Origin of the sequence: Streptomyces sp. NPDC048420, from assembly GCF_040651535.1 — a bacterium.
Taxonomy (GTDB): Bacteria; Actinomycetota; Actinomycetes; order Streptomycetales; family Streptomycetaceae; genus Streptomyces.
The window spans coordinates 113,861-171,531 of sequence record NZ_JBEZKG010000015.1 but is presented as its reverse complement, the minus strand read 5'-3'; the positions used below and the strand labels follow the sequence as shown (position 1 = coordinate 171,531).

Sequence of the window (57,671 nt, the reverse complement as noted above, 5' to 3'; positions counted from 1 at the left end):
GCGTCGAGCTTCTCCACGGCGGCGGCGAAGGCCGGCTCCTCGGTGAGCAACCGGCGTCCCATTCCGGCCCACTGGCTGCCGTACCCGGAGAAGACCCAGACCGGACCGGGGCCCACGAGATCCCGCTCGCCCACAGCGACCTTCCCGTGCGGGCGCCCCTGCGCCAACGCGGCCAGTCCGTCCACGAGTTGCTCGCGGTCCCGGGCGATCACCGCCGCCCGTACACTCCCGCGCCCCGTCCGTCCGGCCAGTGTGCGCGCCACGTCGGCGGAGTGCGCGGCAGCCGTCCGGAGCCGGTCGGCGAGACGGGCCGCGGTGTCCCGCAGGCGCTCCTCGTCCACGTCGGACAGGAGGTGGAGCCGGGCACGGGGTTCCTCGGGCGGAGGCGGGGGCAGGACGCCGGGCCGCCATTCCTCCAGTACCGCATGGGCGTTGGTGCCGCCGAACCCGAACCCGGACACCCCGGCGGTGGCCGTACCGCCGTAACGCGGCCACGGTTCGCCCTCGGACACCACCCGCAGCCGTACGTCGTCCACCGCGCTGCCGTCGGCGCAGTGCAGGGACGGCGGGATGACGTCGTGGTGCAGGGCGAGCACCGTCTTCACCAGCCCGGCGATCCCCGCGGCGGCCTCCAGGTGCCCCAGGTTCCCCTTCACCGAACCGAGGAGCAGCGGCTGGTCGGGGTCGCGGCCCGCACCGAGCACGGCACCGAGCGCGCCCGCCTCGATCGGGTCGCCGAGCGGGGTGCCGGTGCCGTGCGCCTCGACGTAGTCGACGTGGGCCGGGGCGAGCCCGGCGCGCGCGTAGGCGGCGGTCAGCAGGGCCTGCTGGGCGGCGGGGTTGGGGGCCAGCAGGCCGTTGGATCTGCCGTCGGAGTTGACGGCCGTTGCGCGGATGACGGCGAGGACGCGGTCGCCGTCCCGCTCGGCGTCGGACAGCCGCTTCAGGAGCACGGCGGCGCAGCCCTCGCCGCGTCCGATGCCGTCGGCGTCCGGCGAGAACGGTTTGCACCTCCCGTCCGGCGCGAGCGCGCCCGCCCGTCGGAACGCCACGGTGACGGTGGGGGAGAGCAGCAGATTGACGCCAGCCGCGATCGCCGTGTCGCTCTCGCCGGTGCGCAGACTCACGCAGGCGTGGTGCAGCGCGACCAGCGAGGAGGAGCAGGCGGTGTCCACGGCCATGCTCGGCCCCCGCGTGTCCAGCACATACGCCAGCCGCCCCGCCGTCACGCTCAGCGCACCGCCCGCCGGTGCCCAGGGATCGACGGCCGCCGGGTCGGCGCCGGTGAGCGAGCCGTACTCCGGCGCGGAGACCCCGACGAAGACCCCGGTGGCCGTCCCCGCGAGGGAGGCGGCCGGGACGGCAGCATGGGCGAGGGCCTCGTGGACGACCTCCAGGAGGATCCGCTGCTGCGGGTCCATCACGGCGGCCTCACGCGGGGTGATCCGGAAGAAGTCCGCGTCGAACCCGGCGATGTCGTCGAGATAGCCGCCGTACGGAAGCGCGTCCTCGGGCGGGAAGGCGGTGAAGTCGCGCCAGCGGTCCTCGGGGACCCGTCTGATCGCGTCGACGCCGTCGGTCAGCAGCCGCCAGTAGTCGTCCGGGCCGTGCACACCGCCCGGGAGGCGGCAGCCGAGCCCGATGACGGCGACGGGCTCCTGGAGAGCCGCCGGGGCCGGCACCGGGGCAGTCTCCGCCGGAGCACGGCACAGGTGCGCCACCAGGGCGGCCGCGGTCGGCGCCTCCCACAGCAACGTCGGCGGCAACTCCCGCCCGGTCAGCCGGGACAGTTCCCCCGCCAGCACGACCCCGTCCCGTGAGGACATGCCGAGATCGGCCAGCGGGCGGTCCATCGGCACCTCCGCCGCGTCCGTACCGGTCCACGCGGCCACCCGCTCCACCACCAGCCGGCGCACCGCACCCGCGTCCACGGCCCTCACGCGGCGCCGCCCGTCACGTAGGCGCCCGCCAGATAGCGCTCACGCGTCAGCGCCCGCGACACCTTGCCGCTCGACGTCCGGGGCACCGTCCCCGGCGGGACGAGCAGGACATCGGCGAGCCGCACCCCGTGCCGCCCGGACACGGCCGCCCGCACGGCCCGTACCAGTGCCGGTACGTCGATCTCGGCGAGGCTCGTGGTGCGCGCGTGCTCGGCCACCACGACCACCCGCTCACCGGACCCGCCCGCCACCCCGAACGCGGCGAGCCGGTCGCGCCGTACCGCCGGATGCGCGTCCTGGACGGTGGCCTCCAGATCCTGCGGATAGTGGTTGCGGCCGTCGACGACGATGAGGTCCTTCAGCCGCCCGGTCACGACCAACTGCCCCTCCAGCACCGTCCCGAGGTCACCGGTGCGCAACCAGCCGTCCGCGCCGAACACGCGCCGGGTCTGCTGCTCATGGTTCCAGTAGCCGCGCCCCACATTGGGACCCTGCACCTGGATCTCACCGACCTCCCCCTCGGACAACCGGTCGCCGGAGACGGGATCGGCGATCCGGACCCGCTGCCCGGCCGGGGTGCCACAGCCCGCCAGCAGCACGGCCCTGGGATCGTCGGGCCGCGCGGGCAGCGCCTTCCCCTCCGCGAGCGCGTCCCGGTCGAGCGCGAACCGGCGCAACGGCTCCCCGGGCCGGGCGGCACTGACGAAGACGGTCGCCTCGGCGAGGCCGTACGACGGACAGTGGGTCTGCGTGCCGAGCCCCTGACCGGCGAAGGCGGCCTGGAACCTGTCGGCCGTGACGGGGCGGACCGGCTCGCTGCCGTTGATCAGCGCGACCACCCCGTCCAGCCGCAGTTCCGCCTTCTGCGCGTCGGTCACGGTCGAGGCGCAGTAGTCGTAGGCGAAGTTGGGCGCCGCGCTGAGGGCCCGTGGATGCGTGGCCAACAGCCGTAGCCAGCGGGCGGGTTCGTGCAGGAAGCCGACCGGATCCATCAGCACCGACAGCAGCCCCCGCACGACCGGGGCGGCGACGCTCAACACCAGACCCATGTCGTGGTAGAGCGGCAGCCAGCCCACGCAGGTCACCGGATGCATGTCGGCACCGTAAGCGCCCAGCGCCTGCCGGGCGTTGGCGACGACATTGGCGTGGCCGATCTCCACACCCGCCGGGGTGCGGGTCGAACCGGAGGTGTACTGGAGGTAGGCGACCTCTCCGGCGACCGGCCGCAGATCTCCGGCCGCGGCGTCCGGCACCCGGTCCACGGCGACGACCCGCTCGCCCAACTCCTGTACCTGGCCCAGGTGTCGACTCGTCGTCACGACCACCTCGGGACGCGCGTCGGCCAGGACCGCCGTCAGCCGGTCCCCCTGACCGGGCAGGCCCGGCGGATACAGCGGTACGGCGACCAGACCCGCCGCGAGCGCCCCGAGGAACCCGGTGACGTACTCAAGACCCTGCGGGCACAGCAGCGCGACCCGTGCCCCCGGTTCGGCCTCCTCGGCCAGCTGTGCGGCCACCGCCCGGACGCGTACGTCCAGTCGGCGCCAGGTCAGCGTGCGGTGGACGCCACGCGAGTCCGGGGCGGGATGGTCGACGAAGGTGAAGGCCCGGCGGTCGGGGGTGGTCTCCGCCCAGTGCCGTACGTACTCCGGCAGGGTGCGGAACGCGGGGGCGAGCGGGGGACGGCGGCTGTCCATCAGGCAGGTCTCCTCGCGAGGCGAATCAGAGCGGGATGTTGCCGTGCCGGCGCTCCGGCATCGGGGCGCGCTTCCCGCGCAGCGCGCGCAGGGCACGGCAGATGTGGTCACGGGTGTCGCGCGGGGCGATGACCGCGTCGACGTACCCTCGCTCGGCGGCGAGATAGGGCGTCCCGTACGTGTCCTCGTACGCGGTGACGAGTCGGGCCCTGAGCGCCTCGGGGTCGTCGGCGGCGGCGAGTTCGCGCCGGTGCAGGACGCCCACCGCGCCCTCGGCGCCCATCACCGCGATCCGCGCGGTGGGCCAGGCGAGGTTGACGTCGGCGCCCAGGTGCTTGGAGCCCATCACCGCGTACCCGCCGCCGTACGCCTTGCGCACCACCACCGTCACCTTCGGCACTGTCGCCTCCGCGTAGGCGTACAGCAGCTTGGCGCCGCGCCGGATGATCCCGGCCTGCTCCTGCCGGACCCCGGAGAGATAGCCCGGCACATCGGCGAAGGTCAGCAGCGGAATGCCGAACGCGTCGCAGAACCGTACGAACCGCGCGGCCTTCTCGGAGGCGTCGATGTCCAGCACCCCGGCCGCGCGCAACGGCTGGTTGGCGACGACACCGACGGGCGCGCCCTCGACGAGCGCCAGCGCGCAGATGATGTTCGGCGCGAACAGCTCCTGGATCTCCAGGAGTTCACCGTCGTCGACGACCGCCCGCAGGATGTCCCGCATGTCGTACGCCTGCCCGAGCCGGTCCGGCACCGTCTCGTCCAGCTTGATGTCGGCGGGGGGCGGCACGGGGTCGTACCGCGGCGGCCGCTCCAGGTTGTTGGCGGGCAGGTACGACAGCAGTTCCCGTACGGTGTCCAGGGCCTCCACCTCGTCGGCGGCGAGGAAGTGGGCGTTGCCGTTGACGGAGTTGCTGGTGCGGGCGCCGCCCAGCTCCTCGGCGCTGGTGCGCTCCCCGGTGACCGCCTCGATGACGTCGGGCCCGGTGACGAACATGTGCGAGGCGCCGTCCACCATCACCGTGAAGTCGGTGATGGCGGGGGAGTAGGCGGCCCCGCCGGCACAGGGGCCCAGGACGACGGAGATCTGCGGGATCACTCCGGACGCCTGGACGTTGCGGCGCACCAGCTCGGCATAGAGCGCGAGGGAGACGACACCCTCCTGGATGCGGGCGCCGCCCCCGTCGTTGAGCCCGATGACCGGGCAGCCCGTCCTCAGGGCCAGGTCCATGAGGGCCACCGTCTTCTCGCCGAAGGCCTCGCCCATGCTGCCGCCGAAGACCGTGGAGTCCTGGGCGAACACACAGACGGGACGGCCGTCGACGGTGCCGTACCCGGTGATCACGCCGTCCCCGTAAGGGCGTCGGGACCCGTCCCCGGTCGCCCGGGCCCGTACGAACAGGCCGGTCTCGGTGAACGAGCCGGTGTCCAGCAGCAGTTCGATCCGCTCCCGGGCACCGAACTTGCCCCGTCTCCTCGGCCCGCTCCCGGCGACGGCCTGCGCCCGCCGGGCTTCCAGCGCGAGGACGCGGTCGGCGGTGCGGTCGGGCAGACGTGTCGTCGTCACCTCTAGTGTCACAACCACCTCCGAAGTGGCCTTCGAATATGGCAGCGCCCCGGGGACCGGCCGAGCCCAACGCCGTTCTGTTTGCGGGAGATGAGTCCCGAGAGGCCGGCCTTCGTGCCTGGGTGACAAGAGGCCCCGCACGGCGAGGATGTCCGCTGTGCACTGCATTTGAGACAACCTGGCCGGAGAGAAGGTGCAGACCTGTTCCGGGAGGCGGCCTTTTCGCAGGCTGTGCGATGGCGAGTACATGTATCGAAGCGCGTGAATGAGTCAGTGCGCGGATTCGGTCCGACCGGCCGGTTGATAGTTCAACGGCGGCGCTGCAACAATCCCGGTCCTGGCCACGTCGCCACCCCCGATCCGCGGGCCGGCCGCCCTACCGGGCTTGTCGTCGGCACGAAATTCGAATCACGCGAATTCCAGATTCACGAACCCCCCACAAGTCCGCTCGAGCATGACTTCGGCGTGCCTTTCATGCGACGACCGGCGCGGCAGCAGAGAAGGTGCATGTGTCACGGCACTCCATGGGGCTCGGCGGGTCGCCGCCCCCTTACGGAACAGGACCCGAACCGGCGGACCGGCAGACGGTGTCGCAGCAACCCGCGTACCAGTCGCTCCGCCACACCCACCGCCGTTTCGGGGTCCGGGCGACCGCCGCCGCCGTGGGCGGATTCCTGCTGTACGTCCTGCTGTCGAGCTTTCTGCCCGGCCTGATGAACACTCCCCTGAGCGGCCACCTCACGATCGGACTCGCCCTGGGGCTCGGGCAGTTCGTGCTGATGGGCGTGATCGTGTGGCGCTATCTCGTGCACATGCGCACCCGCGTCACCCCGGTCGTCCGCGGCCTGCGCGGCCTCGTCCGCCACCAGGAGGCCACGGATCGCGAACGCGCCGCCTTCGAGGCACGCAACGCCCCGCACGGCGAGGAGTTCCGCCCATGGTGACGCTCGGCGCCTCCGTCACGGACCGCCTCAGTCTGCAGCTGACGTTCGTGCTCTTCCTGTCCGTGGTCGTGGTGACCCTGTTCACCGCGCTGCTGACCGCGCCCCAGCGCGACGAGATCAGCGAGTTCTACCTCGGCGACCGCACCATGTCGCCGCTGCGCAACGGCCTCGCGATGTGCGGCGACTACCTGTCGGCCGCCACCCTCCTGGGCAGCACCGGCCTGGTCGCCCTGACCGGCTACGACGGGCTGCTCTACCTGTGCGGAACCGCGGTCGCCTGGATGATGGTCCTGCTCCTGATCGCCGAACCCCTGCGCAACACAGGCAGGTTCACCCTCGGTGACACCCTCGCGATGCGTCTCACACGCATGCGGCGACCCGTCCGCCTGGCCCTTGCCCTGTGCACCCTGGTCATCACCGTTCTCTACCTCGTCGCCCAACTCGTCGGCAGTGTCGCCCTGCTGACCCAGTTCACCGGCGAACCCAGCGCTGCCACCCGCACCCTGTGTGTCGTCGTCATCGGCACCATCGTCATCGTCTACGCCGCCATCGGGGGCATGCCCGGAGCCACCTTCATCCAGGTCATCAAGGCGGTCATGCTCATCTGCGGCGTCACGGTGGCCGCCGTGATGGTGTTCCACCGCTTCGACTGGAACTTCCAGAACCTCCTCGCCGCCGCGGCGGACAACAGCGGCCAGGGCACGCGGTTCCTGGAACCCGGCCTGCGCTACGGAGCCAGCGTCACCAGCAAACTCGACTTCTTCAGCCTGCAGTTGGCCATCGTGCTCGGCCTCGCCGCCCTGCCGCACGTGATGATGCGACTGCTCGCCCCGAAGTCGGTCGACGTGCTGCGCACCTCGGTGGTGTGGGCCATGGGCCTGGTCAGCCTCGTGTGTCTCGCGGCCGGCGTCCTCGGCCTCGGCGCCGCCGCCGTCCTCGGCAGCGACACCGTCGCGGAGAAGGACCGCACGGGCAACGCGGCCGTCCTGCTGCTGGCCCACGAACTCGGCGGCGCCATCCTGACCGCCCTGCTGTCCTGTCTCGCCTTCGTCACCCTCCTGGCGGTCGCCGCGGGTCTCACCCTGGCCGCCGCTTCCTCCCTCGCCCACGACCTCTACGGCGAGGTGATCCGCAAGGGCGGGGCCACCGAAAGGGAGGAACTGGCCGTGGCCCGGCTCGCGGCGGCCGTCATCGGCATCCTCGGCATGCTGTTGGCCCTGGTCTCCTGGGGCGCCAACTCCGCGACCCTCGCCTTCCTGGCCTTCGCCATCGCCGCGTCCGCCATCCTCCCGACCCTCGTCTACAGCCTCTTCTGGCGCCGGTTCACCGCACAGGGCGCCCTCCTGAGCCTCTGCGGGGGCCTGCTCTGCTCCGTGCTCCTCGTCGTCTTCTCCCCGGTCGTCTCCTCGGCCCCCGCCTCCCTCTACCCGGACGCCGATTTCGCCTGGTTCCCGTTGCAGAATCCCGGAATCGTCTCCATCCCGGCCGGCTTCCTCCTCGGCTGGCTCGGCTCGACACTCAGCAGCCCCGAAACAAAGGAGACATACGAGGACTTCGAAGTGCATACCCTCGTCGGGGTCGACTAGCCGATTTCCCCCCCCACTGTTCAGGGAATCGTGTGGCGAATGCGTGGATATTTCGTCGACGGCAGATCACGGCTTGCGGCAACAACTCCCGTGCACTAATTAGGTGATGCATGAACTTGTTCAACCGTGGCACCACGTTCCGTCGCGCGGACCGCACGACGGAACGCGCCGCCGGCGCCCAGCCCCCCACCGGGCCGTCGGCCACTGCCACAGCCGTCCTTCCGGATCCCGGACTGGCGGCCCTGACCGGGGAATGGGCCATCGACCCCGCCCACAGCAGGATCGGATTCTCCGTGCGCCACGCCATGGTGACCACCGTGCGCGGGGCGTTCCTGGAGTACCAGAGCCGCCTCTACTTCGACGGCCGCGACCCCTCCCGCTCCCAGGCGGAGATCATCATCTCCACCGGCAGCGTCGACACCGGCGTGGAACAGCGCGACGGCCACCTGGTGGGCCGCGACTTCCTGGACGCGGCGACCTATCCACGCATGCGGTTCGTCAGCACCGGCGTGGAGGTCGTCGGCCCCGACGTGTACCGGATGACCGGCGACCTCACCATCAAGTCGACCACCCGCCCCGTGGTCCTCGAACTCACCTACATAGGCCATGTCACCGACCCGTTCGGCTATCAGCGGGCCGGCTTCGACGGCACCACCACCATCAACCGCTCCGAATGGGGCCTGACCTACAGCACCCGGCTCGCCGAGGGCGGCGCGATGGTCAGCGAGAAGGTACGCCTTCAGTTCGACATCGCCGCGATCCGCACACCTCCGGCCGGCTGACCGGCTCCGCCGCGAAGAACGGGCCATGAACTCGGCGGAGTTCGTGGCCCGTTCCGATGTTCCGGAAACAGTCGGCTGTTCCGGAAACCGTCAGCGCCCGCGCACCAGCCCGGCCAGATAACGCCACAGCGACGAACGCGGCCGTACGTCGGCCTCGGCGGCCGGGGTGGAGTCGACCGTGGCGGGAAGGTGTGCCGGAGGGGCCGCGGGCAGGGCCGGCGCGTCCGAGAGCGTGTACCGCACCGGAAGCGACCGCAGACCCCGCATGAACGGCGAGGACCGCCAGGGAAGTTGGTCGACGGGCAGCGACAACTCGAGCCCGGACAGCCGCTCGAAGAGCCTGCTCACCCCGATCGCGGCCGCACCACCGGCCAGTTCGCGGGCCGGACACTGCCGGGGCCCGGCCCCCCAGGACAGATGGGCACGGGTGCTGATGGTCGACTCGGGGCAGACCTTCTCGGCGAAGGAAGGGTCGGCGTGCGCGGCACCCACCGACACCCACACCGGATCACCGGCGGCGATGGTGTAGTCGCCGAGCCGCATGTCGGTCAGCGGGAACCGCGGGACGAAGTTGATGAGCGGCGGCTTCTGCATCACCACCCGGTTCATGGTCTCCCGGATCAGCCCCGCCGACAGACTGGCGCTCGCGGGGAGGTTCCCGGTGATGACCTCGACGACCGTGTTGGAGATCAGGATGCCGACATGGTCCGACGTCATCCCCAGCAGCATCATCAGCTCACGCGACAACTCCTCGACGCTCAGGCCGGGATGGGAGGCGAGCAGATAGGAGGGGAAGTCGTTGCCGGGCTCCTTCATCTTCGACGCGCCCAGCTCCGACAGCGTCGCGAGGAGCCGCTCCAGGGCGGGCCCGGCGTCGGGGCCCGCGTCCAGCACCCGCCACATGTCCATCAGCGCGTCGTCGTGCTGCGAGCCCGGGAACCCGAGCAGGTGACTGGCGACCATGAGGGGCAGCGGCCGCGCGAACTGCGCCGACAGATCCGCCCACCCGGTGCGGCCGCCCTGCGTGAACAAGGTGATCAGTTCGTCGGCGTCACGGGTGATCTTGGCCTTGAGCTGCTTTGCCACCGGATGGCGGGGGTCCTGGAACGGCCGCAGCGCCGTGTCCCAGGCGACCTTGAGCCCGCGGTATCCCTCGCCGCCCTGGATCAGGATGTGGTTGACGTCCAGCGACGGCGCCAGCGGCCAGTCCGCCGGCAGCCGGCCCTCCCTGTGCGCCCGCCAGTTCTCCAGGCCCTTCGGCCACCGGTCGTCGTCGCGGAGGACCTGCAGTGCCTCCTCGTAGCCCAGCACGAGCCACACGGGCACCCCCAGCAGGTCGACCGGCGCGACCGTACCGTGGGTCCTGCGCAGCCGTTCGTACACGATCGCCGGGTCCCGTTCGTAGTCGCGGGTCATGAGCGGTTCGAGGCTCATCGACTCCAGCGACCCGTGACCGGCTGCCGCCCCGCTGTTCAGTTGGACCCCCATGGCTTCCTTCCCTCGCTCAGGCGCTACCACAGGGTAATGTCACCCACCGCGGTGATCCAACGCCGGGTGGTGATTGCCGGGGGCCGACATTCCGGGAACTCGCGGGAACGACGGACGGCACCGCCCGAAGACGGTGCCGTACCTGTCGAAGTAGCCGTCTACGGCGTCCACTTGATGTTCGGGTTCACATTGCCGGTCCAGTTGAAGACGGCCATGTTGTCCCAGCCGTTGCCGCTGCCCGAGATGTCGGTCGGGTCCCAGCCGTTGCCGGTCACCGCGTACCAGGTGGGCTCCCAGTAGAAGACCCCGATCGCGCCGTTGCTGCGGGCCGCGTTCTGCACGGCGGTGAAGTTGTCCGCCTGGCCCTGCCAGGTGAGCGGATATCCCGAGCAGCCGGTCGTGATGGAGTTGGCGGTGCCGTCGGCGTTGGCCGAGGTGAACGGGTAGGCCGTCTCGGCGATGACGACGTCCTTGCCGTACCGGGACTTCATGTCGGCCACGACACTGCCCATGTTGGCGATGGTGCCGTGCCACGGGCAGTAGTAGGACAGCCCGGTGATGTCCCAGTTGACGCCCTTCGCCTTGATGCCGTCGTAGAACCAACGTGCGTTCGCGTCGCTGTCGGCGTCGGCGGTGTGGATGATCACCTTGGTGCCGCTGTTGCACGCCTTGGTCGCGTTGTAGCCCGACTTGAGGAGCAGGCTGAGGTTGGTGAAGTCGTTGTTGACGACCTTGCCCTCGTTCCACAGCATGCCGACGTTGATCTCGTTGCCGATCTGCACACTGTCCGGCGTGGTGCCCTGCGACTTGAGGCTGTTGCAGACGTCGTACGTGTAGTTGTAGACGTCGGTCTGCAACTGGCTGATGTTGTGGCCGGACCACGCGGCGGGCTTGTTCTGGTTGCCCGGGTCCGCCCAGGTGTCCGAGTAGTGGAAGTCGACCAGCAGCTTCAGCCCCTTGGCCTTCACCTGCTTCGCGTACGCCAGCACCTTGGCCTTGTTGTTGTAGCCGCTCGCGGGGTTGTTCCAGATCCGCAGCCGGACGTAGTTGACGCCGAGGCCCTTGAGGATGTCCAGCGGGTCCTTGGCGGTGCCGCTCGCGTCGTAGTACTTGGCACCGAGGTCGAGGGCGCGCTGGGCGGTCGACACGTCGGCGCCGAGCATGGTGAGCGAGCCAGCGGCGGAGGCGCTGGTGGGCGTGGTGAGCAGGGATGCGGGCAGGGCGAGGGCCGCCAGGAGCATGGCGGCTCTCACGAGGCGGCGCGGACCTTTGACGGTCATCCCGACCTCCTTGTCTGACATGACCATGTGGATGATTTCCGTGAACGTTCACAGTAGAAGGTGCTTTCAGAGCTGTAAATACATGTGTCGGCAGCATTTCGTCGAGGCTGGAGAGGTGTTGTGCGGGGGGCGCGAGTGTGTACGTACACAGATTCCACGGGTAGGCGAGTCGCCGTCAGTCCGAACCCGCGCAAGGCCGGTGGGGAGAGTGCGAGTTCGTCACCGTAATTGGGTACGCGGTCTGGGACCTTCCGTGGGCAGAATGACCACCATGGTCAACGACCCGCGTACCCTCCACGACCGCCTCGTCGAACAACCGCGCCTGACCGGCCTGGTGCTCTCGCCCGACGGCTCACGTCTGATCCTGTCCGTGCAGGTCCTCGGCGACGAGGGAAACCGGTACGTGTCGGAGCTGTGGGAGGTGGATCCGGCGGGTGAGCGGGATCCACGCCGGGTGCCCGGTTCCCAACAGGGCGACTCCGCCCCCGCGTTCGCCGCCGACGGCGCCCTGCTGTTCCTCTCCGACCGTGAGTCCGGTGACTCCGGCGAAGAGCCTGGACCGTCGCTGTGGTCGCTCTCCGAGAGCGGTTCGGCCGAGCGGATCGCCCACCACCCGGGTGGGACAACGGCGTTCACCGCCGCGGCCCGTGCCGGCACACTCGCCTACACGGCGGCGCTGCTGCCCGGCGCCGCAGACGTCCGGACCCACGCCGACCTTCTCCGCCGGCGTCGCCGCGCCGAAGTCAACGCCGTCCTGTACGAGACGACCGCCGGCAGCGAGGGTGTGGAGCTCGGTACCGCCGAACCCCACACCTTCGTCCTCGGCTCCGACACCCCGCCGGTCGACGTGGGTGGCCAAGGCCTCGCGGGCGCCGGGGACATGGCCCTCTCGCCGGACGGATCCGTGGTCGCCCACACCCGGGCCCCGACCGGCGCCGCCCCGGACACGAACACCGTGGTGATCGCCGACGCGTCGACGGGCGTGCGACGCAAGGCCCTCTCCCACCCCGGACACCAGTACTACAACCCGGTGTTCACCGCCGACGGCACCCGCCTGATCTGCTCACGCCAGCAGGAGGAGACGTACGACTCCGCGTGGCAGGTCACCCTCGTCGCCTTCGACCCCGTGTCCGGTGAAGAGACCGATCTCCTGCCGGACTTCGACAACTGGCCCTGGCCGGGAAAGGCGATCTGCTCGCCGGTCCCCGGGGACACCACGCTGTGGTTCACCGGCGACGAACAGGGCCACTGCCCGGTCTTCCGCCGCGACCCGGACGGCACGGTCACCCGCCTGACCGCCTCCGGCACCTACTCCTCCCTCTGTGTGACGCCCGACGGCTCCACCCTCCACGCGCTGCGCGGCGACATCGACAGCCCCCACCAGGTGGTCCGGCTCGACGCGGCCAAGGCCGACCAGGAGCCCGCCCCCCTCAGGACGCCGGGTGACCTCGGTCCTCTCCCCGGCACGCTGACCGAGGTGCACACGACCGGGGACGACGGCTTCGCGTTGCGCGCCTGGCTCGTCCTGCCGAAGGGCGCCGGAGCCGAGCACCCGGCGCCACTCCTCGTCATGCCTCATGGCGGGCCCCAGGGATCCTGGAACGGCTGGTCCTGCCAGTGGAACCCGTGGCCGTTCGCCGCCCGGGGCTACGCCGTACTGCTGCCCGACCCTGCCCTGTCCTCCGGATACGGGCAGCACATGCAGGAGCGGGGACGCGGCCAGTACGGCGGCCGGCCCTACCACGACGTCATCGCGCTCACCGACGCCGCACTGTCCCGCGCCGACCTCGACCCGGCCCGAACGGCCCTCGCGGGCTGGTCCTACGGCGGCTACCTCGCCAACCGGACGGCCACGCGCACCGACCGCTTCAGGGCGCTCGTCTCCCACGCCGGGATGTGGAACCTGGAGTCCTTCCACGGTGACACCGACCTGCACACGTACTTCCGGAAGATCTTCGGCGACCCCCGCATCCAGCGTGAGCGCTACGACGCCGACTCGCCCCACCTCGACGCCGCGAAGCTGACGACCCCGATGCTGATCGTGCACGGCGGCCGGGACTCCCGCGTCCCCCCGGGCCAGTCCCGGGAACTCCAACACGACCTCCGACGCCAGGGAGTGCCCGTCCGGTTCCTGTACTTCCCGGACGAGCCCCACGGCGTAGAGGCACCGAACAACCTGCGCCTCCTGTACGAGACGGTCCTCAACTTCCTCGACCACCATGTCCTGGGTGAGGAGTGGAGGCGTCCGGAGCTCCTGTGACCCCTCGCCGTCCTCCCGGCGATCGCCGCGGGGGCTACTCCTGGGAGTGCCGGATGGCGTCCAGCACGATGTGGGCCACGTGGTCGTCGGTGAGGACGTACTGGATCTCCCGGGCCTGACGCCGGGCCGTCACGATCCGCGACGTGCGCAGCACGCGCAGATGCTGGGAGACCAGCGGCTGGCTCACGCCGAGGGCGTCGACCAGTTCGTGGACGTACTTCCCGCCCTGGGAGAGCTCGCGGACGATGCCGACACGGACGGGCGAGGCCAGTGCCTTCAGGAGGTCACTGGCCGCTTGCAGGGCCCGTATCGGCTCGTCCGTCGGAGATGGGGGAGTCATCACATGCAAACATTAGCATGTGACAATGGTTTTCGATTCGCCTGTCGGGAACCCCGGGTGCGGCGGATCGTCAGTGGTCGTCCCAGTGGCCCTCGTGGGCGGCGTGGCGGTGGCCGTCGTGCCAGAAGTCGACGTGGTCCTCGTGCGGCACGGCCACATGACCGCAGCCCTCGCCGTGCTGGTGGTCATGTGCCTCGTGCGCGGTGTGGCCGGCGCTCGCACACTCGTCGACATGGCCGTCGTGGATCTTGTGAAGGTGGCCGTCGTGGGCGTAGTCGGTGTGGTCGCCGTGCGGGACGGCGACGTGGCCGCAGCCGGCGCCGTGGGTGTGGGTGTGGTCGTCGTGGGTGCGGTGCTCGGTGGTGGTGCTCATGCGCTTCTGCTCCTGGGCGTGCTGATCGGTGGTCCGTGGGCGTGCTGTCGCGGACCATGCATGGCGAAGTTGATATATAGCAATCCATGCATGTGTGTGTCGCGGGTGGCCGTTCCGCGTCCGCGGCGCGGTCGGCCAGGCGGCGAAGTCCCTTACGCCGGAGTCGCCTTGGGCTCCAATCGCAGCGTGAGGATCTGGAAGGGCCGCAGCCTCAACCGCACGCCCGTCTCGCACCGTTCGTGGCTCGACGGGTCGTCCAGCGGTCGCTCCAGCAGGTCGGTCACGACGGCCGAGGCCAGCGGGAACCCGGCGCTTAGTGTGGCCGCCGCACGGGTGCCCCGGGACTCGTAGAGCCGCACGATCACGTCCCCGCTGCGGTCGTCGGCGAGCTTGACCGCCTCGACGACCACACCCTCGTGGTCGACCGAGACCAGCGGGGCGACCGTCGCACTGCCCGGCACCGTCCGCTCGGGCAGGTTGAAGCGGTACCCCTCACGCCTGGCGTCGGTGACGTCGGCGCCGATCACCAGGGCGTAGCCGAGCCGGTGGGTGCCCTGGTCCTGGTCCGGGTCGGGGAAGCGGGCGGCGCGCAGCAGGGAGAGGCGGACCGTGGTGGTCGTACCGCCGTCGGGGCGGATGTCCCGGGTGACGTCGTGGCCGTAGGAGGAGTCGTTGACCAGGGCGGCTCCCCAGTCCGGTTCGCCGATGTGCAGGAAGCGGTGGGCGCATGTCTCGAACTTGGCGGCGTCCCAGCTGGTGTTGGTGTGCGTGGGCCGCTCGACGTGTCCGAAGGGGATCTCGGCGGTCGAGTGGGCGGCCCGTACGTCCAGCGGGAAGGCCGCCTTGAGGAACTTCTCCCGTTCGTGCCAGTCGACGACGGTGTCGATCACCGGCCCGCGGGCACCGGCCGGCAGGGCCAGGGTCTGCTCGATCCGCGAGGCGCCGAATGCGCGGACCACGTGGATGCCGTCTCCGGTCGCCGTGACGGACTCGGCTTCGGTGAGGTCGCGGACCGTGTTGCGGTAGAAGACGTCGACGTCCCAGGCGTCCCACTGGTTGGGGAAGTCCTGGTGCAGCTGGAGCAGGTTGCCGACCGTGCCGGGAGCCAGGGCCTCCCGGGCGGCCGTGTGGTCGTAGGCGGAGGTGATCAGACCGCGCGCGTCCACCACGATCCGGACCAGCCCGTTGTCGAGGACGAACCCGTCCCCGTCCGGCACCGGTCGCGTGGGGGCGCCGACGGTCTCGGAACGCGGGCCCGCGCCGAACGCGGCGACTCCGCCCCGCTCGTGCGGCGCGGAGTTGAAGACCACCGTGCCGTCCGGCTCCCCGGCCAGCGCTCCCTGGGCCGCGCCGATCAGCTCCTCCAGCTCCTGTGCCACGGCCGCGTACGTCTCCTCCGCCTCCCGGTGCACCCATGCGATCGACGTCCCGGGCAGGATGTCGTGGAACTGGTGCAGCAGCACCGTCTTCCACAGCCGGTCCAGCGCGTCGTACGGGTACGGATGCCCGTGCCGTACGGCCGCGGTCGCCGCCCACAACTCCGCCTCGCGCAACAGGTGTTCGCTGCGCCGGTTGCCCTGCTTGGTGGCGAGCTGGCTGGTGAGCGTGCCGCGGTGGAACTCCAGGTAGAGCTCCCCGGACCACACGGGCGCGCCGCCGTTCGCCTCGTACTCGTCGTGCGCGCGCCGGAAGAAGTCCACCGGACCCTCCAGCTCCACCCGCGCCGACCCCTCCAGGTCCCGCAGGCGTTCGGCGCGCGCCAGCATCTCGCGGGTGGGGCCGCCACCGCCGTCGCCGTAGCCGAAGGGGATCAGCGAGTGGTTGGCTCCCGCCTTGTCCTGGAAGTTCCTTACGCTGTGGGCGACTTCGGCGCCGGACAGCTCGCCGTTGTAGCTGTCGACGGGCGGGAAGTGGCTGAAGATCCGGGTGCCGTCGATGCCCTCCCACCAGAAGGTGTGGTGCGGGAACTTGTTGGTGGTGTTCCAGGAGATCTTCTGGGTCAGGAACCACTTCACCCCGGCCAGCTTCATCAGCTGCGGCAGGGCCGCGTTGTAGCCGAAGGTGTCCGGCAGCCACATCTCCTCGGTCTCGACGCCGAACTCCTCCAGGAAGAACCGCTTCCCGTGCACGAACTGCCGCACCAGGGCCTCGCCGCCGCTGATGTTGGTGTCCGGCTCCACCCACAGGCTGCCGGTCGGCAGGAACTGCCCGGTCTTCGCCTTCTCCTGCGCCCGCGCGTAGACCTCGGGCCGGTGCTCCTTCAGCCAGGCGAGTTGCTGCGCCTGGGACATCACGAACCTGAACTCCGGGTGGTCGTCCATGAGGTGGGTGACATTGGAGACGGTCCGGGCCACCTTGCGCACGGTCTCGCGCAACGGCCACAGCCAGGCCGTGTCGATGTGCGCGTGGCCGACCGCCGAGATGCGGTGCGCGCTCGCGTGTGCCGGTGCGGCGAGGACGGGGGTGAGCGCGGCCCGGGCGGCGGCCGCCGTGCCGCTGATGTCCTGGAGGTCCACGGCGTCCAGGGCGAGTTCGACTGCGCGCAGGATCTGCCAGCGGCGCGGGGAGTCGGGGGACAGCTCCGGCATGAGCTGCTGCAACACCTCCAGATCCTGGACGAGTTCATGGACGTCCCGGTCGAACACGGCGAGATCCAGGCGCCGCAGACGGTAGAGGGGCTCGCCCGGATCGGCCGCCGGGTCGCCCAGCCAGGGTGCCCGTCCGCCCACCGAGGTGGGCCCGAAGGTGAGTTCGCCGGGCGCGGTGTGCATGACGACCGGGTTGGCGGCGGCCTCGACGTAGGCGACGAACTCCTCGCCGCCCACCGCCCGTTCGGCCACCGGCAGCCAGGTGTTGCGCGGGTTGAGCGCCTTCACGGCGGTGCCGTCGGCCCGGTACACGAGCCCCTCCGCGGAGAAGCCGGCGGAGTGCGTCGCGAACCCCAGATCGAGGATGGCCTCGACACGCTCCCCGGCCCACTCCGCGGGAATCGTCCCGCTGACCTTGAACCAGCTCGTGGACCAGGCAGGCCCCCACCACTCGCCGACCCGCGTCGGACGGTAGGGGGCGGCCAGGCCCTCGCGGACCGGGACCGGCTCGCCGGCCGCGCTCCAGATCTCCACGTTCAAGGGGACGGCTCGGGCGTGGACGGCGGGCCGTATGCGCTCGCCCAGTACCCGGGCGAGCCGCTGTTCGGTGACGTCACGATCGTTGTGCATCAAAGCTCCGTACAGGTGGGGGAGGTCAGCCCTTGAGTGCCCCGCCGAGCGCGAAGCCGCCGCCCAGCTTGCGGGCCAGCAGCAGGTAGAGCATCACGACGGGCAGGGAGTAGATCAGGGAGAACGCCGACAACTGCCCGTACTGCGTCTGGTCATGGGCGCTGAGGAAGGTGAACACGCTGACGGACGCCGGGAGTTTCTCCGGGGACAGCAGGAGGATGAAGGGGACGAAGAAGTTCCCCCACATGCCGATGAACGTGAAGATGGTGACCACGACGACCCCGGGACGCATCAGCGGCAGCACCACCCGCCACAGCACCTGCATGGTGTTCGCGCCGTCGATGCGGGCGGCCTCCTCCAGGACGATCGGGACGCCGTCCATGAAGTTCTTCATCAGCCAGATCCCGAACGGCAGCGCGGACGCGGCCAGGAACAGGGTCGTACCGGGCATCGAGTCGATCAGGTTGACCTGCACGAACATGCTGTACACGGGGATCATCACGGCGGTGATGGGCAGCCCGGTGGAGAACAGGATCGTGTACAGGAACGGCCGCCGCACCCGGGACCGGTAGCGCGAGAGCGGATAGGCGGCGAGCACCGACGCCACCACGGTCACCGCCGTCCCGAAGCCGCACAGCAGCAGGCTGTTGAGCATCGGCCGGTAGGTGGTGTCGACGTTGAGGACCGCGTCGAAGTTGTCCAGCGTCAGCGACGAAGGCCACTGAAGGCGGAAGGAGTTGGTGTCGCTCACCGAGGCGAGCACCATCCACAGCAGCGGCAGGACGTACAGCACCGACACGGCGAGCAGCACGAGGTTGATCGTGATCCGCCCCGGGCGGAGGCGGGGCCCGCGCGGACGACCGGACACCACAGGGGCCTTGGTGACGGTCTCGGGGGGAGTCGTGGCGACGGCGGCCATCAGTCGTCCTCCAGTTTCAGCAGCCGGATGTACACGACGGAGAACAGGGCGCCGACGACCAGCAGGACGAGCGCGATGGCGGTGCCGTAGCCGATCAGACTGTTCTGGAAGGCCTGTTGGTACATGAAGATCGGCAGGGTCTCGCTCTTGTTGCCGGGGCCGCCGCGGGTCATCGTGTAGATCAGCCCGAAGACGGAGAGCGTCTGGAGGGTGATCAGCATCAGGTTGGTGAGGATCGACGGCCTGATGACCGGCAGGACGACCCGCCACAGCCGCTGCCAGGGACCCGCGCCGTCCATCTCGGCGGCCTCCACCAGCTCCTGCGGCACGTCGTTGATCGCCGCGGTGAAGACCATCAGCGAGAACGCGGTGCCGCGCCACACGTTGGCCAGGCACACCGCGAGGATGGGCATCGTGTACAGCCAGTTCTGGTCCGGCAGATGCAGCGCGTCCAGCAGGGAGTTGAGGGAGCCCTGGTTGTAGAAGAACGCGTACATCAGATAGCCGGCGACCACCTCGGGCAGCACCCAAGCGGCGATGACCACACCGTTGACCAGGGCCCGCACCGGCTGGGTGGCCTTCTGTACCAGGACGGCCAGCGCGAGCCCGAGGGTGTTCTGGCCGACCACCGCGGAGCCGACCACGAACACCAGGGTCAGCCATACGGCGTTGAGGAAGTCGGTGTCCTTCAGGGCCCTGGTGAAGTTGTCGACGCCCACGAAGCTGGTGCCGGAGGCCCCGGTGAGCTGCATATTGGTGAACGCGTAGTACACGCAGTACGCGATCGGACCGGCGAGGAACACCGCCAGCAGGATGACGGCCGGGACCGTCGGCAGGCCGCGCAGCAGGGTGCGTACTGCGGGGGCCGGCGCCCCGCGGGACCGGCGGGGGTGACCGCCGGTCCCGTGAGGCGCCGGGGCGAGAGCGGTCACGAAGTGCCCTCCACGGTCTTGTCGTCGCCCACTGCCGCCTTGACATCGTTATCGAAGGTCGAGGCGGCCTTGTCGACGGAGGCCTGACCGGTCGTCACGGACTCCATCGCCTTCTGGATCGCGGTCGAGACCTGGTTGTAGGCGGGCAGCCCGGGCCGGTAGTGGGTGTCGGCGACCAGCTCGGTGAAGAACTTGTTCGTCGGGACGGACGCCAGATACGTCGGGTCCGAGGCGACGTCCGTGCGCACCGCGATGTTGGCGTTGGTGGCGTTCCACTTCGCCGCGTTGGTCTTCGTCTGGAGCGTGGTCGACAGGAACTTCCAGGCCAGGTCTGGGTTCTTGGCCTTCGCCGGGATCGACCAGGCCCACCCGCCCGACATGCTCGTTCGGCCCGGCGCCTGGCCGTTCTGCGTCGGCATCGCCGCCGTGCCGATCACCGACTGCCACTCGGGCCACGGCTTGGCCGCGGCCGAGCTCCAGTTGTTGGGCATCCAGGAGCCGTCGATGTCGATCGCCAGCTTGCCCTCGGGGATGAGCTCGGTACCCACGGTGGTCCCGAAGTTGGCGCCGAGCGCCTGCTCCTTGGCCGGGCCGAGACCCTCGCTGTAGATGGTGTGGACGAAGTCCAGCGCGTCCTTGAAGCCCTGGCTGCCCACGACCCACTTCTTCTGCGAGGCGTCATAGAGCGACTTGTCACCGGCCGGGGTGCCGTACAGGAGCATCTCGAAGCCCTGCATGGAGGACGCCTCGCCGCCCGCCTGCCCGGTGTACAGGTTGAGCGGGGTGACGTCGGGCAGCTTCGCCTTGATCTTCTTGGCGGCCGCGATCACGTCGGCCCAGGTCTTCGGCTGCCAGGGCACCGGGATTCCGGCCTTCTGGAGGAGCTGCTTGTTGTACCAGATACCGCGGGTGTCGGTGTCGTCCGGCACGGCGTAGCCCTTGCCGTCGGACGCGCCGGTCACCGCGCCCTTCGCGGCCTTGGCGTACTGCGACCAGTCGGCCCACTTCGCGGTGTAGGCGTCCAGCGGCTTGAGATAGCCGCCCGCGATGTCGGAGTTGATGAGCGCGGTGTCCTCGTAGACCAGGTCGGGCGCGGTCGCGGGGGAGCGCATCATCAGCTGGAGCTTGGTGTAGTAGTCGTTCTCGGAGGCGACGACCGGGACGAGGGTCACCTTGGTGCCCGGGTTGGCCTTGGTGAACTCCTTCACCATCGAGGCGAGGAAGGTGGCCTGGAGCTTGTTCGTGCTGTCCAGGTTCTGCCAGTAGACGACCTTGATGGACTTGGCCGAGCTGCCTGACGAGCCCGAACCGCAGCCGGTGACGGCCAGGGCGGTGGCGGCGGTGAAGGCCGCGGCGGTGACGATTCTCGAGCGCACAGTGGTTCCTCCGGAACGCGAAACCTGAGGGAAAGCCGCGAGTTTTCTTGGGCCGGGAGGCCAGCCCCGACGGCGCCCTACACTCGGCGCCACCCTGCGCTGACTGGCCAATGGCCGGATTTTGTGGGCGTCAGCTAAATCCATTTGATGGATGAAGTCAATGCTTCGAGTATGTAAACTTTCGCCCCGTGACGATGCTCAGCGGGACGAATCTGCCACGGGTCGGCGGCTACAACCAGGCCGTCGTCCTGGATGCCATCCGTACCACGGGACAGGTGAGCCGGGTCGAGCTGGCCACCCTCACCGGGCTGACCAACCAGACCGTCTCCAACGTCGTCCGCAAGCTCCTCGACGCCGGCCTGGTGGCGGAATCCGGCCAGGCCCCCTCCAGCGGCGGCAAGCGGCGCACCCTGCTGACCCTCCGGGCCGACGGGGCCTGCGCGGTCGGCGTCCACCTCGACCCCGACGCCGCGGTGATCGTGGTCGTCGACCTGGCCGGAGAGGTGATCGGCAGCCGTCGCCTCCGGCTCACCGACCCCGGGGACCCGGCCGACGTCGTGGAGCGGATCGCGCGGACCACCGGGCGGCTCCTCGACCGCAGCGCCGTGGACCGTGCCCGCCTGCTCGGCCTCGGCATCGCCGCGCCCGGCCCGCTCGACGGCACCACCGGCGCCGTGGTCTCCCCGCCGAACTTCCCCGGCTGGGGCCGCGTCCCCCTGGCCGACATGTTCGCCGAGGCCACCGGTCTGCCCGTCGCCCTCGACAACGACGCCACCGCGGCGGCGATCGGCGAGCGCTGGATCGGCGGCGCGGCCCGGGCGGGCAGCTTCCTGTTCATCTACCTCGGCACGGGCGTCGGCGCGGGAATCGTCCTCAACAACACCGTCCTGCACGGCGATTCGGGCAATGCGGGGGAGTTCGGCCACATGGCGGTGGAACCCGGCGACCGCGTCTGCCACTGCGGGGCCATGGACTGCCTCGGCCCCTACGTCAGCCCGGCCGCGATCATCGACGACCTGCTACGACTGCACGGCCGGACCGCCGCCGACCGCATCAACCTCACCGGCACCCCCGAGTCCGTGCACGACGACTGGAAAGCCCTGCGCCGAGCAGCCCGCGCGGGTGACGCCGACGCCTGTGACGTCGTACGACGAGCCGCACGCCGTATCGGCGAAGCCGCCCGGGGCGCGGCCAGCCTTCTCGACGTCAGCCGGGTCGTCCTCGGCGGCGAGGCACTGCGCGGCATCGAGCCGATCATCCGCGAGGAGGTCGAGGCCGCCGTCAACCGCACCTCCGTCGCCCGTACGATCCGGACGGTCGCCGTCGAACAGAGCGTGATCGGAGAGACGGTGGGCGCGGTCGGGGCGGCGTCGCTGGTGCTGCACGGGAACTACGCGCCGGGGTGGCGGATGTTGACGGACGTGACGGGGTGAGGTGAGGGTGTGGCGGAGTTCCTCAGGTGAGGTTGAGCCCGCCGTCGAGCACGATCACCTCGCCGGTCAGATAGCCGTTGCCGATCACCGAGGCCACCAGGTCGGCCACGTCGGAGGGTTGGGCCGGGCGGTGCATCGGCGCGCGGTCCCGCCAGAGTTCGTGGGCCTGGACCCAGTCCTTCGTCATCGGGGTGTCCACCAGGCCCGGTGCCACCGCGTTCACCCGCACCTCGGGGCCGAGTGCGGCCGCCAGCAGCCGGGTCACATGGTTCAGCGCGGCCTTGCTCGCCGCGTACGGCACCGAGGAACCCTTCGGCCGAACCCCGGCATGGCTGGTGATGTTCACGATGTTGCCGCCCCCGGGGGACCGCCGTAGCGCCGGAAGAGCCGACGTGCACAGCACCCAGGGCGCGATGAGGTTGACCTCCAGCAGCTGCCGCCAGTCCGCCGGAGTCGCCGCCGCGAGGTCGGCATGCGGGATCGGCCGGCTGATGCCCGCGTTGTTCACCAGGACGTCCAGCCGTCCGAAGTGGGCGAGTGCCGTCTCGACCAGTCCGCGGGCCTCCTCCTCCACCCCCAGATCGGCCTGCACGTACACCCCGCCGAGCTCCGCCGCCAGCGCCCGGCCGGGCTCCGCACTGCGCCGCGAGTGCACGACGACCCGCGTCCCGTCGGCCGCCAGCCGCCGTACGACCGCCTCGCCGATCCCCGACGTGGAACCGGTGACCAGGGCGACGGGGCGGTCGCGTTGTTCGATGCTCATGACGGTGGATCTTGTCATGGCCTGTCTGCGACGGGTCTCGACCGGTTCGGCAGGCGGCCGCCGGTCACGGCTTGATGCCCACCCCGGCCCACGCGCTGACCTCCGCGTCCGTGAGCTCCGGGTCCGGGCCCTGCGGGTCGTCCGGGCGCCAGCGGTGGGTCAGGGAGATGCCCGGGTCGAGGAGGTCGAGGCCCTCGAAGAAACGGGCCACCTCCGCCTGGCTGCGGACCTGGGCCCGGGTGCCCGCGGCGGCGTAGATGCCGACGAGCTTCTCCCAGAGCTCCGGGGCGAAGTCGCCCGTGCAGTGGCTCACGGCCAGCGCGCTGCCCGAGGGCAGGGCGTCCAGGAGCCGGGAGACGATGCCGTACGGGTCCCAGTCGTCCGGGACGAAGTGCAGGATGGCGTTGAGGGACAGGGCCACCGGCCGGTTCAGGTCCAGGGTCCTGGCCAGCTCGGGGGAGTGCAGGATCGCCTCGGGGTCGGTGAAGTCGCCCTGGACGTACGCCGTGCGCCCCTCGGGCGTGTTGCGCATCAGGCGCTCGGCGTACTTGAGGACCAGCGGGTCGTTGTCGGCGTACACCACACGGGCCTCTGGCGCCACGGACTGTGCGACCTGGTGCAGGTTCGGCTCGGTGGGGATGCCGGTGCCGATGTCCAGCCACTGGCGGACGCCGTACTCCTGCGCGAGGACACGGGTGGCCCGGTGCATGAAGGAGCGGATCTCGCGGGCGCACGTGAAGATGCCGGGGTAGGTGGCCGCGACGGTCTCGGCCGCCTGCGTGTCGACGTCGAAGTGGTCCTTGCCGCCGAGGTAGTAGTCGTACATCCGGGCGGAGTGGGGCCGGCTGGTGTCGATCTCCCGCGCGGCGTGGGAGTTGCTCATCCTGTCCCTTTCAGGTGGTGTGCGTGGGGGGTGTCGGGCAGGTCGCTGCCGGGGCAGGTCCGGCTCGGGTCGTGGTTCAGCCGGCCGTGAGATGGTCGGCGAGGCCCCGCTTGACGCCGGCGACGAACGCGGCGATCTCCTGCGGGGTGTAGATCAGCGCGGGCCCGGCCGGATCGGTCGACTGCCGCAGCGCCACCCGGCCGTCGGCCAGGAGCTTGGTCTGCACGCACTGGCCGCCGTTGGGTCCGCTCCACGGGGACTCCCAGCCCTGCTCGCCGAGTTCGGTGGCCGGCATCCCGTTGTAGACGTGACAGTCGGTGCTGGTCATGAGTACTCCTTGCGCATCCGGTTCAGGAGTGCCTTGCTGTCCGCGTCCGAGGTCAGCAGGGACATGCGGTTGTGCGCCTCCAGATGGGCCGACACGTCGGAGCGCTGGTCCAGGTACATCGCGCCGGAGAGGACCTCGGTGTAGACGATGTCCGGCAACTCCCGCTCCTCGAAGCGGAAGTAGGTGAACGGGGCGCACGCGCCCATGTGGGCGCCGGCGGTGAACGGCACGACGTCGACGCTGACGTGCTCCAGCTCCGAGACCTCCAGGAGCCGTTCGATCTGCTCCCGCATGACCTCGGGGCCGCCGACCACCCGGTGCAGTACGGCCTCTTCCATCACCACCCACAGCGTGGGCGCGCCGGGTCTCTCCAGCAGGCTCTGGCGGCGCAGCCGCAGGTCCACCCGCCGCCCGAGGTCGTCTTCGGCCTCGCCCGGGAAGCCGCCGCGCAGGACTCCGCGCGCGTACGCGTGGGTCTGCAGCAGCCCTGTCACGTAGTGGGGTTCGTAGGTGCGCAGGGTCCGGGCCCCGGCCTCCAGGCTGACGTAGGCGCTGAACCAGTTCGGCAGGACGTCCCGGTACGTGTGCCACCAGCCGGGCTCGTTGGCCCGCTCGGCGAGGGCGACGAACTCGTCGATCTCCTGCCGGTCGGCCCCGTAGGTCTCCAGCAGCTTCTCCACGTAGAGCGGCTTGAGGGCGACCTCCGCCTTCTCCAGACGGCGGATGGTGAGCGAGGTCACCCTGAGCGCCCTGGCCGCGTCGTCCAGCGACTTCCCCGCACCCTGCCGCCGCTCCTGCAGACGCCGGCCCAGGATCATGCGCAGCACGGTGGGAGCACTGGTGCCACCGGTGCCCGTACGGCCTTCGCTCACGTCCCGACCTCCTGAGGGGCTGTCACCGGCACGAGTCTGACAGCGACTTGGTGACGTCACCAGACGGATCCCGGCTTTCTGAAATTATCAGGGAGCTGGTTGCAGGTTGAACTTGGGTGCGAGCATAGTGACTTGTGTGAACCGGGCCGCCGAACGCGCGCACGGTGCCGCCAACCGTCCCTACCCTCCCGCGCGTTGGCATCACCCCAGCCCCCCGATGTGTCTCAACCGGCCGCGCCGCCGCCCCCCACGGAAGGCCAACACCGTGTCCCCCAGCACGACTTCGTACCCTCAGCTGTTAGACGCCGTGGACCAGGAGCGGACCCACTGGATCGAACTCCCCGCGCACCGCTCCAGCGTCGGGGTCGCCCGTCGCTCCATCGGCACCCGTCTCAAGGCGTGGAACCTGCCGGGCGACCTGTGCGCCGATGCGGTCCTGCTCCTGTCCGAACTGGCCACCAACGCCGTGTGCCACACCTTCAGCGCCCGCATCCTGTGCGGCGTCGGCCTGGTCACCGACGGGGTGCTCCGGCTCGAGGTGCACGACCACGACCACTCGGGTCCCACGCTGCGCCGGTGCAGCGCGGGCCTCGACGACGAGGGCGGGCGCGGACTGTTCCTCGTGGAGGAACTCGCGGACACCTGGGGGGTGGACCGCTCCAGACTCACCGGCGGAAACGCCGTATGGGCGAATCTGACGGCCTGACCAGGTCGACCAGGCCACCGGGCGGCACCGTGGGGCACGGTGCCGTCAGACGATGTCCAGGGCCTCGTGCGGGCCGGCCGGCAGGCCGATGTCCACGGGGTCCCCGGGGCGCACCACGCCGCCCGTCACCACGATGCCCATGATCCCGGACCGGAACGCGGGCCGGCCGTGCTCGTCCCGTCCCACGACCTGTTTCATCAGGCCCTTTTGGAACCCGTCGATCTGCGCGCACGGGTTGCGCAGCCCGGTGACCTCGACGACGGCGGTCTCCCCGAGCCGCAACCGCGTCCCCCGGGGCAGCCCGAGCAGGTCGATCCCCCGCGTGGTGACGTTCTCCCCGAGTTCCCCCGCCGCCACCTCGAACCCGGCCCGCCGCACCTCCTCGAACAGCTCCTCGTGAATGAGGTGCACCTGCCGGAGATTGGGCTGGGAAGGGTCCTTCCTCATCCGGAAACGGTGTTTCACCGTCGCTCCGCCGTGCACGTCCCCCTGCACTCCGAACCCGGCGAGCAAGGTGATGCTCTCCCGGTTCGGCTTGCTGAACGAATACGTTCCGTTGCTGCTGACCGCAGCGATCATCCCACCCATAGGGCAATCCTATGAGTGTGGCGCCGAGCAGGCCGTGGCGGGGAGCGCCGCGCATCGGGTTCACAGCCACGCGTCGACGGCGACTGCGAGGTCGTCCCGGCCGTCGAAGACGTGCCCGTTCCTGCCGACGGCCCGCGCCGCCGCGTCCCTGGAGCCGGCCCTGCGCAAGGCGGTCCGGTCCGGGGCCCCGCTGTGATCGAGGTCCGCGCGGACCTCGACGCCGCCGGCCCCTGGGTCCCCGGCTGGTGGGACTTCCCGATCCCGGCGTACATCACCCACGAACGCCAGGACGAGTACCACCGCACCCGGGCCACCGAGCAGCACCTCTGAAACCCCCCGGGCCCGGCGCCGACGACCGCCCGCGCAGGGCCCTAGTCCTTCAGCGGCGAGAGCTGGGCCAGCAGTAGTGTCCGGTCGTCCGCGCCGGCCGGGTCGGAGGGGGTGTGCAGCAGACGTCGGCACAGGTCGGGCAGGGAGTCCTGGCCGTCGGCGGGGTCGGTGGCGGCCTTGTCCAGGGCGTGGGCGAGGCGGGCGATCTCCTGGTCGATGTCGGCGTCCCGGGACTCGACCAGGCCGTCGCTGTAGAGCACGAGCAGCGCCGGGTCCTCGACGCTCAGCACGGTCGGTTCGTACGCGCCCGCGCCGAGGCCGAGCGGCAGGCCCGCGCCGACCAGGTTGACCGGAGCGGTCCGGCCGTCCGGGCCGCGCAGCAGCGGGGGCGGGTGACCGGCGCCCACGAGGGTGCAGGTGTGGCGCCGGGCGTCCCATTCGGCGTAGATGCAGGTGGCGAAGGACGCGCCCGGCGTGTCACTGGCGAGCGCGTCGAGCCGTCGTATGAGATCGGCCGCCGGGATGTCGAGGCCCGCCAAGGTGCGTACGGCCGTGCGCAGTTGGATCATCGCGACGGCGGACTCCGGGCCGTGGCCCATGGCGTCCCCGACGATGAGACTGACCCGGTCGCCCGGTCGGCGCAGTACGTCGAACCAGTCGCCGCCGATGATCGTGCCCTGTCCGGCCGGGAGCGATCCATGGGCGATGCGGCAGCCCTCGACCTCCTGGATCGCGCCGGGCAGCAGGCTGTTGCGGATGGCCAGGGCGGTGCGGCGCTCGTGCTCGTAGCGGCGCGCGTTGTCCAGGGCGACCGCGGCCCGCGCGGCCAGCGACTCCACGGCCGCGACCTCCGCGGTCAGGAACGGCCCCCGGTCCGCTCCGCGCGAGCAGGCGACGAAGCCGATCGCCCCGCCCCGCAGGCGCAGCGGGACGACGAGGAAGGACCGTGCCTTGAGGAGTTCGTCGACCCGCGCGTCCTCGCTCGCGGTGGCGGCCAGCCGTTCCGCCGTGTGGTCGTCCACCGAGTCGTGCAGCTGCGCGTGCCCGTCGACCAGCGCGCGGGCGTACGGGGTCTCGCGGGGGAAGACGACCACTTCGCCGACCGGCAGGACGCCCGCCCAGGACTCCGGCGCGTCCGTACCCACGCGCAGCGCCAGCCGGCGCGCCTCGATCTGTGCGGGGTCCGCTCCGGCGTAGGTCGTCTCCTCGCGCCGCCACCGCTCCAGCAGATACAGGGAGGCCGCGTCGCAGAAGCCGGGCGTCAGCGCGTGCACGACGTGGCTGCCGGTCAGCCCCAGGTCGAGCTCCGAGCCGATGACGTCCGCCGCGGGGGAGAAGGCCGAACGACGGGGCGCGGGCGGGGCGGTGGGGGTGTCGGCGGAGCGGCTGTGCGGTTCGTTGCGCAGGGTCGTGGGGCCTTTCCGGGTGGGGGTCCGGGCACCCGGCGGGGCAACTGACCGCCGAGCGCAGAGAGGCAACTATATGATGAGGCGTCAAGTACCGTGGTGGGAAGGGACGTTCTTGTGACCGACACGGATGCTCTGCCGCCAGGGGCCGATCCGGACAAGGCGAGCGTAGCCCGGATGTACGACGCGATGCTGGGTGGGGAGCACAACTTCGCGATCGACCGGGAGGCGGTCGCGGCCGTCACCGCCATCGACCCCCAGGTGCGCACGCTGGCCAGGGCCAACCGCGCGTTCCTCGGACGGGCGGTGCGCTTCCTGGTCGAGAACGGCGTCCGGCAGTTCATCGACCTCGGCTCGGGGATCCCGACGCAGGGCAACGTCCACGAGGTGGCCCAGGCGGCGAGCCCGGAGGCCCGCGTGATCTACGTCGACAAGGACCCGGTGGCCGTCGCCCACAGCACCACCCTGCTCGCCGACAACCCGTACGCGGACATCGTCGACGCCGACATCCGACGGCCGGCCGACGTGCTGTCCTCGCCGCAGGTGCGCAAGCTCATCGACTTCGACGAGCCGGTCGCCGTCCTCATGGTCGCCATCCTGCACTTCGTCGCGCCGGAGGAGAACCCGGCCGGCATCGTGGCCGCCTACCGTGAGGCCCTGCCCGACGGCAGCTGGCTTGCCCTCTCCCACGCCACCAACGAGGACCGCCCCGACACGGCCGCCGCCGTCACCCAGCTGTACCGCTCCCGGGCCACCTCACCGGTCACCACCCGCTCCCACGACGAGATCCGGAACCTCTTCACCGGCTTCGACCTCGCCGAACCGGGTCTGGTGTACGTCCCCTTGTGGCGCCCGGACGCGGGCGACGACATCCCGGAGAACCCCTCGGAGTACTGGGTGTACGCGGGAGTCGGCCGCAAGAGCGGATGATGCCGTACGGCGTGTTCAGCGCTCGGCGTTGAGCTTGTCCACCGCCGCGCGGGCGTCCCCGATCGTCGCGTGGTCGACCGCGACGAAGTTGACCGGACGGCCGCGTTCGCGCTCGCAGCGGTGGACGCGGTCCAGTACGTATCGGCGGGCGTTGACCTCACCGGTGTCCAGGCGGCTGCCGCCGCTGTTGGTGATGGATCGTCCCCTGAGGCATCCAGCGTGCGCGTGACGTTCCAGCTAGCCTCCGGCGGCCGTGCGCAGCCGGGCCGCCGCGTCCTGTTGTCTGCTGGGACACCAGGGCGGGGGCCACGGTGGCCAGCGCGGTGGCGACATCTCCGGCCGCCAGGGCCACCTCGACATCGGGGCGCAACGCCTCCCGTTGCTTCTCGGGTACGGCGTCCAGGACCCGGTCGGTCGCGACGACGGCCTGCTGCTCGGAAAGCGGCAGTGCGGGAAGCGCCGAGGCGCGTGGCCGGCGACGAGCGCCTTGAGGGCGGCGTTGAGGTCGGTCGAGAACGCCGCGAAGTCCGGCTCCGCCTTCCGCTGCACGGAGGAGACGAGGTCGCCGAAGTAGGTGTGCGCCAAGTCGTCGAGGTTGGCCGGCACGGGTCGCGGGTCGACTTTCAGGGCGAGGCTGTCCCGGTCGCCGTTGAGGTAGCCGACCACGGCGTCGATCTGCGTGTCGGTGAGTTCCCGGACCGTCTCCGGCGGCAGCACCAGCTTGAGGTTGGAGGTGATCACGGCTTCGGGCACCGGCAGCCGGGCCAGGAGGCCGCGCGTGACGGCAGCCGTCTCGGGGTCGACCAGGACCTGGTCGTAGACCCGGTCGTAGGCCGATTCCTCGTCCAGCACGGACTGGTAGAACCCCGGCGAGACGACCGTGGACCGGGCCGTGGCCGCCAGGGTGACGACCGCGGTGCAGAGCACGGCGACGACCAGGGCGGTGACTCGCATCCACCCTCGGGCTTCTACGGCACGCAAGTTCTCGATGCCATCCATGGTCACCTCGCTCTCCGCGCGCCGTCCCGGCCACGGCCGCTTCCTCCGCCCGTGGGGCGCCCTGGCCGACCCGAAGAACGCGGGCGGCGGCAGCCGCGGACGCGAACGCCCTTCGCGGTGGAGCACACGAAGACCGCACAGCGGGCCTTTCCCGCGCCCCGACGGCTCGACTCCGCTCATCCATTTGTCGGCTCGGGCCGTCAACGCCCCTACGGCGTGCTGGAGTTGCGGATCGCAGCGATCGAGCAGCGCTTTGCAAACGCAGAGCCCCGTCGACAGTGTGGCTGTCGACGGGGCTCGGTGGGGCGGGACTAACGGTGGCTACCGCCGACGGCGACGTTGCCGGTGACCTTCGAGCCGGTCAGGTTGTCGTAGACGACCTCACCGCCGGACTTCTTCCAGACCTTGAGACGGAAGGTGTCCGGGGCATCGGTGGCGGTGACGCGGAAGGCGTACCCGCTCTTGCCGCCCACTGTGCCGGATCCCTGGTAGACGGCCTGGGAGCCGGTCACCACGAGCCAGTCGGAGCCGGTGGAGCGGAACTTCAGTTTGGCCGGGCCGAAGTCGAAGGAGACCTGTCCGACCGGGGTGACGACTCCTGGTGCGTAGGCCGCGGCGAAGGAGAAGGCGGCCTTGCCCGTCAGGTTCGGCTTCGGGGGGTAGGCGCCGGCCGGAGAGCCGATGACGCCGGTGCCGAGCGCGGGACCGGCGGAGCGGTCGTAGACGATCAGCTCGGGAAGCGTCCTGCCGTCCGAGGCGCCGTCGTCGTCGGTGACGGTGATCACCGGACGTCGGATCCCGGCCTCGGCGTACGTGTGCTCGGCCCGGCAGCCCGAGGCGGTGACCGTGCCGGACTGCGGTGCGCTGCCGTCCTTCCAGTCCACCAGGCAGGCGTGCGTGTCGCTCGTGCCGGCGTCGGTGAACTCGGCCGTGACGACCGTGCGCCTGCCCACCGACACCGGTGACCGCGGGCCCGCGGCGGAGGCGACGGCGGGTGCCGCGTTGGCCACCTCGACGGTTGCCGTGTCGCTGCTGCGGCCGCCGGTCAGGGTGACCGTGTAGGCGCCGTTGTCGGTGCAAGTGATCGTCGTGGCCGCCGACTTGGGATCGGCGAAGGCGCAGGGTGCTCCCGCCTCGACGGTCCACTGCGGGCTGCCCGCACCGGAGATCGTGCCCTTGAGCGCGATCGCGTCGCCCTCCTTGCCTTCGGCGTCCGCACCGGCGTGCACGATGCTCACCGGATCGATGCCCGTCAGGGTGGGCACGACCTTCTTGATCAGGCCGTCGGCGTCGAACTCCAGCTTGTCGACCGTCGTTTCACGGTGCATGCCGTCACCGCCCGGGATGGCGAACCGGTGATAGGCGATGTACCAGTCGTCGGTACCCGGCACCTGGACGACCGAGTGGTGGCCGGGGCCCTTGATGCCGAGTGAGAGGTCCTTCTCCAGGATCACGCCCCGCCTGGTCCAGGGGCCGGTGGGGGAGGGGCCGGTGGCGTAGGCGACGCGGTAGTTCTCGTCGCGGGTGTCGTTCTCCGACCACATGAAGTAGTAGGTGCCGCCCCGCTTGATGACGAAGGTGCCCTCGTTGTAGCCGCTGGGCGTGATGTCCTTCATCTTCGTGAGGTCGAGGGAGGTCATGTCGGCGTTCAGCGGTGCCACGTAGGCGTGCCCGTTGCCCCAGTAGAGGTACGACTGCCCGTCGTCGTCCGTGAACACGGCCGGGTCGATCATCTGGCCGCTGAACTGGCCCGCCTTCAGCAGCGGTTGACCCAGCGCGTCCTTGAACGGACCCGTCGGCGAGTCCGAGACGGCGACACCGATGTTCGCGTCGGCACAGAAGTAGAAGTAGTACTTCCCGTCCTTCTCGGCGATCGTCGGCGCCCAGGCCCTGCTGTCCGCCCAGGAGACGTCGGGACCGAGGTCGAGGATGACGCCGTGGTCCTTCCAGTGGACCAGGTCGGTGGAGGAGTAGGCCTTGAACTGCGTGCCGCTCCAGCCCTCGAAGCCGTCGGTGGTCGGGTAGATGTAGAAGGTGTCGCCGAACCGCACGATGTTCGGGTCGGCGTTGAGGCCCGGCAGTACCGGGCTCCTCATGACGAGCGCCGAGACCGTCCAGGTGCGCTTCTTGCCGTCGGACCCGGTCACCTCGTACGTCACCGGCTTGCTGAAGTCCTGCACGCTGCCGGAGGCGGGGCTGATCGCCGCGCCGTGCGCGAGGGTGAACTCCGGTGCCAGCGCGGTGAGATCGGTGCCCTCCTTCATCGGAAGGGTGACCTTGCTGTCCGCGTTGTCGATGATCGCGTCGACCTTCAGGTCCGCCAGCGTGGCCTTCGCGATGCCCGCGGTGTTGCCGCTGAGCTCCATGACCTCCGCGGCGGTGAGGGCACGGTCGTAGATGCGGAAGTCGTCGACCTCGCCGCCGAAGTACGGGTCGGCCGAGTACAGGGACCTGCCGATGTAGCCGCTGTAGTCCTTGTCCGCGTCGTACAGCTCGGACGGCTTGATGGTGGTCGTGGTGCGGGCCGCCTCGACGCCCTCGACGTAGAGGACCATCGTGCCGGTCGCCCCGTCGAGGGTGACAGTGACGTGCCGCCACTCACCGGGCGTCAGCTGCGAGCCGGCCGTCAACTTCGACTCCGCCGACCAACTCGCCTTCGTGATGGCCGAGTAGAGGCTGTTGCCGCCGTTGGAGGGCGTGGCGAACAGGTACCTGTCGCTGTCCGGGCCGAGTCCGAACAGCCACTGGAAGCTGCTGCCGCCCTTCCACTTGGCGTAGGTCGACACGGTCACGCTGTCGGCGTTCTTCAGCACACCGTTGGGGATCTTCACATAAGGCGAGCCGGAGTCGCCGGACATCTTGAACGAGCCGTCCTCGACGCCGGTTCCGAAGGCGGGCGTACCCACATAGGTGCCGTGGTACCCGTGGCCGCTGGAGTCGACCGCGATGTTGCCGCCCGTCTCGTCGAAGCCGTAGTGCAGGAGCAGGTCGGCCGGGACGTCTGGGCCCTCCTGCGAGACGGTGACCTCGGCCCGGACCGGGATCGCGGCGCCGTCGGGCAGGCTGCCGGTGACCGTGAAGGTGCCCGCCTGGGCGTACTTGGAGGCCGGGACGTCCTCCCAGGCGACGGAGACGGGACGCTTGATGCCGTCGGCGTAGGTGGCGATCACGGTGGCGGGCAGGACCGGTGCCTCACCGATCCGTGTCTTCACCTGGATGCCCTCGACGCTCTCCACGAGCTGGTCCGGCTGGTAGGCGCGCAGGAGACGGTCGTACTCGGCCTGGGTGACCGGCAGGACGGTGCCGTGGCGCGGCTTGGCCGGGAGGTCGTAGTCGGCGACCGGGGTCCAGTTGCCGGAGTCCAGGTCGGTGGTCTCGAAGGGGATGTAGCCGCGGCCGCCGAACTCGTCGAGGAAGGCGTACCACTTCTCCTCGGTGTTCGACTTGAAGACCAGCGGCCCCTCGGCCGCGTTCATCGCGCCCTTGCCGATGCCCTCCGCGACGGCGGTCCAGTTCAGGTTGAGGATCGAGTCGCTCTTCTCCTCGAAGATGAACTTGCTGTTGGGCGTGGAGGAGGTGTTGTTCCGCTCGTCCTTCGACAGGCGGTAGTAGGTGCCCTTGTCCTGGATCATCGTGGAGTCGATGACCGAGTAGCCGCGGTCGATCCAGACCTTGGGCTCACTGAACGTGTAGAAGTCGCGGGTCGTCGCGTACATCATGCGGTTGTACGTGTCGCCGGAGTGGGCCTCGTTGTCGTACAGCTTCGACGCCCAGAAGACGACGTACTCACCGAGCTCGGTGTCGTAGTACGCCTCGGGCGCCCAGGTGTTGCCCGCGCTGTCGGGGGAGACCTTGACCAGCCGCTGGTTCTTCCAGTGGACCAGGTCGGTGGACTCCCAGACCATGATGGACTTGCTGCCGGTGCGCTGGGACGCGTCCCAGTCGCCGTTGCCGTAGATCCTCAGGTCGGTGGCGATCTGGTAGAACTTGTCGCCCTCGGGGGAGCGGATGATGAACGGGTCGCGCAGGCCCTTCTCGCCGAGCGTGGAGGTCAGGACCGGCTTGCCGTCGTTCAACTCCCGCCACTTCATGGGGTCGTCGCCCTTGCTGAGCGCGGCGTAGAGCTGCTCGCCGTCCGAGGTGCCCTCGCCGGTGAAGTAACTGAACATGTAGCCCTTGAGGGCTTGCTTCGCGGGGAGTTCGGGGACCTTCGCGGTGAAGGTGCGGGTCGCCTTCGCCGTGCCCTTGGTGACGGTGGCGGTCAGTTCCGCGGTGGTGGCGCCGGCGCCGTGCGCGGGGCGGTGGACCACCCCGTCGTCCCCGACGACCTCCTTGTCGGCGGAGGACCAGGAGACGGCCGTGCCGTAGTCGCCCCTGGACGGGAGGGTCAGGTTGCCGCGCACGTCGTCGACGTTGTGGACGGCGAGGTTCTCGGTGGCCTTCTCGGTGGCCGTCCGGTCGTCGAAGTCCGGCAGGACCGTGACGTCGAAGCTCTTGGAGTCGGTCGCGGAACCCTTCTTCAGGGTCGCCGTGAGCGTGGCGTGGCCGTCGGGTTCACCGGCGGCGGGCCGGGTCACCTTGCCGGAGTCGGACACCACGCCGGTGTTGTCGCTGGCCCAGGTGATCGTCGACCCGCCGGCCGTGCCGGACTTCGGCAGGGTGAGGTCGGCCGTGACCGCGCTGGTGTCGCCGAGGCTCAGTGCGGCCTTGTCGGCGGCGACGCCCGCCGCTGCGATCGGCAGGGTCAGCTCGTCGACCTCGGCGGGGTCCAGGGCGCGGTCGTAGACGCGGAAGTCCCGGATGCGGCCCTTGAAGAGCTTGTCGCCCGAGTAGACCGACTTGCCGATGTAGTTGGCGGTGGTGGAGCCGGCGCCGATGGAGCCGGGCGTGATGGTGACCGAGGTGTTGCGGCCGACCTCGACGCCGTCCTCGTAGAGGATGCCGGTGGTGCCGGTCTGGGTGTAGGTGAGCTGCTTCCACACCCCACGGGCCAGGTTGTGCGAGTCGGCGGGCCTGGTGTTCTGCTCGGTCGACCAGTTGCCGCTCGCGATCGCGGTGCGCAGGGAGTTGCCGGTGGCGAACAGGTACCCGTCGCCGTTGCTGCCGCTGGAGTTGCCGAAGCCGTAGACGAAGTACGGCGTGGACTGCGCCGAGTCGATCAGCACGTCCGTGGAGACCGTGATCGAGGCCATGCCCTTCATGACGTCGTCCGGCACCTTGATGTAGGTGTCGGTGCCGTTGAAGGCGAGCCCCTGCGCGGGGTCCGACCAGTCGGCGGTCCCGTTCACCGTGCCGTCGCGGCCGTGGCCGGAGGCGTCCGGGACGGTGCTGCCCGAGGCGCCGTCCAGCTTGTACCAGAGGGCCAGTCCCTCGGTGACGTCCGCGGTGTCCGCCGCCTGGGCGGGGACCATGGGTGCGGCGAGGCCCAGGAGCAGTGACGCGGTGGTCAGACCGGCGAGGCGGCCCGCCCAGCGTCTCGCGCGGGTGCGCGGACGTGCGAAGTACGTCATGTGGGGTTCCCTGCTGAGGCGTGGCGGGGCCTCGGCCTGGGCACCCTGCCGTTTCGGCTGTGTGACGTCGTGTTGCGAGAGTGTCAATCGCTTTGTGCTGGGGCGTCAAGAGGTTTCGAACGATGTCCGACTGGTCGAACATGTTGCGGCCCTAGTCGCAACGGGTCCGCATACACCGACGAGTTGGGGGCATTCGGGTTGCACGGGGCGTCATGACTTCAGTCATCCGAAGGGGTGGGCACCATGCTGGCCATCGTTTCCGCGGTCCTGTTCTTCATCTCCTTTCTGATCAACGCAGCGGACATCTCGACCAATGACACGTTCACGTCGACGAACATCATGCTGCTCGGTCTCATGGTGCTCGCCCTGCATGTGGCGGGCATCGGCAGCGGCTGGAACGTGCGCGGCCGCAGGTCGTGAGCCTGGTCGACTAAATGGGCAGCCCCCAGCGAGGGGCTTCCTCGTCCGGGCGGACGGGCGCGATGCTCAGGTCGGGGCGATCACCCCTGGCGGTGACGAGCGCCGACTCGCCCTTGCGCAACGCGATACGGACGGTGCCGTCCCCGGCGTCCGCGTGACGCAGGGGACGGCCTCGCCCGTCCCGCACCTCGATCGGCCCCGCGATCCCATGGCGTACGACGCAGGGGGCACCCGCCTCGCTGGTCAGCCGTACCCAGCGGGTGGTGCCGCCCTGGCGGACCGCGCTGAGCAGGAAGGCGCCCTGGGTGCGGAAGTAGTGCACGGCGAGGTCCTTCCAGACGGCGGGCAGTGCGGGGAACACCCTGATGACACCGCCCCACGACTGGCACACCATGTCGTGCAGTGACTGGGCCGCCGACAGGGGCGTCTCGATGACCGGCCCCGACTCCTGGTACATGGTGTTGGGCTGGATGAAACGGGTCATCAGCTCGCCGAGGTACCCCAGCGCGTCCTCGCCCTTGCCGAGCAGTGCCGACATGGAGGCGGCGCCGGTGAAGGTGTAGCCCTGCAGGGCGCCCTCGAAGCCGACCCAGTGCGCCAATGACCGTTCGATCAGGGCGCGTTCCTCGGGCGTGCGCCCGGTCACCTCGTACAGCGGGTAGACCGCGAGCAGATGCGAGTAGTGGCGGTGCGACTTCGCGAAGGGGATGTCCGCGCCGATCATGAAGCCGTTCGTGTCCGTCGGGTACGGGACGCGTTTCGCCAGGACCTCGCGCCAGCGGGGCGCCAACGGGTCGTCGATGCCGAGGAGTTCGGCGGAGTCGAGGAGTGTGCGGCAGCCCCAGGTCAGCAGCATCAGGTCGTAGTTGCAGTCGCGCGAGTCGCCGCCGTACTCGGGGGAGAAGGTGGCGGGCAGGTGGAGCTTGCCGTCCGGGCCGGGTTCGAGGAAGTGCAGGTAGTAGTTGATCGCCTTGCGGAGGAGGGGGAACAGCACGTCCCGGAGGATCGTCCCGTCCATCGTGTGGCGATAGCTGAGCCAGACGTTGTGCAACGCCCAGGTGAGATTGCCGACTTCGGGGGTGGGCGGATCCTGGCCGGGGATGCCGACGCCGTAGCCCATGAGGGTGCTGGCCGCGCCGTTGACGAGCCGGGGATCGGTGGTGCGGGGGATGCCGAGAGAGTCGGTGCGGTACGGCGCCGGCGTCTCCTGGGTGAGGTTGTCCCGGAACTCGCTCAACGCCCGGGTGATGGCGTCGAGTTCGAGATGGTTGGAGCCGTGGATGAGCCAGTACTCCAGCTGGGCGTTGAGGTTCCACCAGGTGTTGGGCCAGGGGGTGGGCTCCAGCCAGGGGCCGCTCGTCGCCATCACCGGGGCGTCGCGGCGGGCGGCGGACGCGGTCTTGTACAGCTGGATCCAGTAGAAGCGCTGGATACGGGCGTCGGGGAGCGACAGGAAGCTCTTGCGGTAGTAGGCGTGCCACCACGCGCGGTGGTCCACCGCCAGGGCGGAGTAGGGGAGTTGTTCGGCCCGGCGGACCGCTTGGAGTGCCCGGCCGAGGGCCGTGGTCCTCGGGTGCGAGTGAGCCACGTGCACGTAGAGCGTCCGCGTCCGGCCCCTGGCCCGTTCCCGCCACGCGGTGACATGGTGTCCGCCCGCCAGCAGCGGCTGCACGGCGGCGGTGATCCCGTCGTGGTCGGCGATCCGGGCGGGCGGGTTGCCCTCGTAGCCGTCCGGGAGTGGCTTGAACGCGGCCCGTGGGCTGATCGCGTCCGCCGGATGGAACACCCAGCGGAAGCCGCGTTCGCCCTGGCTCGGCGTCACTTCCACGGCGAGGACCGAGCGGTCGTTGTGGACCTGGGCGCGCAGGGCCAGGGTGCCTTTCCCGGTGGTGAGTGTGCCGGTCAACTCGGCGTTCTGAAGTGACAGTCGCCAGTCGAGTCCGGTGATCGCGCCCACCGGCTCAAGGGTGAAGTACCCGATCGGCAGCCGGGCGAGACCGAAGAGGGACCCGAACTCGGGGCGGTGGTCCTGTACTTCGGAGTGCTGGATGTTGAAGCGCACGGCTGTGGTCTCGGCATCGGGCTCGGCGTAGATCCCGGAGCCGAGAAAACCGTTCCCGAGGAACGGGCCTTCGTACCAGGCCGTGGGCATGCGCTGCCAGACCATGTCGGCGTCGTCGAGAACGGTGCGCCAGGGGTCGCCGGACGGAGGTGTTGCCGCCGCTGCCTTCTGAGCGGTCGTCAGGCCAGGCGCGACGAGCGCGCCGCTCAGGGCGGTTCCGGTGGCGAGGACGGTACGTCTGGACGGATCGGGCATGGCGGGAGAGGGCATGGTGCCTCCAGACAGGCTCGGCTCGACTCGGTGAATCATCGGAGCTGTCCCGCGTTGCAACATAGGGTTGGGGTCGCTGTGCGTCAATGGAGCTGGATAGATCCGATGTGTCTCACGGTTCCCGCGTCCAAGCCCGAGTGCCGAAGGAGGCACATGCCCGGGAGGCCACCACGGCCGCCTCGCGCAGGGCCTCGGTGAACCCCCGCGAGGTCAAGTGCCCGTGAGTGGCGAGGCGATGGGTGAGTGCCCCATGGAGGACGTCACCCGCGCCCAGGGTGTCCGCCACCCGCACGGCAGGCACGTCCACGGTGCCGCTGCCGTCGGGAGTCGCCCACACGATGGGCCGCCCGCCGCGACTGACCGCAGACCAAACGACTCCATGCTCCCTCAGGAACCGCAGGGTGTCCGTCGGCGTACGCGTCCCGGGGGGTCGGAAGTCCTCCGAGCAGACGGCGACGTCGATCCACGGCAGCAGTCGCTCCGTACCGGCCTTCCAGCTGCCCCCGTCGAGGACGGTCCGCCGACCGGCGGCACGCGCGGCGCGGGCGGTTGGCGTGGCCAGTTCCATGTGGTGGCCGTCGAACTCCACGATGTCGCAGGCGGACACGAGGGTGTCGAGATCGTCCGGCGCTGTGAGCCGGTACCCGGTCGCGTTGGTCGAGGCGACGGCACGGTCCCCGCTCGACGCGGTGACCAGGATGGACGACACGGCCGGCGGCTCGGTCGAGGCGGCCGCGAGGTCCGACACGGTCACACCCAGCCGTTCCAGGTCCGCTCTGACCGCGACTCCCAGGGGATGGGCGCCGATCGCGGTGAGCAGCGTGGCCGTACCGCCCAGGTGGCTGAACGTCACGGCCGCGTTCGCCGCCGGACCGCCCGCGGCGACGACCTGCTCATGGGCCGTCAGTTTCTCGTTGGAGCCCGGCACCTGGTCCACCAGCTGGATGACATCCAACGTGCACAGGCCGACGAACAACCCAGTCGGACCTGGGGTGTTCGTCGGCCTCTGCATCTCTCGCCACCTCTCCCCGTTCAGCCCGCCGCCCTCTTCACGAGCTCAGCGATCCGCGCCTCGTCGGCGGCGGTGAGCTTCGTGAGTGCGAAAGCGGTCGGCCACATGGTGCCCTCGTCGAGGTTCGCCTTGTCGTTGAAACCGAAGGTCGCGTACCGCGCGTTGAACTTCTGCGCGCTCTGGAAGAAACAGACGACCTTGCCGTCCTTGGCGTACGCGGGCATCCCGTACCAGAGCTTCGGCGCGAGGCCGGGTGCGCTGGCCTTGACGACCGCGTGGATCCGTTCGGCCATGGCCCGGTCCGCGTCCTCCATCTCTGCGATCTTCGCGACCACGGCGGCCTCGTCCTCCGCCGCCTTGTCGGCACGCGAGCTGCGGCGCGCCGACGCCTTGACCTCCTGGGCGCGTTCCTTCATCGCGGCGCGCTCCTCGGCGGTGAAGGTCTCGGTCTTCTTCGCGGCCGCGGTCGTACGCTTGGCGGTCCTCTGGGTGTCCTTCACGACGGTTCCTCCTGGTCCACGGGCGGATGGGTACATCTTCATTCAGTTGTCGGGGTACGGCAGTCCGGAGCTGTTCAGCCCCCTGCGCCGGCGATCTGCCTCTCGTCGAAGCAGGTCGCGGCCGTGTCCCAGAGCTCGTCGCTGAGTAGGGAGCCTGCCTGGGTGTCGCCCTGCGCCAGATGGGCCGCCATGACGAGGCCATGGAATGCCACGAGCAGGCGTTCGCGCTGCTGGAGGCGTTGTTCGAGGACCACTGGAAGACCCGCTTCCGCAGCGCCAACGGCGAGACCTGCCGCCTGGCGGGCCGCCCCGACCAGGCCCTGGATCTGGCCCCGAAACCCGGCCACCGACACGCCGAGACCCTGGCCCACGAGGGAATCGCAGCGGTCCTCGACGAGACGGCCCCGACCGCGGCGGCCGAACACCGTGCTGCCGGGTGGGCCGCGCTGCCGGATCGCGAACCGGCTGACTGAGACCGGAACACCGAGCGACGCGGACACCGGGGCCGGTCAGCGCGGCAGGCGCAGCCCCGCCACGAGGATCCCGACCAGTCGCCGCGGATCGTAACCGGCGTCGGTGTCCGCGCCGACGCAGAGATTGCCGACCCCGCGCATGAGCTCGTAGGCCTCGATGTCGGAGCGGATCTCACCCGCGCTCGCCGCGGCGTCGAGCAACCGTGTGCACACGGGCACGAGCCGGTCGAGGAAGTAGGCGTGCAGGGTGTCGAACCCGGTGTTGGCGGCCTGAAGCGCCCCGGCGAGCCCGTGCTTGGTGGCCAGGAAGTCGACGAAGAGGTTGATCCACTGCTCCAGAGCCGCGTGCGCGCTCGCGCTGCTCTCCAGCAGCGCCGGGCCCGCCTCGGCGCAGGCGTCGACCTGGTGCCGGTACACGGCGATGATCAGGTCCGCCCGGGTGGGGAAGTGCCGGTAGATCGTGCCCACACCGACACCGGCCGCGGCCGCGATGTCACGCACCGGTGCCTCCACGCCCTTGGTGACGAACACCGCGGCGGCCGCGTCGAGCAGGGCCTCCTTGTTGCGCCGGGCGTCCTTGCGCCGGGGTGTCGTACGCCCCGCGCCGTCGTCGCTGTCGTTCACCGTGCCGCTTCCTCCACAACCGACCTTGCAAAAACGGAACAGTGTTCCGTATCGTCGTTCCGGAACGAGGTTCCGTTTGCTCATGATGGCAGAGCGGACCCCGGCAACCAAGCCATGCCCTGACGCACGGCTCCATCCGCAGTGGAGGAACACGCTCATGCAGTACCGCACCTTGGGCCGCACCGGTGTACAGGTCAGCTCCCTCGCGCTCGGCGCGATGAACTTCGGCCGGATCGGCCGCACCACCCAGGACGAGGCGACCGCGATCGTCGACGCCGCTCTCGCAGCCGGTGTCAACGTCATCGACACCGCCGACATGTACGGCGACGGCGAGTCGGAGGAGATGGTCGGCAAGGCCGTCGCCGGCCGCCGCCGCGACGACATCGTGCTGGCCACCAAGGCCGGCATGCCCATCGGCAACGAACGCAACCACCAGGGCAGTTCACGCCGCTGGCTGGTCACCGAACTGGAAGCCAGCCTGCGCCGCCTCGGCGTCGACCATGTCGACCTCTACCAGATCCACCGCTGGGACCCGAACACCAGCGACGAGGAGACGCTGTCGGCCCTGACCGACCTCCAACGAGCCGGAAAGATCCGCTACTTCGGCTCCTCCACCTTCCCCGCCCACCGCATCGTGCAGGCCCAGTGGGCCGCCCGCGAACACCACCTGAGCCGCTACGTCACCGAACAGCCCAGCTACTCCGTCCTCCAGCGCGGCATCGAGACCCATGTCCTGCCCGTCACCCAGGAGTACGGCCTCGGCGTACTGGTGTGGAGCCCGCTGGCCTCCGGCTGGCTCTCCGGCGCGATCCGTGAGGGCCGGACGACCGTCACCCAGCGCTCGACGTTCATGCCCGAACGCTTCGACACCGCGCTCCCCGCCAACCGGACCAGGCTCGACGCGGTGGAGCGGCTGGCGAGGGTCGCCGACGAGGCCGGTCTCACGCTGATCCAGCTCGCCCTCGGTTTCGTGACCGCCCATCCCGGCGTGACCAGCGCCCTCCTCGGCCCGCGCACAGTGGAGCACCTGCACGCCCAACTCGCCGCCGCGGACACCGCGTTGTCCGCCGACGTGCTCGACGCGATCGACGAGATCGTGGCCCCCGGGACCGACCTTGCGGCGCACGAGAAGTTCGACACCCCGCCCTCGCTGCTCGACCCGTCCCTGCGCCGACGCTGACCGCCGAGCACTACCAGGGCCCCGTGCTGAAAGGACCCGCAGCCGTGCCGTACGAGGGGAACGCCGACGGACTGATCACTTCCAGTCGTACGCGTACGCCGCCACCCATGTGACATCGAGCTGCGCGCTGCTGCCCGGCGCCGCACCGGGCCCCTCCAGCGCGCTCTCGTTCTGCAGCACCCAGGACAGCGGCCGGTCCGGCACGCCCCGGGTGTCGTGACCGGTCAGCCTGCCGTCGACGAAGAACCGGACGTGGCCCGGCGTCCACTCCGTAGAAACGGTGTGCCATTGCGTCCAGTCGTCGCTGCCCGGGAAGTAGCCCTGCTCGCCCCCGCCGCACGGATGGTGAAAGGAGCTGAGGGAACCGGTCCACTCACCTTCGGGGTGGTCCATCTCGCAGCCCCCGCCGTAGTGCAGCCACGCGGACTTGTATCCCGGCGCCAGCTTCGTGACCTTGATGCGCGCGCTGTACTTGCCGTACTTCATCTGCATCACCGCACGCGGCACCACAGCCGCCGCGTGCACCGGGCCCCCGCCGGCGGGCCGCCACATCCGGATGGACATCCGCCCGTCGCCGTTCGGCGCGGGACCGACGCTCACGGTGTCCTCCGGATGGTAGACACCCACCACGTCCCGCCCCCGGCTCTCGGCCGTGTCGGGCCAACCGGTCGGATACGCCCACCAGTTGTCGCGGTACTTGCCCTTGAGGCCCCCGCAGTGGGCCGCGGAGGTGTCGACGTCGTGCTCACAGTCGCTGAACGAACCCAGCGGCACCCGGTCGCCGTTGAAGTCCTCGGCGAGGACCTGCCAGAAGGGTCCGCAGTCGCCGCGGGGCAGGCGTGTGGAGGCGGTGTGGCAGGCGTCGGCCGGAGCGGGTGCCCCGTCGGCCCGGGGGAGGCCCAGGAGGCCGCCACTCAGGAGCAGGAGACCGGCGGCCGTCACCAGGAATCGCCTGTGTCGGCGCGGCGCTGCGTGTGAACCCATCCCCAGGCTCCTTCAGGACCGGCGGGCCGACGTCGTCCGCCCTGCCGCGCAGGACACCGGAAACGCCGTGAACCGCGGTGGGCGGGACTGCACTTCGCGAAGGAACATCCTCGCCCGCCAGGGCCGGGGACGCCATCCCCCGTACCGGCCGCGAACCATACGGCCCGGTCAGGCGTCCGGGTCAGAACTCGCTGTCGATGCCCGTCACGACCGCCGCGCCCAGCGAAGCCTCCTCCTCGGCAAGGCCACTGTCACGCAGGGCCCGGGAAACCAGCCGTACCGCCTCGGCCTCGGCCTGCGACCGGTCGGTGGCCCCGACCTCCACCCGGGCGGCGAACCTGCCGTCCTCCTCCACCGTCAGCAGACTCAGCTCCTCGTTCTCCCCGAGCTCCGTGTTCCTGGGGTCCCGAGGTCGCAGGCTCCGCCCGATGTCCGAGCAGACGCTCTCGGGAACTTCTCGCAGGAACGTGCCGGGGACGGTGATGACGTAGGTGGTCACGGGGACTCCTCTCTGCCGACCTGTCCGGTTCCCCGCGACGCCGATCGGAACCGGGGGTCCGAGAAAAGACACCGGATGTGGAGAAGAGGTGTCGGCATGGTGACGCCGGACGCGGGTAAACGCGGCCAGAACAACTCGTGTCTCGAGATGGGCGGACGATGACGACGTCAGTGACGGCTGACACAGGTGCGACACGCGGGGAAGCGGGGTACCCCGCACCGGAGGCCAGGGAGCTGACGCACATGTTCCCGGACCAGTCGGCCGTATTGAAGGAGAGCAGCGTCGAGTTACCTACCGACCGCCCGGCAGTCCTCCGAACCCGGTGAAGGAACCGACCATGCGGTGAAAACCGGCCACAGGGCCGAGGCCGCCCGCCGAGGGCGCTGCCTGGCGCGGCCCGGGGCCGACGCCCACCGGCGGACCTCGTGTCCGTCATGGCGGGCGACTGGTGAAGTTCGGATCGTCGCGCTGGCTATGCTCCGGCATTGTCCTTGGCAGAGTCGGACGGCAAGCGACACGTATGCGGTGGGGAGGGCGGAAGCACAGTGATCTCGGGTACTGGAGCTGCCGAGTTGGTGTCCACGGCGGAAGCCGGGACCGAGGCGGCGTGGGACCACTGGGAGCCGTCGGTTCTCCTCGTGGAGGACGATCCCGGTGACGCCGTGCTCGTGGAGGAACTGGTCGTCGACGGCGCCGTGAAGATGCGGCTGAAATGGGTGCGGTCGATGACCGAGGCCGCCGAGGTGCTCGCCACCGAGACACCCGACTGCGTCCTGCTCGACCTGCACCTGCCCGACGCCCACGGACTGGAGGCCGTCTCCCTGGTGCAGAGACTGGCAGAGCAGGTCGCGATCGTGGTGCTCACCGGGCTCGCCGAGGAACAGACCGGACTCGCCGCCGTCGCGGCCGGCGCACAGGACTACCTGGTGAAGGGCCGCGTGGAACCCGAACTGTTCGGGCGGGCGGTGCGCTACGCGATCCAGCGCAAGCAGACCGAACAGGCGGCGGTCGCCCTCCAGGCGGGCGCGCTCCAGGCACAGGAGAACGCCCGCCTGGAACGCGGACTCCTGCCCCGGCCGCTCCTGCGCGCCGAGGGCGTCCAGGTCGTGGCCCGCTACCGGCCCGGCCGTGCGCAGACACTGCTGGGCGGTGACTTCTACGACATCGTCCAGAGCGCCGACGGCACCCTGCACGCCCTCATAGGGGACGTCTCCGGGCACGGCCCCGACGAGGCGGCCCTGGGAGTCGCCCTGCGGATCGCCTGGCGCACCCTCGTCCTCAGCGGAATCACCGGCGCGGACCAGATGGCCCGACTCGAGGAACTGCTGATGGCCGAACGGGCCCGCGACGAGGTCTTCGCCACCCTCGTGACCCTGGCCGCCGTCCCGGGCGAGCAGCAGGCCCACGTCGTACGAGCCGGTCACCACGGCCTGCTCCGGCGCACCGGCACGGACGTGGACTGGGTGGAGGTGCCCGGCGGACCCGCGCTGGGCATGGTCCCCGGCGGTGCGTGGTGGCCGACCGCGGAACTGCCGGTGCCGACGGGGACGTCCGTGGTGCTGTTCACGGACGGCCTGTTCGAGGGGCATGTGAGCCGCGGCACCGAACGCCTCGGCGAGGAAGGGCTGTTGGCCCTCGCCCGGAAGGAAGCCGGCCTGGAACCCGAGGCGTTCGTCGACCGGCTGATCGAGAAGGCCGAGAGCCTGGCCGAGGCGCGGGGCGGCCTCGCCGACGACGTGGCCGTCGTCCATCTGAACTGGAACTGAGTGAGCGGGAACGTGGAGGCGGAGCACACGGTGGGGCGAGGGACGGGCGCGGCGTGGAGCGGGCGCCGGCTGACGGTACAGGGCTGGTTCTTCCTGCTGTTGGCCGCCATGACGTTGCTGGTGGTGGTCGGCAGCGTGGTCGGCGCCGGTCTGCTGGGCCGGACGGCGGAGGTGAGCGACCAGTTGCTGAGGCGTGTCCAGCCCGCCCAGACCGAGGCGTACCGGCTGCAGGCGGCACTGGTCGACCAGGAGACGGGCATCGGCGGCTACGCGGCCACCGCCGACCGGCAGTTCCTCGACCCGTACACCCAGGGCAAACAGGACGAGGCGAACTCGACGGCCCGGCTGCGCGCGCTCATCGGCGACCGGCCCGAGCTGCTGACGGACCTCAAGGCGATCGAAAGCCAGGCGGCCGACTGGCGCCGTACCTACGCCGAACCCCTCGCGGCCTCGGTCACCCCCGGCCGCCCCAAGCCTCTGGACCAGCGGATGGCCGATCAGGGCAAGAAGGAGTTCGACCGGCTGCGCACCCTGTGGGACAGGCAGAACACCGACCTGACGAAGGCGGTGGAGAAGGGCCGCTCCCATCTCGTGCATGAGCGCACCGTGCGCAACTGGGTCCTGGCCGGCATGGTCGCGGTCTTCCTGCTGGCCGGCGCCGCCTGCGCCGTCCTGGTCCGGGTCCTGGTGACACGGCCCCTGGAGGCACTGGGCACGGCGTCGAGGCGGGTGTCGGGAGGTGACTTCGCCTACGTCATCACCGGTGGCGGTCCGGCCGACCTGACCGCGGTGGCCAATGCCGTCGAGGGCATGCGCTGGCACATCGTTGCCGAACTCGAGGCCTCCCGCGAACAACAGCAGGAACTGACCCGGCAGGCCGCCGACCTGGACGCCCAGGCCGAGGAACTGCGCCGCTCCAACGCGGAACTGGAGCAGTTCGCCTACGTCGCCTCGCACGATCTGCAGGAGCCGCTGCGCAAGGTCGCCTCCTTCTGCCAGCTGCTGGAGAAGCGCTACGGCGACACGCTCGACGACCGCGGCCGGCAGTACGTCGACTTCGCGGTCGACGGCGCCCGGCGTATGCAGGTCCTCATCAACGACCTGCTGACCTTCTCCCGGGTCGGACGCGTCAACGACGCCCGGGTGCCCGTCGGTCTCGACCAGGCGCTCGACAAGGCACTGGCCAACCTCGGGACCGCCGTCGAGGAGTCCGACGCCCGCGTCGACCGCCCCGAGCAACTGCCCGAGGTCGTCGGGGACCCCACCCTGCTGGCCATGCTCTGGCAGAACCTGGTCGGCAACGCCCTCAAGTTCCGCCATCCCGACCGCGCTCCGCACGTGTCCATCACCTGCGGCACGGATCCGGACGACCCCGACAGCCTGCTCGTGTCCGTCCAGGACAACGGCATCGGCATTCCGGAGCCGTTCACGGAGAAGGTCTTCATCATCTTCCAGCGGCTGCACGGCCGGGACGCCTACGGTGGTACCGGCATCGGTCTGGCCCTGTGCAAGAAGATCGTGGAACAGCACGGTGGCAGGATCTGGATCGACACCGCTCACACGGACGGCACGCGCTTCTGCTTCACCCTCCCGTCCATCGTCACCGAACCACCGGAGGCGTCCGGTATCGGCACCGAGGAAAAGGCTCTGACATGACCACCCCAGCCGCCAGCCCCATCGACGTGCTCCTCGTGGAGGACGATCCCGGCGACGAGCTGATGACCCGTGAGGCGTTCGAGGACAACAAGATCGGCAACACGCTCCACGTCGTCAGGGACGGCGAGGAAGCGCTGGACTTCCTCTACCGGCGCGGCGAGCACACCGAGGCGCCGCAGCCCGACCTCATCCTGCTCGACCTGAACCTGCCCAAGTACGACGGCCGTCAGGTCCTGGAGAGGATCAAGTCCGACCCGGAGCTGTCGCACATCCCGGTCGTCGTCCTCACCACCTCCGCGGCCGAGGAGGACATCCTGCGCAGCTACAAGCTGCACGCCAACGCCTATGTCACCAAGCCGGTCGACCTCGACCAGTTCATCGCCGCGGTCCGCCAGATCGACGACTTCTTCGTCCAGGTCGTCCGCCTGCCACGCCACTTCTGAAACCACCTGTGCCGGGCTCCACCGAGGCCGAGCCTGCACGATCCGCCACTGGACTGGAAGATCTACGGCGACAGCTACCACATCGGCTGACGGCGTACCCACTCTTGACGGAGCGTGTTTGCCGTCGAAGCGAGCGGTAACGCGATGTCCATGAGTGAATCGAACGAGCAGACGAACCAAGATTCCGCACCCGCGCGATCCACGGCGGCGAAGGCCCGGCGCACCACGGCGAAGGCCACGGCCCCCGCGACCAAGGCGGCGGAGACAGCCGCGGCGAAGACGGACGACGTCGCGTCGGCGGGCAAGGACGCGGCGGAGCATACGGCCGGGACGGTCGGCGGGGCCGCGCACACCGCGGCCAAGAGCGTCGAGGCCGGTCGGCAGACCGTCATCGCCGCCTCGGGGCAGGCCGCGGCTGTCGCCAAGACGGCCTGGACGGTGATCGCCCAGCGAAAGCTCGTCGCCGCGGGCGTGGGCGCGGGCCTGACGGTGCTGAGCGCGACGTCGTACGCGGCGGGCCGCCGCGCCGGTCGCCACACGCACGGTCCGATCACCCGCTTGACCGGCGGACGGATCTGACGACCGGAGGCCTCGCGTCGCGGAAGAGGGCGTGCACAGGGCGTACCGACCACGGGTCATCACCCTTACGACAGCAGGTCGTTGAGCCGCGTGCCCGCCGCCCAGCGCCGGAGGGCGGAGCCGTCGAGCAGGCGGATCGTCTGCTCCCTTCGCGCCCACCGGATGTCACGGGCGGTGAAGACACCGCGATGCACGACGAGGCGCAGCGGTGACTCCTGCCTCCCGCGGTGCGGGTGGGGATGCGGCAGGTCCTCGTCGGGCAGGGGTTCCGCCACCGGCCGGAAGGCCACGTCGAGCCGATGGCCGGCCGCGTCCCGGGCACACAGGCGCGGCCGGTCCGGCGCGGGCAGGAGCCGCACCCGCCACCCGTCCCGGCGCAGCATCCGCGCCACCGCCAACGCGAGCTCCTGCGTGTCGAGTTCGAGCAGTTCGTCGGCGGTGTAGTAGCCGAGACGACGGCGGGCACCGGGACGCCCGCGCCGGATGCCGGCCAGAAGGAGCAGAGCCAGGAACACGCTCCCGGCGACAGGGGCGACGATCCCTACGGCGTGGTACCCCGCCGTGAGCGCGGCGACCACAGCACACACGAACACCACCACGCCGAGGAAAGCGGGCAGCACATCGCGGAACCGGGGCCCGTAGAGTCCCTCGGCCCGCAGGCGGCGCACCAGGCGCCGCCTCCGCGACCACGGCGACGGGATGGGGCCGGACGTCCGCGATTGGCGTGCCACAGCCCCAGCCCTCCCCATGCCGCCTGCCTGCACCCGCACCTTCACGGATACCCAACGCCCGGCCAAGTCCCTTGCGGGCAGGGGGTATTCGGCCATGTGCGCCCGGCGCACGGAAGCGCCAGGGGGCGCGTCGGAAGTCGCGCCGGCTCCCTTTCGCCACGGTCACCTTTCGCCATGGCCACCTTCAGGCCATGGCTGCCACCACCTCGCACGGCACCGGCCGCGCGCGGCTGGGCGTGCCGTCGGCGTCTTCGAGCGCGAGGCTGGATTGAGTGGCGCCGGGGAACCCGATAAGGGCAGCACCACCGACCGAACATGCCGTCGGCCCACAGCGGAGGGCGGCCGAGCAGCGAGGAGTGGACGACATGGCAGGGCCGGAGGACACGGCAGACCTCGGGAAACCATCCCCGCCAGTGCCCGCGGCAGCGCTCACCAAGGCGCTGGAAGCCATCGGGACGGCGGCGTACGTCGTGGACGAGGAGGGCCACATCATCGCCGTCAACGCCCACGCCGAACAACTGCTGCTCCGACCCGCCGAGTCCCTCCTCGGCCGCGACGCGCACGACGTACTGCACCGGGACGCCCACGGCCATCCCCTGCCGAGGAGCCGATGCAGCATGCGGCAGGCGTTCCACGCCGGGCGCACCACCCAGGCCGACGGAGACTGGTTCGAGTGCGGGGACGGCTCCCTGCTGCCCATCTCGTGGCTGATCACCCCGTACGACGTCGGAGGCCAGGAAGCGGGCACGCTGGTCCTCGTCCACGCTCAGCGGCCGCCGGAATCGGGCCGTCGATCAGGTACGGAGACCGTGGCCGCGGCCATGCCGGAGCTCGACCGGCTCGCGCTGCTGGCCGAGACCACCACCCGGCTGACGTCCACGCTCGATGCCGAGGAGTCGCTGCGCCGGCTGGTGGACCTGGTGGTGCCCCGGCTGGCCGACTGGGCCGTCGTGGACCTGATCACCGAGCGGGACGAGGTGTGGCGTACCGCCGTGGTCCACGCGGAGGGGAACGCTCTGGTGCGCCATGAGGACCTCCAGGGGCCGATGCCGCCGGTCCCGGAGGATTCGCCGATGCCCCTGTCCAGAGCCCTGCGCGGAGTCGCCTCCACCCTGGCGGGCCCGCAGACCTACCAGGGGGAGCCGGACTCCGGTATCGCGGTCGAACAGCGCCGCCTGTTCGACGCCACCGGCATCCGCTCCGCCGCGATCGCGCCCATCCGCAGCACCCGCGCGGTCCTGGGAGCCCTGACCCTGGGCCGCGCCAAGGATCCGACGGACTTCACCACGGCCGATCTCCCGCTCATCGAGGACATCGCCCGCCGAGCCGGGCTGGCCCTGGACAACGCGCGCCTGTACCAGCGGCAGCGCAAGGTGGCCGAGACCATGCAGAACCACCTGCTGCCCCAGATGCCGCGCGTGCCCGGACTCCAGATGACGGCCCGCTATCTGCCCGCCCCCGACGCCTCACAGGTCGGCGGCGACTGGTACGACGCCTTCTCCCTGTCCGACGGCGCCACCGCACTGGCGGTCGGAGACGTCGTCGGCCACGACCTGGAGGCCGCGGCCGGCATGGCCCAGCTGCGCAACATGCTCCGCGCCTACGCCTGGTCCCACCAGGAACCGCCGAGCCGGATCGTCGACCGGCTCGACGAGGCGGTCATGCACATCACCGACGTCACCATGGCCACCATGATCCTCGCCCGGGTCGAGGAGACGGACGACGGCCACTGGGAACTGTCCTGGACCAATGCCGGGCATCCGCCGCCCCTCCTGATCAGCCACGACGGCCTGGCCGAGTACCTCACCGACGGGCACGGCATCCTCCTGGGCACCGGGGTCCGCACACCCCGCACCGTCGCGACCGCCTCGCTGCCGCCCGGATCCACCCTGCTGCTGTACACCGACGGACTGATCGAGGCACCCGGGCACACCCTCGACGAGGGCCTGCACCGGCTGCGCCGACACGCCGCCGCCCTCGCCCACCGCCCGCTCGCCTCCCTCACCGACCAGGTGCTGCGCCGAGTCAGACATGTCAGCAACGACGACGACGTCGCCCTCCTCGCCGTGCGCACACCCAGCGGGACGTGACCCGACATCGACAGCGTGCAGGGGGCGACCCCTGCGTCACCTGGGCGACGGGCGACCGTGATAGACAACGCCCGTGACGACACGGGCCCACTGCGCCCGTCCCACCCCTCAAGCGACAGCCCGACAACAGGACTTGGTGCCAGTGATTCTGAAGACCTTCCGCTGGGCGTTCGCGGTCACCGCGCTCGGCCTGGCCGTAGGAGTGCTGTACGACGGCTGGGCCGCGTTCGGCATCGTGGCGATCCTGGCCGTGCTGGAGATCTCCCTGTCGTTCGACAACGCCGTGGTCAACGCCGGAGTCCTGAAGAAGATGAACGCCTTCTGGCAGAAGATCTTCCTCACCGTCGGCGTCCTGATCGCGGTCTTCGGCATGCGGTTGGTCTTCCCGGTCGTCATCGTCGCGATCACGGCGAAGCTCAACCCGTACGACGCGGTCCACCTGGCCGTGACCGACAAGGACCGTTACCAGGAGCTGGTGACCGACGCGCATCCGTCGATCGCTGCGTTCGGTGGCATGTTCCTGCTGATGATCTTCCTGGACTTCATCTTCGAGGACCGGGACATCAAGTGGCTGGCCTGGCTGGAGCGGCCGTTGGCCAAGCTCGGCAAGGTCGACATGCTGTCGGTCTGCATAGCCCTGGTCGTGCTGCTGATCACCGCGTTCACCTTCGCGACCCACGCCCACCAGCACGGCGGCACCCATGTCGACAAGGCCGAGACCGTCCTGATCTCCGGAGTAGCGGGTCTGATCACCTATCTGGTCGTCGGCGGACTCTCCGGCTTCTTCGAGAACAGGCTCGAAGAAGAGGAGGAACGCGAGGAAGAGGCCGCACGCTCCGGCAAGCGGGGCTCGGCGGTCCAACTGACCGGCCAGGCCGCGTTCTTCATGTTTCTCTACCTGGAGGTCCTCGACGCCTCCTTCTCCTTCGACGGGGTGATCGGCGCGTTCGCCATCACCAACGACATCGTGCTGATGGCGCTCGGCCTGGGCATCGGCGCCATGTACGTCCGGTCGCTCACCGTGTACCTGGTCCGCCAGGGCACCCTGGACGACTACGTCTACCTGGAGCACGGCGCCCACTACGCGATCGGCGCCCTGGCCGTGATCCTCATGGTCACCATCCAGTACCAGATCAACGAGATCATCACCGGCCTGGTCGGTGTGGTCCTGATCGGCTGGTCCTTCTGGTCCTCGGTGCGGCGCAACAAGGCACTCGCGGCCGCCGAGGGCGCGACGAAGAAGTCCGAGACGGTCCCGGTCTCCTAGGCCCTGTCGTCAAATTCCCGCCTGCCGCGCGGCGTCTGGCACGCACGCTCGCCGCGTTGCCGAACCGCCTACGTGGCTCCGCCACGAAGGCGCTCCGGCGCCTTGCGATCGCACGCACCAGACGCCGCGCGGCCCGCCCTCCGGGCGGACGACGGGAATTTGACGACAGGGCCCTAGGACACGAAGTCGGTCACCGCCGTCATGGCTGCGGCGAGCCGGGGCAGCCGACGGTGCATGAAGGCGATGCCGACCCAGCATCTGACGCGCCTGCTGGCCGTCCTGGCGCTGCTGCCCCTCGCCGGGGCGTGCAGCGGGGCCCAGGACGGCCCGCAGGCGGCAGGAACACTTCGTACTGCGGAATCCGGGGATCACCTGTTGATCACCACCGACAACGGCCTGCGACTGCGTCCGGCCGACGACGACCACGTCACCGTCGACGACCGTCTCCACCAGCACTGGTCGGGGAGCGGGGACGTCCGCACGCTCGACCTGTCGTGCGCCGCGGGCGAGGACTGTCCCCGGATGCCGTACGTGGAGGTCCCCGACGGAGTGAGCGTCACGGTCACCGCACGCAACGCCGGGGTGGATGCGGCAGGCGTCGCCGCCGCGTTGGACCTCACGACCGTCAACGGGGATGTGACGGTGTCCCGTTCGGGACCGGATCACGGCACGGTTCGGCTGTCCACCCGCAACGGATCGGTACGGGCGACGGCCGTCCACGCCAACCGGGTGCACGCGGCGACCGTCAACGGGGACGTGGTCCTCGGCTGCGGCACTGTGCCGTCGGGCGTCACCGCGACCACGGTCAACGGGTCGGTCGAGGTCACCGTGCCCCACGACGGCCCCGCCTACCGGGTGACCACGGCCACCGACAACGGCCGCGCCACGGTCGGCGTGCCCACAGGGAACGCCGACCGGAACCACTTCCTGAAGCTGGACACGGTGAACGGCGACGTGGCCGCCCGCCGGGAGTGACCCCGGAGGACGGTCATTGCCCCGGCGCGAGAACGTAGGTGTTGAGGGTGCCCACCGTGCTGAGCGGGCTGGGGGAGCCCAGGTCGTAGCGGTCCACGGCGAGGAAGGAGCCTCCGAGCCGGGTGACCACTTCGGACAGGCGGTCGCGACCGGCGACCTGCACGGCGACGGCTACGACGACGCGGTCATCGGCACGCCCGGCGAGGACGAGGGCACCGTCGAGGACGCGGGGCGGGTGACCGTCCTGTACGGATCGGTGAACGGCCTCGACCCCGAGCGCACCGCGAGCGTCACCGCCGCCCAGCCCGTCGAGGGCGCCCGGTTCGGCCTCGGAGTGGCCGCCGCCCGCTTCACCGGCGACATCCACGGCGATCAGCTCGTCGTCCTGGACCAGAAGCAGGGCCTGCACGTCTTCACCTACCACGCCGGTGTCCTGCGGCAGGTCGGCACCCCGGACTCGACCGGGCACCGCCTCCAGGCCGCCTACCTGACCACCGGGGACTACGACGGCGACGGCTTCGCCGACCTCGTCGTCTCCGGCTACAGCCCCGACGACGACTACGTCATGGGCTGGTCCGCCTACTACGCGGGCGGCACCGAGGGCCTCGGCTACCGGGGCGACCTGCACGGCGGCCTGGGCACGGCCTCCGGTGACATCAACGGCGACGGCTATGACCTCGTGGTCGGGCAGCGCAGTGGTGCGGACGAGGCCACCGGTGACGCCGACGCGCCCGGCGGACTGGTCGGCGTCTACTACGGCGGCGGCGAAGGCCCGGCCGGCACCGAGGGCCCCGGAACCGCCCCGCAGTGGTGGTCGCAGAACTCCCCGGGCGTGCCCGGTGCCGGGGAACAGCACGACTCGTGGGGCAACGACCTCTCCGTAGCCGACGTCGACGGTGACGGCCGTGCCGAGGTAGCCGTCGGCGCACCGGGCGAGGACGTGGGCAGGGCCGACGCTGCGGGCGCGGTGTGGCTGCTGCGCGGCACGCAGGACGGCCTGACCGGCACCGGCGCCCAGTACTTCGACCAGAACACCCCCGGCATCCCGGGTGTGGCCGAGGAGGGCGACGCCTGGGGCGCGCACGTGCGGCTCGTGGACACCGACGGCGACGGACGGGCCGAGCTGGTGGCCGTCGCGCCCGACGAGAACGCCGGTGACGGCGCCGTCTGGCTGCTGCCCGCGAGCGGCACGGGCCTGCTCGCCGACGGCTCCCGCTCCTACGGCGCCGCCGCCCTGGGCGGAGCCGCCCACGGTGCCCACTTCGGCGCGGTGATCGATGAGTAGGTCGTGAGACGGGTCGCCGCTCACGGGGCGGGAGAGGTGCACAGCCACCTCTTCCGCCCCGGTACAGAACCACGGCTGGTTGAGGCGCGGTGCGCAGGTGTTGCTGGGGCCACCCCTGTGGGGGTTCTGGACGGCTGCCGGGTCGGCTCGGCCGTCCATAGCGTTGTGCTCATGACGAACTCGACGAACGAAGAACGTTCGGGTACCACCAGGCGCTCGGCACTGCGTGGACTGGGCCTCGGCCTGGGGAGCATGGCACTGGCCACCGGACTCGGCACCTCACCCGCCGCGGCGGACCCGCGACGCGGTCTCACCACCTTTGTGCTGGTGCACGGCACCCACAGCGCCGGAGCGTTCTGGATGCCGATCGCACGGGAGCTGACGTTACGCGGTCACCGTGTCGTGATGGTGGACCAGCCGGGGCACGGCACGGAGGCTTTCGTGCCGGAGTCGTACCAGCGGCAGGACCTCGAAGCGATGGCGGTCGAACCTTCGCCGCTGAAGGGACTCGGGCTGGAGGACTACGAGGCGCGCGTCACCGGCGCCGTGCGTCGGGCGGCACGGAACGGCCCGGTGGTGCTGGTCGGGCACAGCCTCGGTGGTGTGTCGGTCAGCTGTGTCGCCGACGCCGTCCCGCATCTGCTGCACCACATCTGCTACATGGCGGCTTTCTGCCCCAGCAGTGCACTGCCCACAGCGGACGCCTGCACGGCGGCACCCGAGAACGCCGACGCCGTCAGCCCGGTCGAACTGATGGTCGGCGACCAGGGCCGGCTCGGGGTGCTGCGGCTGAACTTCCGGACGGGTGACAGCCGTCAGCTGGCCCTCTTGAAGGAGATGATCTGCGCGGACTACTCCGACGCCGACTTCCGCCGGATCCTGTCCGGCATGCAGACCGACGAGCCCATCGCCGCCTATGCCGGCCGAGCGGTCGGCCGGGTCGACCGCTGGGGACGCGTACCCCGTACCTATCTGCGTTTCGGCAGGGACCGTACGATCGCCACCGCCCTCCAGGACAGGATGATCGCGGAAGCCGACGCGTCAACGCCGGGCAACAGGTTCCGAGTTCACGACTTCCCCGGGGCGTCGCACGTCGGCCCGCTGGATCCCGTCCCGGTCGCGGACATCCTGAATACGCTTGCCGGGCAGGGAGGATAAGGAGGAGACGAGGACCGGACTGAATCCGGTTCCCGTCGGAGTCAGTCGGTGCTGCGCAGCGAGACCCAGGTGTCGTGGCCCACGATCCCGTCGGCGTCCAGCCCTCGGTCGCTCTGGAAGGCCTGTACCGCGGTCTCCGTGCCGGACCCGAACTCGCCGTCCACACCGGTACTTCCCACGCTGTATCCGCGCTCGGTCAGCATGCACTGCACCTGCTGTACGCGGTTGCCGCTGTCGCCGAGCCGTGTGCGTCCGTTGCCGGAGTAGTACGTGCACTCGGAGAGCCAGGGAGTGGTGTCGGCCGCGCCGGACGGGCTGTCGGCGGACGGAGTGGGGGAGGGGGAGGCGCTCGGTGCGGTTCCGGGAACAGGCGCGTCGACGCCCTGGCTGCCGGCGGAGTCCGAGGCCTTGGGCCGTGCGGCCGGTGTGGTACTGCCCTCGGGGTTGTCGGCCACGGCGCCGTCGAGGTCCGCCTGGCTCTCCCCGCTGGCGCTCGGGGACACCGGGGAGGCGTCCTGGGACGCCCTGTCGACGGCGCTGGTGACACCCGGTTGTGGGGAGGCTTTGGCGGGGGTGTCCTGGGGGGCGAGCAGGAAGGCCGCCCCGGCGAGGGCGCAGACCGAAACGCCCGCTGCGGCGACCAGCAGCTTCTTCCTGCGGCGCCGGGCGGAGGCACCCATCGGCCCCGACCGACCTGACGGCGCTTCTGCCGAACAGACTTCGGCCTGCTGTGACGGCGTGGGGGCGGGTGCCTCCGACGGCTTCGATGCGGGCTCCGTCGACGGCTTCGGGGCGGGCTCGTCCGACGGCTTCGGGGCCGGTGGAACAGGCTCAGGCGTCCGCGCGGACAGGGCCGCGGGTAAATCACGTGAGGACCGGGGACCGAAAATGCCCGCGACCGGCAGGTGGTGCAGCGCCTCGTACGCCTGCTGGCGAGCCAGCACCTCGCCACCCAGCGGCTGCGGCCAGGTGGTCGGCACTGCGTGCGCCCCGGCCGCGTCGATCAGGTCCTGCGGGGTCGGCCGCCGGGTCGGTTCCTTGTCCAGACAGGCGGTCAGCAGCGAACCCAGCTCCGCGTCCGCCGCCGAGATCTCACCGATCACCTCCGGATTCGGTTCCTCGAACGCCACCCGGTGCATCACATCGACACCGGTACCGTCGCCGAACGGGGCACGCCCTGCTGTCGCGTAGACCAGTGTCCCGGCCAGCGCGAACACGTCCGAGGCGGTGTCGGAGCGCCCCTCCCGCAGATGCTCGGGCGACATGTAGGCCGGGGTTCCCACCCGGTTGCCGGTACCGGTGATCGCACTGGCGTCCGCGGCCTTGGAAATGCCGAAGTCGATGACGTGAGCGCCCCGGACCGACAGCAGCACGTTGGACGGCTTGAGGTCCCGGTGCACGATCCCCTCGACGGCGAGGGCCGCGAGAGCCTGCCCCAGTTCCGCCACCAGCCGCCAGACGGCGGCCGTCTCCAGAGCGCCGTGTTCCTTCACGGCCTCGGCCAGATCGAAGCCGGGGAGGTACTCCGTGGCCATCCACAGGAGTTCGTCCTCGAAGCCCGTACCGCACAGTCGTGGTGCGTGCGGTGTACGGAGCCGGGCGTGCACCGACGCCTCCCGTTCGAAACGGCGCCGGAACCGGGGGTCCTCCGCGTACTCGGGCCTGATCACCTTCACCGCGACCAGACCGGGACGGTCGTCCGAGAGGCGTGCCAGATAGACCCGCCCCATGCCCCCGCTGCCGAGCAGCGCCACCGGAACGTACGGCCCGACGCGCCGCGGATCACCGAACCGCAGGGGTGACGCACCGGTCTGCCGCAGCGCCGTGGCGGCGTCGTCCCCCGACGCCGGACCCTGTCCCGACAAGTAGTCCCCCGAAGTCACTTTCTACGCACGTCAGTTCGCCCCCCAGTGGAAGACGAGGCTAGCCCAGGCCGTGCGTGTGTACAGCAGTTCGGGCACTTCCGTCACACGGGTCACCGTGGATGGCTGGTTCTACTGCTTCGGCTGTTCGGATCCGGTGCCCTCGATCTCCCTGACCAGTCGCGCGATCCTCGCCTGCTTCGCCCTGATCCCGCGTGTGATGAGCCGGAGATGTGCCGTCGACTCGGGCACGGCCGCCTCGAACTCCGCCAGCCGACGCCGTTCGGCGGCGAGTTCGGCCCTGCGCCGTGCCGCGCGGTCGGGGGGCGGTGGCGGGTTCAGGCCGTTGAAGACCACGTTGTACCTGGGGCGCTCGGCCTGGACG

The 57,671-nt window shown here is 70.4% G+C and carries 48 protein-coding genes (2 of these 48 running past the window's edge); 20 read left to right on the top strand and 28 right to left on the bottom strand.

Annotated features, from left to right (window positions below):
• The 3 genes in view from AB0D34_RS28420 to AB0D34_RS28410 are tightly spaced (at most 25 nt apart) and all read right to left on the bottom strand, a layout consistent with a single transcriptional unit that may run on beyond the window.
• Positions 1 to 1,940: the 5' end (the start) of a type I polyketide synthase gene (locus AB0D34_RS28420; RefSeq protein ID WP_362666193.1), read on the bottom strand. Its footprint begins 1,963 nt before the window's first position; the window shows 1,940 of its 3,903 coding nt (coding positions 1–1,940); it begins with the start codon at positions 1,938 to 1,940; its stop codon lies off the left edge, out of view.
• Positions 1,937 to 3,637, bottom strand: coding sequence for a fatty acyl-AMP ligase (locus AB0D34_RS28415; protein WP_362666190.1), 1,701 nt, complete (start codon positions 3,635 to 3,637; stop codon positions 1,937 to 1,939). The genes AB0D34_RS28420 and AB0D34_RS28415 overlap by 4 nt, the downstream gene beginning before the upstream one ends.
• A 25-nt stretch (positions 3,638 to 3,662) precedes the next feature.
• Positions 3,663 to 5,204, bottom strand: coding sequence for an acyl-CoA carboxylase subunit beta (locus tag AB0D34_RS28410; protein WP_362666188.1), 1,542 nt, complete (start codon positions 5,202 to 5,204; stop codon positions 3,663 to 3,665).
• 587 nt (positions 5,205 to 5,791) lie between these two features.
• Here AB0D34_RS28410 and AB0D34_RS28405 point away from each other — a divergent pair.
• The 3 genes from AB0D34_RS28405 (at position 5,792) to AB0D34_RS28395 (ending at position 8,516) form a co-directional block, all read left to right on the top strand.
• Positions 5,792 to 6,148: a DUF485 domain-containing protein gene (locus AB0D34_RS28405; RefSeq protein ID WP_362666186.1), complete on the top strand. Its 357-nt coding sequence runs from the start codon at positions 5,792 to 5,794 to the stop codon at positions 6,146 to 6,148.
• Positions 6,142 to 7,734 carry a cation acetate symporter gene (locus AB0D34_RS28400; protein ID WP_362666184.1) on the top strand — a complete coding sequence of 531 codons (1,593 nt, stop codon included), beginning with the start codon at positions 6,142 to 6,144 and terminating at the stop codon, positions 7,732 to 7,734. The genes AB0D34_RS28405 and AB0D34_RS28400 overlap by 7 nt, the downstream gene beginning before the upstream one ends.
• A gap of 110 nt (positions 7,735 to 7,844) precedes the next feature.
• On the top strand, positions 7,845 to 8,516 hold the full coding sequence (locus AB0D34_RS28395; protein WP_362666182.1) for a YceI family protein: 672 nt from the start codon (positions 7,845 to 7,847) through the stop codon (positions 8,514 to 8,516).
• Positions 8,517 to 8,606: 90 nt separating this feature from the next.
• Here AB0D34_RS28395 and AB0D34_RS28390 read toward each other — a convergent pair whose 3' ends face one another.
• Both AB0D34_RS28390 and AB0D34_RS28385 read right to left on the bottom strand, forming a co-directional pair.
• Positions 8,607 to 10,004, bottom strand: coding sequence for a cytochrome (locus AB0D34_RS28390; RefSeq protein ID WP_362666180.1), 1,398 nt, complete (start codon positions 10,002 to 10,004; stop codon positions 8,607 to 8,609).
• A gap of 158 nt (positions 10,005 to 10,162) precedes the next feature.
• The gene (locus AB0D34_RS28385) at positions 10,163 to 11,284 is read right to left on the bottom strand and encodes a glycosyl hydrolase 53 family protein (RefSeq protein WP_362666178.1); all 1,122 of its coding nucleotides are present in this window, start codon (positions 11,282 to 11,284) and stop codon (positions 10,163 to 10,165) included.
• A 262-nt stretch (positions 11,285 to 11,546) separates the two neighbouring features.
• Here AB0D34_RS28385 and AB0D34_RS28380 point away from each other — a divergent pair, with 262 nt between their 5' ends.
• Positions 11,547 to 13,544: a S9 family peptidase gene (locus AB0D34_RS28380; protein WP_362666176.1), complete on the top strand. Its 1,998-nt coding sequence runs from the start codon at positions 11,547 to 11,549 to the stop codon at positions 13,542 to 13,544.
• A 34-nt stretch (positions 13,545 to 13,578) separates the two neighbouring features.
• Here the strand turns inward: AB0D34_RS28380 and AB0D34_RS28375 are convergent, their stop codons facing one another.
• The 6 genes from AB0D34_RS28375 to AB0D34_RS28350 form a co-directional block, all read right to left on the bottom strand.
• Entirely contained in the window at positions 13,579 to 13,884 is a 306-nt protein-coding gene (locus AB0D34_RS28375; protein ID WP_362666174.1) for a metalloregulator ArsR/SmtB family transcription factor, read from the bottom strand.
• Between the two features lie 70 nt (positions 13,885 to 13,954).
• Entirely contained in the window at positions 13,955 to 14,257 is a 303-nt protein-coding gene (locus AB0D34_RS28370) for a hypothetical protein (protein WP_362666171.1), read from the bottom strand.
• Between the two features lie 152 nt (positions 14,258 to 14,409).
• Positions 14,410 to 17,475, bottom strand: a complete 3,066-nt coding sequence (locus AB0D34_RS28365) for a glycoside hydrolase family 38 C-terminal domain-containing protein (RefSeq protein ID WP_362666169.1) — start codon at positions 17,473 to 17,475, stop codon at positions 14,410 to 14,412.
• A 25-nt stretch (positions 17,476 to 17,500) separates the two neighbouring features.
• Positions 17,501 to 18,394, bottom strand: coding sequence for a carbohydrate ABC transporter permease (locus AB0D34_RS28360; RefSeq protein ID WP_362666167.1), 894 nt, complete (start codon positions 18,392 to 18,394; stop codon positions 17,501 to 17,503).
• The gene (locus tag AB0D34_RS28355) at positions 18,394 to 19,242 is read right to left on the bottom strand and encodes a sugar ABC transporter permease (protein WP_362666391.1); all 849 of its coding nucleotides are present in this window, start codon (positions 19,240 to 19,242) and stop codon (positions 18,394 to 18,396) included. Before AB0D34_RS28355 ends, AB0D34_RS28360 begins: the two co-directional genes overlap by 1 nt.
• 80 nt (positions 19,243 to 19,322) lie before the next feature.
• Entirely contained in the window at positions 19,323 to 20,702 is a 1,380-nt protein-coding gene (locus tag AB0D34_RS28350) for an extracellular solute-binding protein (RefSeq protein WP_362666164.1), read from the bottom strand.
• 194 nt (positions 20,703 to 20,896) lie between these two features.
• Here AB0D34_RS28350 and AB0D34_RS28345 point away from each other — a divergent pair, with 194 nt between their 5' ends.
• Positions 20,897 to 22,135 carry an ROK family transcriptional regulator gene (locus AB0D34_RS28345; RefSeq protein ID WP_362666389.1) on the top strand — a complete coding sequence of 413 codons (1,239 nt, stop codon included), beginning with the start codon at positions 20,897 to 20,899 and terminating at the stop codon, positions 22,133 to 22,135.
• 22 nt (positions 22,136 to 22,157) lie between these two features.
• Here the strand turns inward: AB0D34_RS28345 and AB0D34_RS28340 are convergent, their stop codons facing one another.
• The 4 genes from AB0D34_RS28340 to AB0D34_RS28325 form a co-directional block, all read right to left on the bottom strand.
• Positions 22,158 to 22,898, bottom strand: a complete 741-nt coding sequence (locus tag AB0D34_RS28340) for an SDR family oxidoreductase (RefSeq protein ID WP_362666162.1) — start codon at positions 22,896 to 22,898, stop codon at positions 22,158 to 22,160.
• A gap of 64 nt (positions 22,899 to 22,962) precedes the next feature.
• The gene (locus AB0D34_RS28335; protein WP_362666160.1) at positions 22,963 to 23,781 is read right to left on the bottom strand and encodes an SAM-dependent methyltransferase; all 819 of its coding nucleotides are present in this window, start codon (positions 23,779 to 23,781) and stop codon (positions 22,963 to 22,965) included.
• 76 nt (positions 23,782 to 23,857) lie between these two features.
• Complete coding sequence (locus AB0D34_RS28330; protein ID WP_037708986.1) at positions 23,858 to 24,109, bottom strand: DUF397 domain-containing protein; 252 nt, start codon at positions 24,107 to 24,109, stop codon at positions 23,858 to 23,860.
• Entirely contained in the window at positions 24,106 to 24,981 is an 876-nt protein-coding gene (locus AB0D34_RS28325) for a helix-turn-helix transcriptional regulator (protein WP_362666158.1), read from the bottom strand. Before AB0D34_RS28325 ends, AB0D34_RS28330 begins: the two co-directional genes overlap by 4 nt.
• A 307-nt stretch (positions 24,982 to 25,288) precedes the next feature.
• Here AB0D34_RS28325 and AB0D34_RS28320 point away from each other — a divergent pair, with 307 nt between their 5' ends.
• Positions 25,289 to 25,687: an ATP-binding protein gene (locus AB0D34_RS28320; protein WP_362666156.1), complete on the top strand. Its 399-nt coding sequence runs from the start codon at positions 25,289 to 25,291 to the stop codon at positions 25,685 to 25,687.
• A gap of 45 nt (positions 25,688 to 25,732) precedes the next feature.
• On the opposite strand, the gene AB0D34_RS28315 is transcribed toward AB0D34_RS28320, so the two are convergent.
• The gene (locus tag AB0D34_RS28315; protein ID WP_362666153.1) at positions 25,733 to 26,275 is read right to left on the bottom strand and encodes an MOSC domain-containing protein; all 543 of its coding nucleotides are present in this window, start codon (positions 26,273 to 26,275) and stop codon (positions 25,733 to 25,735) included.
• A gap of 192 nt (positions 26,276 to 26,467) precedes the next feature.
• On the opposite strand from AB0D34_RS28315, the gene AB0D34_RS28310 reads away from it, so the two are divergent.
• Positions 26,468 to 26,605 (top strand): hypothetical protein, encoded by a 138-nt coding sequence (locus AB0D34_RS28310; protein ID WP_362666150.1) that lies wholly within the window; start codon positions 26,468 to 26,470, stop codon positions 26,603 to 26,605.
• 41 nt (positions 26,606 to 26,646) lie between these two features.
• Here the strand turns inward: AB0D34_RS28310 and AB0D34_RS28305 are convergent, their stop codons facing one another.
• Positions 26,647 to 28,083, bottom strand: a complete 1,437-nt coding sequence (locus AB0D34_RS28305; RefSeq protein ID WP_362666148.1) for a GAF domain-containing SpoIIE family protein phosphatase — start codon at positions 28,081 to 28,083, stop codon at positions 26,647 to 26,649.
• A gap of 45 nt (positions 28,084 to 28,128) precedes the next feature.
• Between AB0D34_RS28305 and AB0D34_RS28300 the strand changes: the two genes are divergently transcribed.
• Entirely contained in the window at positions 28,129 to 28,941 is an 813-nt protein-coding gene (locus AB0D34_RS28300; RefSeq protein WP_362666145.1) for an SAM-dependent methyltransferase, read from the top strand.
• Positions 28,942 to 29,178: 237 nt separating this feature from the next.
• Here the strand turns inward: AB0D34_RS28300 and AB0D34_RS28295 are convergent, their stop codons facing one another.
• Positions 29,179 to 29,895, bottom strand: a complete 717-nt coding sequence (locus AB0D34_RS28295; protein ID WP_362666143.1) for a hypothetical protein — start codon at positions 29,893 to 29,895, stop codon at positions 29,179 to 29,181.
• Positions 29,896 to 30,251: 356 nt separating this feature from the next.
• Entirely contained in the window at positions 30,252 to 35,450 is a 5,199-nt protein-coding gene (locus tag AB0D34_RS28290; RefSeq protein WP_362666141.1) for a family 43 glycosylhydrolase, read from the bottom strand.
• Positions 35,451 to 35,693: 243 nt separating this feature from the next.
• Here AB0D34_RS28290 and AB0D34_RS28285 point away from each other — a divergent pair, with 243 nt between their 5' ends.
• Positions 35,694 to 35,870, top strand: a complete 177-nt coding sequence (locus AB0D34_RS28285; RefSeq protein ID WP_362666140.1) for a hypothetical protein — start codon at positions 35,694 to 35,696, stop codon at positions 35,868 to 35,870.
• Between the two features lie 10 nt (positions 35,871 to 35,880).
• Here the strand turns inward: AB0D34_RS28285 and AB0D34_RS28280 are convergent, their stop codons facing one another.
• From AB0D34_RS28280 to AB0D34_RS28270, 3 genes are all read right to left on the bottom strand, one after another.
• Positions 35,881 to 38,202, bottom strand: a complete 2,322-nt coding sequence (locus AB0D34_RS28280) for a Tat pathway signal sequence domain protein (protein ID WP_362666138.1) — start codon at positions 38,200 to 38,202, stop codon at positions 35,881 to 35,883.
• A 112-nt stretch (positions 38,203 to 38,314) separates the two neighbouring features.
• Positions 38,315 to 39,214 carry a PfkB family carbohydrate kinase gene (locus tag AB0D34_RS28275; RefSeq protein WP_362666136.1) on the bottom strand — a complete coding sequence of 300 codons (900 nt, stop codon included), beginning with the start codon at positions 39,212 to 39,214 and terminating at the stop codon, positions 38,315 to 38,317.
• Positions 39,215 to 39,234: 20 nt separating this feature from the next.
• The gene (locus tag AB0D34_RS28270; protein WP_362666387.1) at positions 39,235 to 39,630 is read right to left on the bottom strand and encodes a DUF1801 domain-containing protein; all 396 of its coding nucleotides are present in this window, start codon (positions 39,628 to 39,630) and stop codon (positions 39,235 to 39,237) included.
• Positions 39,631 to 39,893: 263 nt separating this feature from the next.
• Here AB0D34_RS28270 and AB0D34_RS28265 point away from each other — a divergent pair, with 263 nt between their 5' ends.
• On the top strand, positions 39,894 to 40,187 hold the full coding sequence (locus AB0D34_RS28265) for a hypothetical protein (RefSeq protein ID WP_362666133.1): 294 nt from the start codon (positions 39,894 to 39,896) through the stop codon (positions 40,185 to 40,187).
• A 36-nt stretch (positions 40,188 to 40,223) separates the two neighbouring features.
• Here AB0D34_RS28265 and AB0D34_RS28260 read toward each other — a convergent pair whose 3' ends face one another.
• Positions 40,224 to 40,811, bottom strand: coding sequence for a helix-turn-helix domain-containing protein (locus tag AB0D34_RS28260; protein WP_362666131.1), 588 nt, complete (start codon positions 40,809 to 40,811; stop codon positions 40,224 to 40,226).
• A gap of 157 nt (positions 40,812 to 40,968) precedes the next feature.
• Here AB0D34_RS28260 and AB0D34_RS28255 point away from each other — a divergent pair, with 157 nt between their 5' ends.
• Positions 40,969 to 41,991: an aldo/keto reductase gene (locus AB0D34_RS28255; RefSeq protein WP_362666129.1), complete on the top strand. Its 1,023-nt coding sequence runs from the start codon at positions 40,969 to 40,971 to the stop codon at positions 41,989 to 41,991.
• 75 nt (positions 41,992 to 42,066) lie between these two features.
• On the opposite strand, the gene AB0D34_RS28250 is transcribed toward AB0D34_RS28255, so the two are convergent.
• Together AB0D34_RS28250 and AB0D34_RS28245 are read right to left on the bottom strand one after the other, a co-directional pair.
• The gene (locus tag AB0D34_RS28250) at positions 42,067 to 42,975 is read right to left on the bottom strand and encodes a glycoside hydrolase family 16 protein (RefSeq protein WP_362666127.1); all 909 of its coding nucleotides are present in this window, start codon (positions 42,973 to 42,975) and stop codon (positions 42,067 to 42,069) included.
• Between the two features lie 181 nt (positions 42,976 to 43,156).
• A complete protein-coding gene (locus tag AB0D34_RS28245; protein WP_362666124.1) occupies positions 43,157 to 43,474 on the bottom strand; it encodes a hypothetical protein in 318 nt (105 codons plus the stop codon).
• Between the two features lie 572 nt (positions 43,475 to 44,046).
• On the opposite strand from AB0D34_RS28245, the gene AB0D34_RS28240 reads away from it, so the two are divergent.
• From AB0D34_RS28240 to AB0D34_RS28225, 4 genes are all read left to right on the top strand, one after another.
• Complete coding sequence (locus AB0D34_RS28240) at positions 44,047 to 45,240, top strand: fused response regulator/phosphatase (RefSeq protein ID WP_362666385.1); 1,194 nt, start codon at positions 44,047 to 44,049, stop codon at positions 45,238 to 45,240.
• A 108-nt stretch (positions 45,241 to 45,348) separates the two neighbouring features.
• Entirely contained in the window at positions 45,349 to 46,896 is a 1,548-nt protein-coding gene (locus AB0D34_RS28235) for a CHASE3 domain-containing protein (protein ID WP_362666383.1), read from the top strand.
• Complete coding sequence (locus tag AB0D34_RS28230; protein WP_362666122.1) at positions 46,893 to 47,339, top strand: response regulator; 447 nt, start codon at positions 46,893 to 46,895, stop codon at positions 47,337 to 47,339. Before AB0D34_RS28235 ends, AB0D34_RS28230 begins: the two co-directional genes overlap by 4 nt.
• A 144-nt stretch (positions 47,340 to 47,483) precedes the next feature.
• Complete coding sequence (locus tag AB0D34_RS28225; RefSeq protein WP_362666120.1) at positions 47,484 to 47,918, top strand: hypothetical protein; 435 nt, start codon at positions 47,484 to 47,486, stop codon at positions 47,916 to 47,918.
• Positions 47,919 to 47,983: 65 nt separating this feature from the next.
• On the opposite strand, the gene AB0D34_RS28220 is transcribed toward AB0D34_RS28225, so the two are convergent.
• On the bottom strand, positions 47,984 to 48,586 hold the full coding sequence (locus tag AB0D34_RS28220) for a hypothetical protein (protein WP_362666118.1): 603 nt from the start codon (positions 48,584 to 48,586) through the stop codon (positions 47,984 to 47,986).
• A gap of 428 nt (positions 48,587 to 49,014) precedes the next feature.
• Between AB0D34_RS28220 and AB0D34_RS28215 the strand changes: the two genes are divergently transcribed.
• The 5 genes from AB0D34_RS28215 (at position 49,015) to AB0D34_RS28195 (ending at position 55,424) form a co-directional block, all read left to right on the top strand.
• Positions 49,015 to 50,739: a SpoIIE family protein phosphatase gene (locus tag AB0D34_RS28215; protein ID WP_362666115.1), complete on the top strand. Its 1,725-nt coding sequence runs from the start codon at positions 49,015 to 49,017 to the stop codon at positions 50,737 to 50,739.
• A 142-nt stretch (positions 50,740 to 50,881) separates the two neighbouring features.
• The gene (locus AB0D34_RS28210) at positions 50,882 to 52,006 is read left to right on the top strand and encodes a DUF475 domain-containing protein (protein ID WP_362666113.1); all 1,125 of its coding nucleotides are present in this window, start codon (positions 50,882 to 50,884) and stop codon (positions 52,004 to 52,006) included.
• Between the two features lie 243 nt (positions 52,007 to 52,249).
• Positions 52,250 to 52,981: a DUF4097 family beta strand repeat-containing protein gene (locus tag AB0D34_RS28205; protein WP_362666112.1), complete on the top strand. Its 732-nt coding sequence runs from the start codon at positions 52,250 to 52,252 to the stop codon at positions 52,979 to 52,981.
• Between the two features lie 16 nt (positions 52,982 to 52,997).
• Positions 52,998 to 54,266, top strand: coding sequence for an FG-GAP repeat protein (locus tag AB0D34_RS28200; RefSeq protein WP_362666110.1), 1,269 nt, complete (start codon positions 52,998 to 53,000; stop codon positions 54,264 to 54,266).
• A gap of 252 nt (positions 54,267 to 54,518) precedes the next feature.
• A complete protein-coding gene (locus AB0D34_RS28195) occupies positions 54,519 to 55,424 on the top strand; it encodes an alpha/beta hydrolase (protein ID WP_362666381.1) in 906 nt (301 codons plus the stop codon).
• A gap of 41 nt (positions 55,425 to 55,465) precedes the next feature.
• On the opposite strand, the gene AB0D34_RS28190 is transcribed toward AB0D34_RS28195, so the two are convergent.
• Complete coding sequence (locus tag AB0D34_RS28190; protein WP_362666108.1) at positions 55,466 to 57,289, bottom strand: protein kinase; 1,824 nt, start codon at positions 57,287 to 57,289, stop codon at positions 55,466 to 55,468.
• 129 nt (positions 57,290 to 57,418) lie between these two features.
• On the bottom strand, positions 57,419 to 57,671 hold the 3' portion of the coding sequence (locus tag AB0D34_RS28185; protein ID WP_362666105.1) for a GIY-YIG nuclease family protein. The gene runs 239 nt beyond the window's last position; the window shows 253 of its 492 coding nt (coding positions 240–492); its start codon lies beyond the right edge, outside the window; its stop codon occupies positions 57,419 to 57,421.

Coding starts and splice junctions, on each gene's coding strand:
- AB0D34_RS28415 (WP_362666190.1), bottom strand. CDS start 3,637: ATGGACAGCCGCCGTCCCCCGCTCGCCCCCGCGTTCCGCACCCTGCCG.
- AB0D34_RS28400 (WP_362666184.1), top strand. CDS start 6,142: ATGGTGACGCTCGGCGCCTCCGTCACGGACCGCCTCAGTCTGCAGCTG.
- AB0D34_RS28395 (WP_362666182.1), top strand. CDS start 7,845: ATGAACTTGTTCAACCGTGGCACCACGTTCCGTCGCGCGGACCGCACG.
- AB0D34_RS28390 (WP_362666180.1), bottom strand. CDS start 10,004: ATGGGGGTCCAACTGAACAGCGGGGCGGCAGCCGGTCACGGGTCGCTG.
- AB0D34_RS28385 (WP_362666178.1), bottom strand. CDS start 11,284: ATGACCGTCAAAGGTCCGCGCCGCCTCGTGAGAGCCGCCATGCTCCTG.
- AB0D34_RS28380 (WP_362666176.1), top strand. CDS start 11,547: ATGACCACCATGGTCAACGACCCGCGTACCCTCCACGACCGCCTCGTC.
- AB0D34_RS28375 (WP_362666174.1), bottom strand. CDS start 13,884: ATGACTCCCCCATCTCCGACGGACGAGCCGATACGGGCCCTGCAAGCG.
- AB0D34_RS28370 (WP_362666171.1), bottom strand. CDS start 14,257: ATGAGCACCACCACCGAGCACCGCACCCACGACGACCACACCCACACC.
- AB0D34_RS28365 (WP_362666169.1), bottom strand. CDS start 17,475: ATGCACAACGATCGTGACGTCACCGAACAGCGGCTCGCCCGGGTACTG.
- AB0D34_RS28360 (WP_362666167.1), bottom strand. CDS start 18,394: ATGGCCGCCGTCGCCACGACTCCCCCCGAGACCGTCACCAAGGCCCCT.
- AB0D34_RS28345 (WP_362666389.1), top strand. CDS start 20,897: ATGCTCAGCGGGACGAATCTGCCACGGGTCGGCGGCTACAACCAGGCC.
- AB0D34_RS28340 (WP_362666162.1), bottom strand. CDS start 22,898: ATGAGCATCGAACAACGCGACCGCCCCGTCGCCCTGGTCACCGGTTCC.
- AB0D34_RS28335 (WP_362666160.1), bottom strand. CDS start 23,781: ATGAGCAACTCCCACGCCGCGCGGGAGATCGACACCAGCCGGCCCCAC.
- AB0D34_RS28330 (WP_037708986.1), bottom strand. CDS start 24,109: ATGACCAGCACCGACTGTCACGTCTACAACGGGATGCCGGCCACCGAA.
- AB0D34_RS28315 (WP_362666153.1), bottom strand. CDS start 26,275: ATGGGTGGGATGATCGCTGCGGTCAGCAGCAACGGAACGTATTCGTTC.
- AB0D34_RS28295 (WP_362666143.1), bottom strand. CDS start 29,895: ATGCGAGTCACCGCCCTGGTCGTCGCCGTGCTCTGCACCGCGGTCGTC.
- AB0D34_RS28290 (WP_362666141.1), bottom strand. CDS start 35,450: ATGACGTACTTCGCACGTCCGCGCACCCGCGCGAGACGCTGGGCGGGC.
- AB0D34_RS28285 (WP_362666140.1), top strand. CDS start 35,694: ATGCTGGCCATCGTTTCCGCGGTCCTGTTCTTCATCTCCTTTCTGATC.
- AB0D34_RS28280 (WP_362666138.1), bottom strand. CDS start 38,202: ATGCCCTCTCCCGCCATGCCCGATCCGTCCAGACGTACCGTCCTCGCC.
- AB0D34_RS28275 (WP_362666136.1), bottom strand. CDS start 39,214: ATGCAGAGGCCGACGAACACCCCAGGTCCGACTGGGTTGTTCGTCGGC.
- AB0D34_RS28270 (WP_362666387.1), bottom strand. CDS start 39,630: ATGAAGGAACGCGCCCAGGAGGTCAAGGCGTCGGCGCGCCGCAGCTCG.
- AB0D34_RS28265 (WP_362666133.1), top strand. CDS start 39,894: ATGGGCCGCCATGACGAGGCCATGGAATGCCACGAGCAGGCGTTCGCG.
- AB0D34_RS28255 (WP_362666129.1), top strand. CDS start 40,969: ATGCAGTACCGCACCTTGGGCCGCACCGGTGTACAGGTCAGCTCCCTC.
- AB0D34_RS28250 (WP_362666127.1), bottom strand. CDS start 42,975: ATGGGTTCACACGCAGCGCCGCGCCGACACAGGCGATTCCTGGTGACG.
- AB0D34_RS28235 (WP_362666383.1), top strand. CDS start 45,349: ATGACGTTGCTGGTGGTGGTCGGCAGCGTGGTCGGCGCCGGTCTGCTG.
- AB0D34_RS28230 (WP_362666122.1), top strand. CDS start 46,893: ATGACCACCCCAGCCGCCAGCCCCATCGACGTGCTCCTCGTGGAGGAC.
- AB0D34_RS28225 (WP_362666120.1), top strand. CDS start 47,484: ATGTCCATGAGTGAATCGAACGAGCAGACGAACCAAGATTCCGCACCC.
- AB0D34_RS28215 (WP_362666115.1), top strand. CDS start 49,015: ATGGCAGGGCCGGAGGACACGGCAGACCTCGGGAAACCATCCCCGCCA.
- AB0D34_RS28205 (WP_362666112.1), top strand. CDS start 52,250: ATGCCGACCCAGCATCTGACGCGCCTGCTGGCCGTCCTGGCGCTGCTG.
- AB0D34_RS28195 (WP_362666381.1), top strand. CDS start 54,519: ATGGCACTGGCCACCGGACTCGGCACCTCACCCGCCGCGGCGGACCCG.